General features: G+C 61.3%; 51 protein-coding genes and 1 pseudogene (2 of these 52 only partly in view). 24 read left to right on the forward strand and 28 right to left on the reverse strand.

The window, feature by feature from the left end:
• From EU557_RS22660 to EU557_RS22695, 8 genes are all read right to left on the reverse strand, one after another.
• Positions 1–291, reverse strand: the 5' portion of a protein-coding gene (locus EU557_RS22660) for a GH92 family glycosyl hydrolase (RefSeq protein ID WP_135532768.1). It extends 2085 nt beyond the left edge of the window; 291 of the gene's 2376 nt are visible here — the first part of the coding sequence; its start codon is at positions 289–291; the stop codon falls past the left edge of the window.
• A 130-nt stretch (positions 292–421) separates the two neighbouring features.
• Complete coding sequence (locus EU557_RS22665) at positions 422–1579, reverse strand: glycoside hydrolase family 76 protein (protein ID WP_135532769.1); 1158 nt, start codon at positions 1577–1579, stop codon at positions 422–424.
• Positions 1580–1619: 40 nt separating this feature from the next.
• Positions 1620–2756 (reverse strand): SusE domain-containing protein, encoded by a 1137-nt coding sequence (locus EU557_RS22670; protein ID WP_135532770.1) that lies wholly within the window; start codon positions 2754–2756, stop codon positions 1620–1622.
• Between the two features lie 42 nt (positions 2757–2798).
• On the reverse strand, positions 2799–4409 hold the full coding sequence (locus EU557_RS22675) for a RagB/SusD family nutrient uptake outer membrane protein (RefSeq protein WP_135532771.1): 1611 nt from the start codon (positions 4407–4409) through the stop codon (positions 2799–2801).
• A 17-nt stretch (positions 4410–4426) separates the two neighbouring features.
• Entirely contained in the window at positions 4427–7609 is a 3183-nt protein-coding gene (locus EU557_RS22680; RefSeq protein WP_135532772.1) for a SusC/RagA family TonB-linked outer membrane protein, read from the reverse strand.
• A 506-nt stretch (positions 7610–8115) separates the two neighbouring features.
• Positions 8116–9516, reverse strand: coding sequence for a sugar porter family MFS transporter (locus EU557_RS22685; protein WP_135532773.1), 1401 nt, complete (start codon positions 9514–9516; stop codon positions 8116–8118).
• A 139-nt stretch (positions 9517–9655) separates the two neighbouring features.
• Positions 9656–10456, reverse strand: a complete 801-nt coding sequence (locus tag EU557_RS22690) for a DeoR/GlpR family DNA-binding transcription regulator (protein ID WP_135532774.1) — start codon at positions 10454–10456, stop codon at positions 9656–9658.
• A 67-nt stretch (positions 10457–10523) separates the two neighbouring features.
• A complete protein-coding gene (locus tag EU557_RS22695) occupies positions 10524–12299 on the reverse strand; it encodes a class I mannose-6-phosphate isomerase (protein WP_135532775.1) in 1776 nt (591 codons plus the stop codon).
• A gap of 571 nt (positions 12300–12870) precedes the next feature.
• Here EU557_RS22695 and EU557_RS22700 point away from each other — a divergent pair.
• The 3 genes from EU557_RS22700 to EU557_RS22710 all read left to right on the forward strand — a co-directional run bounded on the left by EU557_RS22700 (position 12871) and on the right by EU557_RS22710 (position 19339).
• Complete coding sequence (locus EU557_RS22700; RefSeq protein WP_135532776.1) at positions 12871–14331, forward strand: T9SS type A sorting domain-containing protein; 1461 nt, start codon at positions 12871–12873, stop codon at positions 14329–14331.
• Positions 14332–14586: 255 nt separating this feature from the next.
• Entirely contained in the window at positions 14587–16782 is a 2196-nt protein-coding gene (locus tag EU557_RS22705; RefSeq protein ID WP_245326366.1) for a GH92 family glycosyl hydrolase, read from the forward strand.
• Between the two features lie 97 nt (positions 16783–16879).
• Entirely contained in the window at positions 16880–19339 is a 2460-nt protein-coding gene (locus tag EU557_RS22710) for a glutaminase family protein (protein WP_425351975.1), read from the forward strand.
• Positions 19340–19465: 126 nt separating this feature from the next.
• Here the strand turns inward: EU557_RS22710 and EU557_RS22715 are convergent, their stop codons facing one another.
• Complete coding sequence (locus tag EU557_RS22715) at positions 19466–19765, reverse strand: hypothetical protein (RefSeq protein ID WP_135532778.1); 300 nt, start codon at positions 19763–19765, stop codon at positions 19466–19468.
• A 552-nt stretch (positions 19766–20317) separates the two neighbouring features.
• Here EU557_RS22715 and EU557_RS22720 point away from each other — a divergent pair.
• Positions 20318–21298, forward strand: coding sequence for a helix-turn-helix transcriptional regulator (locus EU557_RS22720; protein ID WP_135532779.1), 981 nt, complete (start codon positions 20318–20320; stop codon positions 21296–21298).
• 7 nt (positions 21299–21305) lie between these two features.
• Here EU557_RS22720 and EU557_RS22725 read toward each other — a convergent pair whose 3' ends face one another.
• Positions 21306–21806 (reverse strand): cupin domain-containing protein, encoded by a 501-nt coding sequence (locus EU557_RS22725; RefSeq protein WP_135532780.1) that lies wholly within the window; start codon positions 21804–21806, stop codon positions 21306–21308.
• A 342-nt stretch (positions 21807–22148) separates the two neighbouring features.
• On the opposite strand from EU557_RS22725, the gene EU557_RS22730 reads away from it, so the two are divergent.
• From EU557_RS22730 to EU557_RS22760, 7 genes are all read left to right on the forward strand, one after another.
• Complete coding sequence (locus EU557_RS22730; RefSeq protein WP_135532781.1) at positions 22149–23087, forward strand: NAD(P)-dependent alcohol dehydrogenase; 939 nt, start codon at positions 22149–22151, stop codon at positions 23085–23087.
• A gap of 634 nt (positions 23088–23721) precedes the next feature.
• Positions 23722–24345 (forward strand): porin family protein, encoded by a 624-nt coding sequence (locus tag EU557_RS22735; RefSeq protein WP_135532782.1) that lies wholly within the window; start codon positions 23722–23724, stop codon positions 24343–24345.
• A 971-nt stretch (positions 24346–25316) separates the two neighbouring features.
• Positions 25317–25592 (forward strand): hypothetical protein, encoded by a 276-nt coding sequence (locus EU557_RS22740; RefSeq protein ID WP_135532783.1) that lies wholly within the window; start codon positions 25317–25319, stop codon positions 25590–25592.
• Positions 25593–25624: 32 nt separating this feature from the next.
• A complete protein-coding gene (locus tag EU557_RS22745; protein ID WP_135532784.1) occupies positions 25625–26608 on the forward strand; it encodes an aspartate carbamoyltransferase catalytic subunit in 984 nt (327 codons plus the stop codon).
• Between the two features lie 95 nt (positions 26609–26703).
• Positions 26704–27981 (forward strand): dihydroorotase, encoded by a 1278-nt coding sequence (locus tag EU557_RS22750; RefSeq protein ID WP_135532785.1) that lies wholly within the window; start codon positions 26704–26706, stop codon positions 27979–27981.
• Between the two features lie 253 nt (positions 27982–28234).
• Positions 28235–28768 carry a 5-(carboxyamino)imidazole ribonucleotide mutase gene (purE, locus tag EU557_RS22755; protein WP_135532786.1) on the forward strand — a complete coding sequence of 178 codons (534 nt, stop codon included), beginning with the start codon at positions 28235–28237 and terminating at the stop codon, positions 28766–28768.
• The gene (locus tag EU557_RS22760; protein WP_210116112.1) at positions 28765–30015 is read left to right on the forward strand and encodes a 5-(carboxyamino)imidazole ribonucleotide synthase; all 1251 of its coding nucleotides are present in this window, start codon (positions 28765–28767) and stop codon (positions 30013–30015) included. Before purE ends, EU557_RS22760 begins: the two co-directional genes overlap by 4 nt.
• A gap of 288 nt (positions 30016–30303) precedes the next feature.
• On the opposite strand, the gene EU557_RS22765 is transcribed toward EU557_RS22760, so the two are convergent.
• Positions 30304–30858 carry a Riean_0653 family protein gene (locus EU557_RS22765; RefSeq protein ID WP_135532787.1) on the reverse strand — a complete coding sequence of 185 codons (555 nt, stop codon included), beginning with the start codon at positions 30856–30858 and terminating at the stop codon, positions 30304–30306.
• Between the two features lie 220 nt (positions 30859–31078).
• Here EU557_RS22765 and EU557_RS22770 point away from each other — a divergent pair, with 220 nt between their 5' ends.
• The 5 genes from EU557_RS22770 to EU557_RS22790 all read left to right on the forward strand — a co-directional run bounded on the left by EU557_RS22770 (position 31079) and on the right by EU557_RS22790 (position 34157).
• Entirely contained in the window at positions 31079–31639 is a 561-nt protein-coding gene (locus EU557_RS22770; protein ID WP_135532788.1) for a Na/Pi symporter, read from the forward strand.
• Between the two features lie 80 nt (positions 31640–31719).
• Positions 31720–31899, forward strand: a complete 180-nt coding sequence (locus EU557_RS22775) for a hypothetical protein (RefSeq protein ID WP_135532789.1) — start codon at positions 31720–31722, stop codon at positions 31897–31899.
• Positions 31900–32621: 722 nt separating this feature from the next.
• A complete protein-coding gene (locus EU557_RS22780; protein WP_135532790.1) occupies positions 32622–32900 on the forward strand; it encodes a DUF1294 domain-containing protein in 279 nt (92 codons plus the stop codon).
• 203 nt (positions 32901–33103) lie between these two features.
• Positions 33104–33364: a hypothetical protein gene (locus tag EU557_RS22785; RefSeq protein WP_135532791.1), complete on the forward strand. Its 261-nt coding sequence runs from the start codon at positions 33104–33106 to the stop codon at positions 33362–33364.
• Between the two features lie 562 nt (positions 33365–33926).
• Positions 33927–34157: an SDR family NAD(P)-dependent oxidoreductase gene (locus EU557_RS22790; RefSeq protein WP_135532792.1), complete on the forward strand. Its 231-nt coding sequence runs from the start codon at positions 33927–33929 to the stop codon at positions 34155–34157.
• Here the strand turns inward: EU557_RS22790 and EU557_RS22795 are convergent.
• The 3 genes and pseudogenes from EU557_RS22795 to EU557_RS26145 all read right to left on the reverse strand — a co-directional run.
• Positions 34150–34908, reverse strand: a complete 759-nt coding sequence (locus EU557_RS22795; RefSeq protein WP_135532793.1) for an SDR family NAD(P)-dependent oxidoreductase — start codon at positions 34906–34908, stop codon at positions 34150–34152. The two genes, EU557_RS22790 and EU557_RS22795, sit on opposite strands and share 8 nt — an antisense overlap.
• Positions 34905–35321, reverse strand: a complete 417-nt coding sequence (locus EU557_RS22800; protein WP_245326367.1) for an acyl-CoA-like ligand-binding transcription factor — start codon at positions 35319–35321, stop codon at positions 34905–34907. Before EU557_RS22800 ends, EU557_RS22795 begins: the two co-directional genes overlap by 4 nt.
• A pseudogene (locus tag EU557_RS26145) lies at positions 35322–35564 on the reverse strand (helix-turn-helix domain-containing protein); the annotation flags it as partial.
• A gap of 78 nt (positions 35565–35642) precedes the next feature.
• Here EU557_RS26145 and EU557_RS22805 point away from each other — a divergent pair.
• Positions 35643–35930: a helix-turn-helix domain-containing protein gene (locus tag EU557_RS22805; protein WP_135532795.1), complete on the forward strand. Its 288-nt coding sequence runs from the start codon at positions 35643–35645 to the stop codon at positions 35928–35930.
• Between the two features lie 13 nt (positions 35931–35943).
• Here the strand turns inward: EU557_RS22805 and EU557_RS22810 are convergent, their stop codons facing one another.
• Positions 35944–37014: an LLM class flavin-dependent oxidoreductase gene (locus tag EU557_RS22810; RefSeq protein WP_135532796.1), complete on the reverse strand. Its 1071-nt coding sequence runs from the start codon at positions 37012–37014 to the stop codon at positions 35944–35946.
• Here EU557_RS22810 and EU557_RS22815 point away from each other — a divergent pair.
• Together EU557_RS22815 and EU557_RS22820 are read left to right on the forward strand one after the other, a co-directional pair.
• Complete coding sequence (locus EU557_RS22815) at positions 37013–37219, forward strand: hypothetical protein (RefSeq protein ID WP_135532797.1); 207 nt, start codon at positions 37013–37015, stop codon at positions 37217–37219. The genes EU557_RS22810 and EU557_RS22815 overlap by 2 nt on opposite strands.
• 433 nt (positions 37220–37652) lie before the next feature.
• Positions 37653–40355: a PAS domain S-box protein gene (locus EU557_RS22820; protein ID WP_167855317.1), complete on the forward strand. Its 2703-nt coding sequence runs from the start codon at positions 37653–37655 to the stop codon at positions 40353–40355.
• A 57-nt stretch (positions 40356–40412) separates the two neighbouring features.
• Here the strand turns inward: EU557_RS22820 and EU557_RS22825 are convergent, their stop codons facing one another.
• Both EU557_RS22825 and EU557_RS22830 read right to left on the reverse strand, forming a co-directional pair.
• Entirely contained in the window at positions 40413–41111 is a 699-nt protein-coding gene (locus EU557_RS22825; RefSeq protein ID WP_135532799.1) for a hypothetical protein, read from the reverse strand.
• Between the two features lie 308 nt (positions 41112–41419).
• Entirely contained in the window at positions 41420–41611 is a 192-nt protein-coding gene (locus EU557_RS22830) for a hypothetical protein (protein WP_135532800.1), read from the reverse strand.
• Between the two features lie 576 nt (positions 41612–42187).
• On the opposite strand from EU557_RS22830, the gene EU557_RS22835 reads away from it, so the two are divergent.
• Together EU557_RS22835 and EU557_RS22840 are read left to right on the forward strand one after the other, a co-directional pair.
• Positions 42188–42895 carry a type 1 glutamine amidotransferase domain-containing protein gene (locus EU557_RS22835; RefSeq protein WP_135532801.1) on the forward strand — a complete coding sequence of 236 codons (708 nt, stop codon included), beginning with the start codon at positions 42188–42190 and terminating at the stop codon, positions 42893–42895.
• Positions 42896–42955: 60 nt separating this feature from the next.
• Positions 42956–43276 (forward strand): putative quinol monooxygenase, encoded by a 321-nt coding sequence (locus EU557_RS22840; RefSeq protein ID WP_135532802.1) that lies wholly within the window; start codon positions 42956–42958, stop codon positions 43274–43276.
• A gap of 7 nt (positions 43277–43283) precedes the next feature.
• Here the strand turns inward: EU557_RS22840 and EU557_RS22845 are convergent, their stop codons facing one another.
• From EU557_RS22845 to EU557_RS22870, 7 genes are all read right to left on the reverse strand, one after another.
• Positions 43284–43850: a Crp/Fnr family transcriptional regulator gene (locus EU557_RS22845; protein WP_135532803.1), complete on the reverse strand. Its 567-nt coding sequence runs from the start codon at positions 43848–43850 to the stop codon at positions 43284–43286.
• A gap of 438 nt (positions 43851–44288) precedes the next feature.
• Positions 44289–44420, reverse strand: coding sequence for a hypothetical protein (locus tag EU557_RS25985; RefSeq protein WP_281062611.1), 132 nt, complete (start codon positions 44418–44420; stop codon positions 44289–44291).
• Between the two features lie 6 nt (positions 44421–44426).
• The gene (locus EU557_RS22850) at positions 44427–44846 is read right to left on the reverse strand and encodes a hypothetical protein (protein WP_135532804.1); all 420 of its coding nucleotides are present in this window, start codon (positions 44844–44846) and stop codon (positions 44427–44429) included.
• 17 nt (positions 44847–44863) lie between these two features.
• Positions 44864–46180: a Y-family DNA polymerase gene (locus EU557_RS22855; RefSeq protein WP_135532805.1), complete on the reverse strand. Its 1317-nt coding sequence runs from the start codon at positions 46178–46180 to the stop codon at positions 44864–44866.
• 36 nt (positions 46181–46216) lie between these two features.
• Entirely contained in the window at positions 46217–46684 is a 468-nt protein-coding gene (locus EU557_RS22860; RefSeq protein ID WP_135532806.1) for a LexA family protein, read from the reverse strand.
• 385 nt (positions 46685–47069) lie between these two features.
• A complete protein-coding gene (locus tag EU557_RS22865; RefSeq protein WP_135532807.1) occupies positions 47070–47414 on the reverse strand; it encodes a relaxase/mobilization nuclease domain-containing protein in 345 nt (114 codons plus the stop codon).
• 93 nt (positions 47415–47507) lie between these two features.
• The gene (locus EU557_RS22870) at positions 47508–47741 is read right to left on the reverse strand and encodes a plasmid mobilization protein (RefSeq protein WP_135532808.1); all 234 of its coding nucleotides are present in this window, start codon (positions 47739–47741) and stop codon (positions 47508–47510) included.
• An 820-nt stretch (positions 47742–48561) separates the two neighbouring features.
• Here EU557_RS22870 and EU557_RS22875 point away from each other — a divergent pair.
• Positions 48562–48924, forward strand: a complete 363-nt coding sequence (locus EU557_RS22875) for a ParA family protein (protein WP_135532809.1) — start codon at positions 48562–48564, stop codon at positions 48922–48924.
• An 88-nt stretch (positions 48925–49012) separates the two neighbouring features.
• Positions 49013–49255 (forward strand): hypothetical protein, encoded by a 243-nt coding sequence (locus EU557_RS22880; RefSeq protein WP_135532810.1) that lies wholly within the window; start codon positions 49013–49015, stop codon positions 49253–49255.
• A gap of 672 nt (positions 49256–49927) precedes the next feature.
• Here the strand turns inward: EU557_RS22880 and EU557_RS22885 are convergent.
• The 3 genes from EU557_RS22885 to EU557_RS22895 form a co-directional block, all read right to left on the reverse strand.
• Positions 49928–50164 carry a hypothetical protein gene (locus tag EU557_RS22885; protein WP_135532811.1) on the reverse strand — a complete coding sequence of 79 codons (237 nt, stop codon included), beginning with the start codon at positions 50162–50164 and terminating at the stop codon, positions 49928–49930.
• 321 nt (positions 50165–50485) lie between these two features.
• Positions 50486–50854 (reverse strand): hypothetical protein, encoded by a 369-nt coding sequence (locus tag EU557_RS22890; protein ID WP_135532812.1) that lies wholly within the window; start codon positions 50852–50854, stop codon positions 50486–50488.
• Positions 50851–51615, reverse strand: a complete 765-nt coding sequence (locus EU557_RS22895) for a ParA family protein (RefSeq protein WP_135532813.1) — start codon at positions 51613–51615, stop codon at positions 50851–50853. Before EU557_RS22895 ends, EU557_RS22890 begins: the two co-directional genes overlap by 4 nt.
• 1872 nt (positions 51616–53487) lie before the next feature.
• Between EU557_RS22895 and EU557_RS22900 the strand changes: the two genes are divergently transcribed.
• The gene (locus EU557_RS22900) at positions 53488–54456 is read left to right on the forward strand and encodes a tyrosine-type recombinase/integrase (RefSeq protein ID WP_135532814.1); all 969 of its coding nucleotides are present in this window, start codon (positions 53488–53490) and stop codon (positions 54454–54456) included.
• 1530 nt (positions 54457–55986) lie between these two features.
• Here EU557_RS22900 and EU557_RS22905 read toward each other — a convergent pair.
• Positions 55987–56599, reverse strand: partial view of a DUF72 domain-containing protein gene (locus tag EU557_RS22905; protein ID WP_135532815.1) — the 3' portion only. 146 nt of this gene lie beyond the right edge of the window; only the last 613 of its 759 coding nucleotides appear in the window; the start codon falls outside the window, past its right edge; it ends in the stop codon at positions 55987–55989.

The raw sequence follows: 56599 nt of genomic DNA on the forward strand, positions 1-56599 counted from the left end.
GCTCACGCCCCCCACCTGCCACTCGTGAAAGTGCACGAAGCCCTCGATAGAATTCTGGCGGGTGTCGTAGCCCACGGCTTCCCAGCCCGAGGCATTGCCGTAGTGGCCGTTGGTGGAAGGTGCCAGCTTGGCCATGCCGTAGGGCACGGCCGCCGGAGTGTAGAAAAACCACCGGCTGTGCGCCGTGCCAATGTTGGGGTTCACGTACTTCAGCACGCTTTGCGCGCGGGCGCCGCCCGCCGCCAGCAGCAGGGCCAGGGACCAGGCGCCGGCCGTGAAAGTCAACTTCATACAAGAGTGTTAAGGGTAGCGGGGGCAGGCATTTGCCCGCGCCCGATCCCACTGCCAGGCGCGGGCAGACCAGGCCGCATCCCACTGCTCAGCCCGGTCTTTTGCCCACCAGAATTATACTTAAGGGACCCTACAGGAGCTTGCGCGCCTGCAAGTCAGCCATTACTTCAAACATCATGACCCCACTCAGCTGCGTTGAGCCGTCGACGGTGCCGCCCGGCTGGGCGGTCCAGCTGGTGTTGAACAGGTACTGGGGTCGGCGCATGCCCTGCTTGTACAGGCTCTCACCGTTGAACTTGAGGAACGACACGTACCGGGCACGGGTGGCCGCGGGTACGGCGGGCTCGGTGGCCAGCAGCGAGAGGTAGCGCACCAATACGCCTTTGAACAGGCCACCGTCTCCGCCGCCTTCGTCGCGCAGAATGCCCCCGGGCGAAAGCTGGCTATCGTTGACCACGTAGCCCGCCGTGCGGTTGGCATCGTCGAGGTAGGTGCTTTGCTGCGTAGCGCGGTACAACTCCAGGCCCGCCCCTAGAAACACTCCCTGGTTGTAGCTAAAGCGCCACTCCCGGTCTATCTGCCCATCACCCTGGCGGTTTATGCCATCCCATACGGCCCCCGTAGCGGGGTCAACCAGGGTCTTTTTCTGCCACTCGTAAATCTTCGTGGCCCAGGCCAGGTCGTCGGGGTTGCGGTCGAGCTGGTAGAGGCGGGCGGCGAAAATGGCCACCGGAGCGTTGGCGGGCGTGTTTTTGTAGTCGCGCTGGTTCTTGCGCCAGGCAATACCGCCGCCCTGGCTGGTGTTCCAGCCGTTCTTGAGGTCGGCCCAGAGCTGCAGGGCCGTGGCCTTGTACGCGGGCTCCTTCGTGACCTGGAACGCGCGCAGGTTGGCCAGGGCGTGCCAGGCCATGTCGTCGTAGTAGGTGTTCAGGTAGGTGTTGCCGTTCTGCTTTTTGGCCCCCTGCTGCAGCTGCTGCATCCTGGTTGTGTAGTCCGGCACCTGGGTGCGCTGGTAGCCATCGAGCAGCACGTCGAGGCCGTGGGCCTGCCACCAGTAGTTGAAGTCGGGCTTGCCGAGGTTGTTCTGCAGGTAGTACTGGTTGGTGGGCGCCCAGAAGTTCTGGTGAAGCGCCGCCTGCGCCGAGTCGGCGCGGGCGGCCCAGTTTGCCACCGCTGCCGCCGGCGGAGCTGGAGCCGGCGGCGTAATTATATCATCAACGGGCTCGTGGCAGGCGGCCAGCAGCAGCAGGCCTAGTAGCAGGCCGGCATTGCCTCGGGAAAACAGCATAGTAGTTGGAATAAAGCCCAATGAAAAGCCGCGGCGCACCTTACCGGACGGTTACCTGGTGGGTGTATGCCGCGGGCTGCAGCATGACCGTGATGTCCACGCTCTTGCGGTCTGCCGCGGCCGCAAACTTGTAGGTGTTGTTCCACTGGTCGTCGGCCACCGGCACAATGGTGTAGTAGGCCGCGGCCGTGGTGGCCGTGGGGGGTACGTTATCGGTGTTGGTGCTGCCGTACTGGCGGGCCGTTACTTTGCCGGCCATATCTTTTTCCGAGAAAATAAACTTGTAGCGCTCATCACGGCCCCAGCTGAACTGGAAGAACTCGATGGGCGTATTCTCAACTTTCCACACCCCTTTGCCCACGTACGGGAGGGTCACAGTCACCTTGTTCTGAGCCGAAACCCAGAGGCCTACCGACTGAATTTCCGTGAGGATGGCCGAGCCATTGTTGAAATCAAGCGTGACGCGGTACACCGCGGGCGTGGTGGCGGGGCTGGTAGCATTGCTGCCCTGCAGCAGTTTGTTGCCATTGATATAGTAGGCCGTGGGCGTACCCGTGGTCTGGTCTACCAGTTTCACTTCGCCGGGCGAGAGCCGGGTGTAGAGCTCAAACACTCCCGCCGACACGCGCTTGAATGGCATGGCCTGGCCGAGCGTAGCGCCCGCTTCCGTGCCGGAGCCGGTGAGGTAGAGGTTACCGGGAATAACGGAGAAGCCGGCGGGGCGCTCTACCGCAATGGTACGCGCGGTGGCGGCGGGCATTACGTTCAGGCCCTTCGTGGCATTTACCGTCCATTTCAGCTTGCCCTGGGCCTGGGCCGGAATCCCGGCCAGGTTGGCAATTTTATTCAGGTCGCCGTGGCTGAGCACCAGCTTGGTGTCCAGCCCGTTCGTGCCCGATACCGTGCTGTACACGGGGGCAGTGAAGTCGCCGCCCTCCTTGTCAAACAGCACCTCGTAGAGAATTACGGTACCATCCGCCGCGCGGGCCTGCCCCCACTCGAAGGTGACGGCCGCGTTGGAAGGCGGATCAAGTCTCACCAGGCTGTTGTCGGCGGGCGAGATATAGTTGGCCACCGGCGTAATGGTTTCGTCCAACTCCTTATCATCTTTCTGGCAGCCCGTGAGCAGGCCAATGAGCAGGAGCAGCAGCAGCAGGGGGTGGGAATATTTTTTCATGGTTATAAGAGCGAGAAAAAGGCAGAAACAGATGGGAAAGGGCTACCAGCCCGGGTTTTGACTGAGGTTGGGGTTGATGTCCCGCTCCCGCTGGGGCACGGGCCAGAGGTAGTGCTTGGCGGGGTCAAACGTGCGCTGATCCACCCGCAGGTAACCGCGGTCCACGTTCGGGTCGCCGGCCTTGATGCCGTGCGCAAAGCCATTGAGGGCCGTTTGGGCCGTGCGCCAGCGGCGCAGGTCGAAGATGCGCAGGCCTTCCATGGCCAGCTCCGTGCGACGCTCGCGGCGGATTACCGTTTGCAGGCTGGCTTTATCGCCGCCGGGGAAGGCCAGCGCGGCCGGATCCGTGAAGCCCGCCCGGCGCCGCAGGGCCCCGATGGTGCGGTCCCAATCCCCGGCGCCGAACTGGCCGAGCTCGTTTTTGGCCTCGGCGTGCATGAGCAGCACATCGGCGTAGCGCACCAGAATCAGGTTCAGGCCCGAGTTGAGGTTGGCATCGGCAGTGGGGTCAAAATACTTGGCCGAGTAGTAGCCCGTGGGGCTGGCATCGGCGCGGTCCACGGAGTTGTCGCCGGTGCCCGGCAGGGTCCGGATGAGGAGGCTTGACCCATCCGGGCGCTGCCACCGGTACCCATCGTACACCAGCGTAGCCGCAAAGCGCGGGTCGCGGCCTACGTAGGGCGTGGCCTCATTATAGCCCGAGCCGGCCTCAGTAATGGCCTTGCCGTTGGCCATCACGTAGCTGTCCACCAGCTCCTGGGTGGGGGCAATGGCGCAGATGAGTTTGCCCTCGGTGCGCGGAATAAAGAAGCGTTGCTCGGAGTGGGTGCGCGAGGGAAACAGATACTGCAGGTCTAGCATCACTTCGCTGTTGCCCTCGTTGTTGGGCGAAAAGACCCCCGCGTAGCTGGCAAACAGGCTGTAGGTGCCCGCCTGGTTGTTCAACAGCTGGTCGGTCACGGCTACCACGTCGGCCCAGCGGCTCTCGTAGAGCAGCACCCGGGCCTTCACGGCCAGCGCCGCCCCTTTGGTAAAGCGCCCCCGGTCTTCGGCGCCGTAGGCCGTGTTCAGGGGCAGGTCGGCCGCCGCAGCATCCAGCTCACTGAGCACGAAGGCCAGCACCTCGGCACGTGGGGTGCGGGCCACGCGGGCCGCCGCTGTAACGCTGATTTCGTCGGTGATCAGGGGTACGTCGCCGTACCAGGTCAGGAGCTGGAAGTACTGGTAGGCTCGCAGTGCGCGGGCTTCCGCTTGGTAGCGGGTCCGGAGGCCGGCCTCCAGGTTCGTAATCTTACCAATGTTGGCCAGCAGCTGGTTGCACTTGCGGATACCGCTGTAGTGGTAGCCCCACTCGTTGGTAACGCGTTGCTGGTTGGTGCCGTAGGCCCCTTCGGCGATGTTGCGGGCGTTGGAGCCGTTCACGTCGCTTTTATTGTAAGCGTTGTCCGAGAGCACCTCGTTGAAGAAGAAGTACTCGGAGTTATACAGGTTTTCGTAACAGGTAGCCAGCACGTTGGCCGCGTCGGATGGCTGCTGCCAGAACGTGGCGTCGGTGGGGCGGTCGGTGGGCGGCAGGTCCAGCTCCTGACAGGCGGAGAAACCAAAACCCAGCCCGAGCCCAAGCAGTACGGTATAGCGGAAATTGCGGTTCATCTGAGTGGGAATGGACGTTAGAGAGAAATATCGAGGCCTAGCGTCATGACTCGCACGGCCGGATACACCCGACCACTGCTGCCCCGTCCTCCCCCGGTGCCCACACTCTCGCTGAACTCGGAAATTTCCGGGTCAAACCCGATTTTCTTTAAGTGACTGATGGTGAACAGGTCCTGGCCCGAAGCAAAAATTCTTAAGCGCTGGACGAAGGCCTTCTTCGTGAGCGTAGCGGGCAGGGTGTAGCCCAGCTGCACGTTCTTGAGGCGGGCGTAGGCCCCATTCTGCAGCCAGTAGTCTGACCCCTGATTGTTGTTGGTCGAGGCCGTGCCGATAGTCAGGCGGGGGTAGCTCGCATCGGGGTTAGTAGGCGTCCAGCGGTCGAGGTGCTGCTGGTACACGTTTTCCCAGTTGTTGTGGAAGGCCTCCACCCCTTCGCCCCGAATGTAGAGGCTACGCTTGCCCACGCCCTGCACGAATACCAGCAGGTCGAAGCCCTTGTAATCGGCGGCGTAGGTGGCCCCGAAGGTGTAGCGCGGAAATGGGTTGGCCAGAATAAAGCGGTCATCCTGGTTGATGATCCCGTCGCCGTTGCGGTCCACGTAGCGGATGTCGCCGGGGCGCACCGTGCCAGGAGCCACAAACGAGGGTTTGGGACCGGCGTTGACTTCCTCCAGCGTCTGGTACAAGCCGGCCGAGCGGTAGCCGTAGTAGGAGTTAATGGGAAACCCTTCGCGGATGATGTTCGTGGCGTCGCCGCCCCGGATGGTTTCCACGCCTTTGGTATCAGTCACGGTGTTCCGGCTGTCGGCCGCATTCAGGCTCAGGCTCTGGTTGAAGCCCCCCGCCGAGCGCCGCCGGTAGGTGGCGGTTACCTCCCAGCCCTGGTTGCGCACTTTGGCCGCGTTCTGCGTGGGTGCGCCGGCTCCGAAGGTGGCGGCCACGGGCAGGTCGATGAGAATGTCGCTGGTGCGCTTGTCGAAGTAGTCGACGCTGAACGACAGCGCGTTCTGGAAGAAGCTCAGATCTAGGCCGACGTTGCCCATCGTGGCCGTTTCCCAGGTAATATCGGCGTTGGAGGTGCTGAAGTAGGACCCCGATACCGGCGTGCCGCCGAAGGAGTAGGTACCCGGCGCCAGGCTGACGGTGCTCAGGTAGCGGTAGAGGCCAATGTTCTGGTTACCCAGCTGGCCCAGGGAGCCACGCACCTTCAGGTCGCTGAACGTGGGCTGCAGGAAGCCCAGGAACGGCTCTTCCAGGGGGCGCCAGCCGACGGATACCGACGGGAAGAAGCCCCAGCGCTTGTTGCTGGCAAAGCGCGACGAGCCGTCGTAGCGGAAGCTGCCTTCCACCAGGTACTTGCCGGCAAAGGCGTAGTTCAGACGCCCGAACACCGAGTTAAGGGCCCACTGCTCCTGGTTGCCGTAGGTGCCGTTGGCGTGGTAGCCGCCGCTGGGGTCGTAAACGCCGGCGTAAGTTGTGCCGTTGTTCACTACCCCGAAATCGTTGCCGGGCACGTTGATGACGCGCACCCCCTGCCGGTCGTCGGTGAAATGCTCGGTGGAGTAGCCCACCAGGGCCTGCACGCCGTGCTTTTGGGCAAACGTGCGGTCGTAGTTGAGCACGGCCTGGTAGTTGGTCAGCAGCGTGCGCTGGCTGCGCTTCTGCACCGAGTTGTTGCCGTCGCCGCCGGCCGTGGGCGAGCCGTCCAAGGTCACGTACTGCAGGCTGCGGGTGAATTCATCGAGCTGGTAGTTCCACAGGTCCCCCCCGACCACGCCGCGCAGCTTCAGGCCCTTCACCAGCTCCAGCTCGGCGTTGAGGTTGGCGTAGCCGTTGTCGTTGGAGTTGGTGCGCAGGCCCCCGTTGCGGAGGCGGTTGGCCGAGTTGCTAGTGGAGGTGGCCGGCGTTACGTAGTTGCCCTGCTCATCCTGCACGGGATAGATAACCGGGATGCGGGCCGCGTCGCTGATAATCCACTGCGAGTCGAAGGCGTGCTCGCGGGTGCCCACGTGGGCGTAGGAGAAGATGGCTCCCACCTTGAGGCGGTCCGTTACCTGGGTGGTTAGGTTCAGGCGGCTGTTTAGGCGCTTAAACCCGTAGTCGCCGTAGAACAAGCTGTTCTGATCAACATAGCCTAGGGAAAGCAAGTAGCGCGTTTTGCCCGAGCTGCCGCTGACGCTCAAGTTGTGGTTTTGCTGGAAGGCCTGCTTCTTGAGCACCCGGTTGAGGTGCCACTCGTAGTCGCCGTGCTCGGCAAACTCGCGCATCTGCTGGGGGGAGAACTGCGGGGCCTGCCCGGAGTTGACCAGGGCCTCGTTTTTCAGCTGCATGAACTCCAGGCCCGTGACGGGCTGGCGCTGGAAATTCGGGGCCTGCAGGCCCACAACCGTGTTGTAGCTGATAACCGGCTTCTGGTTGAGCACGCCCTGCTTGGTGGTTACCAGCAGCACCCCATTGGCCGCCCGGGAGCCGTAGATGGCGGCCGAAGCGGCATCCTTCAGCACCGTGATACTCTCAATGTCGTTGGGGTTGAGCGCGTTGAGCGAGCCCGGGATGCCATCCACAATAATGAGTGGGGAGGCGTTGCCCAGGGTACCCACCCCCCGAATGTTGATGTTGAGGCCGGCCCCCGGCTCCGCACTATTCTGCTGAATAGTTAAGTTGGGCGAGGAGCCCTGCAGGGCCTGGGCCACCGTGGTTACCGGGCGGTTCTCCAGCGTGGCCCCGGTTACCGTGTTAAGGGCCCCGGTTACATTGGCCCGCTGCTGGGTGCCGTAGCCCACCACCACCACTTCCTGCAGGGCCTGGGTGTCGTCGGTGAGGGTTACCGTGAGCTGGCTGGTAGCGCCGGTTACCGGCACCTCCTGGCGGCTGAAGCCCACGAAGCTAAACACCAGCACGCTGTTTTCCGGCGCTTGCAGGGTGAAGTAGCCCTCGGAGTTGGTGCTGGCACCCTGGGTCGTGCCTTTCACTACGATGGTTACCCCGGGTAGCCCCACTCCCTTGGCATCCGTTACGCGACCCGCCACGGTCACGTCGGCCGGGGCCGCCGCGGCTGGGAGAGGGGGAAGGGTTGGGGCGGGGCCCGCGGCCGGGGAGCTGTGAAAAGCGAGAGCCCAAGCCCCCTGGGCCCGGCTGGCGCCACTAGGTACGGCGCTCAGCAGTACTGCCAAACGCACGTAGCGAGTAAAGTTTGCCATGTGATGGGTGGGAAAAATGGAGGATACAGAGCAGAAGGAACCACGTATCGGCCGGGCCATACCGGCTAGGAACGCAGGCAATGGGGGCGCGTCTCCGGGCGGCCACGGGTTGCTGCCGTGAGCAGACCAAGAGCAGTGGGAAGCTATTCGGGGGCAGGATGCCCGGTAATCGGATAAAAGCAGCAGCTGAGCGGACCGGGCCCTGCTGAGCCAGAGGGCTGGGAGCCGCGGGACTAATGGCGTTAAATAAGCCGGCCTTCTTACTGGCCCGAGCCTATTTGGGCAAGGCTACAGTTGCGTAACTCCCGGCCGATACAGCGCTTAAGCACTGCCTCATTACCTGGTTGTCGCCCACTGGAATAATAGAGGTACAGGTATAAAAGTCAGTAAGTATAGCTAAATCGTTTAAGCTAACCAGCTGGCGCAAGCGATTTATGGCAAATATTTTCCACTAATTAACCATAAAGTTCTGATTATCAAATAACTGCATAAAAATCATTTCTGATTTATGCCTGCCACCCGCGTTCAATTTCTTCCAGAGTCCGGCCTTTGGTCTCGGGCACGGCCCGCCACACGAACAGGAACGTGAGGGCTGAGAGCCCGGCGTAGAGCCCAAAGGCCCCGGCCAGCCCGGCGGCTTTGACCAGCGACAGGAACGTAAACGAAACCACGGTGCAGGCAATCCACAGGGCCACCGTTGCCAGCGAGGCTCCCCGGCCCCGCACGGCGTTGGGAAATATTTCGGTGATGACCACCCACACGCCCGGCCCCAGCCCCACGGCAAAGCAGGCTACGTACAGCATAATCAGGCCCAGCAACCACGGCCCCGGCGCGCCCAGGTGCATGGCCACTACCAGCGCCCCCAGCGCCAGGGTCATGCCCCCCGAAGCCGTGAGCAGCAGCGGCTTACGCCCTACCCTATCGATAACGAACAGCGCGACAATGGTACCGGCAAAGTTGATGCCCCCAATGAGGGCGTTGGCCCCGATGGCCGACGCGGCGCTCTGCCCGCTGTGCTCGGTGAAAATGATGGAGCCGTAGTACAGAATGGTATTGATGCCCGTGATTTGCTGCAGCACGGCCAGCACCACCGCGATGCGCAGGGGCTGGCGCAGGCGGGGCTGGTACAGGTTGGCTTCTTCGCCCCGCTCGGCGGCCAGCGCGGCTTGTATTTCGGCGGCCTCCGTGGCGGCAGCCGCCGGGCCGTTGAGGCGGATGAGCGTACCCATGGCTTCCGCTTCGCGCCCCTGGCCCAGCAGCCAGCGCGGACTTTCGGGCACCAGCAGCAGCGTAACCATGAAGAGCAGCGAGGGCAACGCCGCCGTAGCAAACATCCAGCGCCAGGAGGCTAACCCCAGCCCCGACAAGTAGTAGCTGGCCACGTAGGCCAGTAGAATGCCCGTCACAATGGCCAGCTGATTGAGCGTCACCAGCTGCCCCCGAATGCGGGCCGGAGCAATTTCGGCGATGTACAGCGGCACCAGCAGCGAAGCCAGCCCAATGGCCAGGCCACCCGCTAGCCGGGCCACCACGAACTCGGTAAGGGTGCGGGGCACCGCCGCCGCTAGGGCCGAAAGCGTAAACAGCAGGGCGGCCCCAAACAGCAGGCGGCGGCGGCCATAGCGGTCGGTGAGCCAGCCCGCCACGGCCGCCCCCACTACCGCCCCAAACAGGATGCTGCTAGCGGCCAGCTCGGTTTGCGGGTCGGTCAGGCCGAAGTCCTTTTTCAAAAAGACCAGGGCTCCGTTGATGATGGCCGTGTCGAAACCGAAGAGCAGTCCTCCCAGCGCCGCTACCGTCGCCATCAGGTACACGTAGCCAGGAGTACCAGCCGGGCCCGCGGCCGGGGAAGGTGGCCTAGCCGCCGATTCGTGCAGGATGGGTCCGGGGGACGCTTGAGTAGGCATGACAATACGCAGTAAGGAGTTAATAATCAATGCAACGCGGGGCACGCTAGCCAGCCTGAACTTTTCTAGGGACCACCTTCCTTAGGCGGCTAGCTGGTTCTAGGCCACCCTCTCTTAGGGAACCACTCCGCGGTAGGGGTCAGACCAGCAACACTTCAATTCCCCGCTGACGGAAGGGAGCTACTTGCTCTTCCGTGGCGCCCGTATCGGTGATGAGCTGATGCACATCGGCAACCGGACAGATCAGCGACGTGGCCACTGTGCCGAGCTTGGTGTGGTCGGCGACTACGATGCGGCGCTTGGCCTGGCGCAGCATGACCTGAATCACGGCGGCCTCCTCGGGGTGGAGGGAGGTCAGACCCTTCTCCGCATCAATGCCATTCACGCCGATAAAGACCTTATCCACAAAGAACTGGCTAAGCGCCTGGGTGGTGGCGGGCCCCACCAGCGAGAACCAGCCGCCCGTCAGGAAGCCACCGGTTACAAACACGCGCACATCCTGGCGGTGGCTGAGCTCCATGGCCACGTTGACGGTGTTGGTGACGACCGTCACGTTGGCGTCGGAGCGGAGGCTGCGCGTGACCTGGGTGGTGGTGGTGCCGGCCGTAAGGGAAATAATCTCGCCGGGCTGAATGAGGGCGGCGGCGGCCAAGCCAATGCGGCGCTTCTCCGCCAGATTGCGGTCAATCTGATCGTGGAAGCTGGAGTTATAGCGGAAGGGCTCGTAGAGCAGGGGCTCGCGGGGCACGGCGCCGCCGTGCGTGCGCCGGAGCCGGCCTTGCTGCTCCAGCTCCATCAGGTCGCGGCGCACGGTAACCACCGAAACGCCAAACAGGGTGGCCAGCTCCTCCACGGCTACCGTGCCGGTGTGCAGCAGCTTTTCAACAATGACTTGGGCGCGGGCGGCGGCCGCATTGTCGGGAGTCAGTATATCGGACATTCTCGTGAATCAGGTTTAAGTGACGATTTGCCAGTGAAGGTAGCGGCCAGCAGGTAGGCGGACTACGCTACGGCCGGGTTCGCACGTAGGCTTTCAGCGTGGCGCATTCCGTACCAAACGCCCGGCCGTGGGGGCGAATGGTGTAGGCGCCCACAGCGGCGGGCACAATAAACGTTTCCGCGTAGTGAACCAGGAAGGGCTCAAAGGCCTGGCTGGGGCTTTCGACGAGGGCTTCTTCCCCCTGCACCAGGTTGAGTACCTGTACCCCGCCCTGGGTGTCATGCGGCACCACGCCCGTAAACCAGTGGCGGCGGGTCTCGATGAACTCCCGCTCGTGCAGGCCGGTGCGCTCCTCGCGCCAGTCGGGGCCGCAGGCTACGGGCTCCACGTGGTTGACCAGGTGCTGGGCTACCCAGGCCGTGGTGCGGTCGGCGGCAATGTTGGCGGCCCCGTGGGCGAGGTGAATGGGCCGGGGCCGGCCATCTAGGCCTAGGCGCTCCCAATCCCACAGTTTAAAGGTGAAAATGTAAGGCGTCGCCGAAATTTCCAGCACCATGGAATTGGCTCCCGAGCAGTGAATGGTGCCCGCCGGAATCAGGAAGTGGTCGTGCTGGCGGGCCGGAAACTCGTTGATGTATTTGGCCGCCGGGAACGGAGCCGTATCATCTTTCTGAGCCCGCTGCAGGTCAGCCACCATGGCCGGGACATCCGCGCTTTCCTTCAGGCCCAGGTACACTACCGCGTCCGGTTCGGCCGCGAGCATATAGTAGCTTTCGTCCTGGGTGTAGGCCAGGCCAAACTGGTCCTGGGCGTATTCCGTGAGGGGGTGCACCTGCAGCGAGAGGTTGCCGCCCCCCATGGTGTCGAGAAAGTCGAAACGGATGGGAAACTCCGTGCCGAAGCGCCCGTGCACGGCCTCTCCCAGCAGCTCCCGCGGGTGCGCATAGACGAGGTTAAGGCTCGGAATTTCTACGCGGGCCTCGCCGAAGCCCAGCAGCAGCGAGTTTTCCTCGGGCACGCAGTCGAAGCCCCAGGCGTAGTTGGCTGGGCCGTCGGGCAGGTCACAGACCTCGCGCAGCCACTGCCCGCCCCAGGGGCCGGGGTCGAAGAACGGCACCACCCGGAATGGGCGCCGCACTGCTGCCGCCAGCCCGGCCCGCAAGTCGGGGCCAGTGATGAGTTTGGGAGCGGCCGGGTCGTTGGTATCCAGCAGAAAATCGGCCTGGGGCAGCACCTGCTTCTTCAACCGGTCGGCTGCCCGCCAATCCACGAAGAAGGCGCGCTTGTACTTCAGGCTAGCTTTCTCGGTGAAGTTGTTCGTGCCCAGGTTGGCAATTTCACCCCGTCGCTGCCGAAGTTGAATTTCCCAGCGGGCCAGGTCGGCATATACTACCAGGGCGGGGGTTGGGCACACCAGCGTAGCCCCGGTACCCACTATCACTACTAGTTGGCCGGCCGCCAATGCTAGGGCTGCCTGCGCCTGGCTTAGCCGCTCAGGGTCGAAGAAGTCGGCTATCGTCAGCCCGTTGAGCCGGCCGAAAACGGGGTCGTTGGTGAGCGGGCCGGCTACCAGCAGGTCAATTTCGGCGGGACGGCGGTAGTAGTCGTCGGCTACCAGCCACTGGGTGGGCTGCAAGGCCGGATGTAAGTGCTGCTGCAGCGCCTCCAGATCGGTACCGGGGTAGCATTCTACGGCAAGAACCTGGGGTTGGCCGGGAGTTGAAGGCGCGGCCGCTAGCGCCAGGCGCAGGGCTTCGGTAATGGCGAGCCACCCGATTTGGCAAGCCTCCGCCGTATCCGCTACCGGCACGAAGGGAAACTTGTCATAGTTGGAGGAGCGCATAGAGCGGGTAGTTGGAAGGAGTTAAAGAGAAACTGGCGGTCCGCCCTAGGTAATTGTGCGGAAGCTCTGGCTTGAAGAGTAGCGGATCAGCTGCGGGTGCGCTTGCCTATACCGCTCGGGGCGTAGGCCTATTAGAAGCAATGCCGCGGGCTTGACATGGCCAATATTGACAATAAAAATGTTCGTTTCATAGCAAAACGAAAAATAAATAGTTTTATTTGCCTCAATAGCACTCCCTATTAGGGGTAAGTTTTACTCATTGAATGAGGCAAAGCTGCTTACTCCTTGTCTCTATACGGTCGCCATGACTGCTCTATTCCTGATGTGTAGCTGCTAGCAACTATTACTAGCAACTGCTCACCCCTAGGCCACTGCTGGCGAAAGGCTGTCACAACGCGGCCTTACACCATTAAGTCCTACCGCTCTACAGTACCTCATTACTTGCCCACGTTGGGCGCACGGAATACGCAGAAAGAGTCCTCTCACTGCCTGCCTGGTACCGGTTATCAGTTGCTGGCTGTGGCCTAGCTACCCTGCTTTCATCTCCCACCCTTTCCTACTCACCACTTATATGAAGTGCTACTCGACCACCTTTTTCGGTAAGCGGCGGATTGCGCTGCTAGTGGCCAGCTGTCTGCTGACTGTCTCGACCACGTTCGGCCAGAACAAATACCAGGTGGCCGGCGAGGCTATTCTTGATAAGCTCAACACCAAGTTTTACAATGCCAGCAAGCAGCTGTACGTGGAGCAGGTTGATGGCAATGAAAACATTATTGTGGAGCGTGGCGGCGCGAGCTACGTCTGGCCGGCCTCTCATATGCTGCGGGCCTTGCGCTACGGAGCCCTCGCCAACCCGGCCAAGTACACCGCGCGGCTCAAGTCCTACGCGTACGCCCTCGACCAGTACCGGCAGAATGGCAAGTACGCCTCCGACATTGTGCCCGGCGCCGACCCGCTCTACGATGATAACGCCATTGTGGGACTGGCCCTGATGGACGCCTACCAGCAGGTGCTGCCCGCGGAAACCGGCCTGTACGAGCGGTCCTTGATTGGCCTCAACTACTGCCTGAATGCGCGCGATGCGAACTGGGGAGTTCCGCAAAAGGAATCGGAGTTGGGGTGGGGTAAGTTCTACTCCCAGGCCACCATCCTGCCGGCCCTCCACTGCGCTTTAATCGCCAAAAACAGCCCCGACCCGCAGTACCTGGACATTGCCAAGCAGTACTACGAAAAAATTAATAACGTAAGCTGGAAGCTGCGCGACGGGAACACCAACCTGCTCAACCAGTTTTCCTTCTACAGCAACAACGGCTGGAGCCTGACCGGGCACGGGGAGAATGGGGCGGGCTACCGGGCCTACCAGACTACACCCAATATTCAGCTGGCCCTTAAGCTCCACCAGCTTACCGGCGACAGTCGCTACCTCGACGATGCCACGGTAATGGCGGATGCCTGCCTGAAGCAGTGGTACACGCCCGGTAAAGGCGTGAGGGAAATTTCCTTCTGGGGCGGAAGCGACATGGTAGAAATGCTGGTGGACTTCTACGAAGTAGACCGTAACCCCAAGTGGCTTATGGCGGCGCGCAACATGGTAGACTACCTCATTGACTATGGGCGCGACCAGCTGGGCTACTACCCCGGCTCCTACAACGACGCCGATGGCACCTGGAACCTTGACCGCCGCTACCTGTTTCCGGCCTCAATTCAGATGATGGGCCAGGCCTGCGCGGCGGCCGCCATTCTGCGGGTAGCTCACGTCACGAACACTCCGCTGGCTACCAAGAACCCCAGTGCCGCGAAGTCCTCCGAGCTGGCGGTATTTCCTAATCCGGTGGGGAACCAGCTGAGCCTCCAGGCCAGCCATAAACTCGCCGGTGGCCAAGTCACGGTCTGCAATTCGTTGGGCCAAATTGTGCTTACCGCCCCCGTATATGGCACTTCGCTGGATGTCTCGGCCCTGGCCCCCGGGGTGTACATCGTTTGCTGGTCGAGCGGCCAGCAACGCTTGTCGCAGCGCTTCGTGAAGAAATGAATAGCACCAGCGAAGACTGATTACCCCAACTGACCAAGACGCCGGGAGTACTCTATTAGACTTTGCTGCCTCCCTTGATCCATCTATTAAATGGAGTTGACAGTTACCCGCTGAGCTTAAATGAGCCTAGCCAGTTTCCGTCGTAAAGTCAGACGATAACGTCAACCTGCGCGCTGGGCTTACTCGCCCGGACTCCCGTTACAACCTTCCGCCTTACTCTGGGTCTGGCCCCTACCCCATCCGTACTTCGATCTGATGATAAAACCCCAGCGCTATTTGATGTTGCTACTGACCGGGTGCGCCTTCTCCTGCGTCAACACCACGTCGCCCAGCGGCCACGACCGGGCAAAAAGCAACTCCGCCTCGGGCAGCCCCCTGCAATACGCCAACCCGTTTATGGGCACGGCCCCGCTAACTGATCCGAAAACCATCGGCTACGCGCCCCCCGAGGGGTGGCGGGGCGTGTGGGCGGGGCTGGTCTTTCCGGGCAGCTCCTTGCCCAACGCCATGGTGCAGCTAAGTCCCATCACGGAGTTTCACACGGGGGCCGGCTACGATTACGAGGACTCCGTGATTTACGCCTTCGCCCATACCAACAAGGGCCATTGGAACCTGTGTCACCTCCCGGTTTTGCCGGTTTCCAGAGCTGCTACCCCCGATAGCTATTTTTCCCGCTTCGCTAAATCCACGGAGAAGGCCTCGCCGGGCTTCTACGGAGTTACCCTGCAGGATTACGGCGTGCAGGTAGAGCTGACCTCCACCCTGCGCTGCGGATTTCACCGCTACCGCTACCGCCAGCCCGATAACCGCAGCATCGTATTCAAACTGGCCCAGTCCAACGAACGAGTAACTAACTGGAGCATCGAAAAAGCGGGGGCGGCGGCCGTCCAGGGATTTCAGGAAACTGGCCGCCAAACCGTGTTCTTCTACGGAGAGCTAAGTGAAAACCTGCGCGACGTGGAAGTGCAAGGCCAGGGCACCAAGGATGGCCTGGCGGTGGTGCACCTGCCCGGCGGCAGCAAGCCCGTGGAGCTCCGGATCGGAATATCATTTGTGAGCGTGCAGAACGCCCGGCAGAACCTGGAGCAGGAAATTGGCCGCCGCTCTTTCGAGCAGGTGCGCCGGCAAGCTGAGAAAACCTGGGAGGAGCTACTATCGAAGGTGGAAGTGAAGGGCGGGACGCCTAAGCAGAAGCAGATGTTCTACAGCTGCCTGTACCGCTCATTCCTGTGGCCGGCGTTGCGCAGCGACCTGAACGGCGAGTTTCGGGATGTGAAGGGCGACGTGGTGAAGGCCGATTTCAACTACTACACCGAGCCCTCCCTGTGGGATACCTACCGCAACAAAGACCTGCTGATTGGGATGCTCACGCCCCAGGTGGCGACCGACGTGATCAAGTCCATGCAGGACGTCGGCCACAAGACCGGCTTCCTGCCCACCTTCTTTCACGGCGACCACGCTGCGGCGTTGATTTCCGGCTCTTACCAGCGGGGCATCACCAACTTCGACGTGCAGGATGTGTACCGGCTGATGCTGCGCAACGCCAACCTGGAGGGCGGCGCCCGTCCGCACATTGCGGAGTACCTACAGAAGGGATACATTTCCACCACGCCAGTGTCGAACCCGGAAGTGGAAACCAAGGACAAAGCTGGGGTGTCCAAAACCCTGGAGTACGCCTTCGACGACTACGCCGTGGCCCAGCTCGCCAACATTCTCAAGGATACTGCCACTTATCGGGTGATGATGGCGCGGTCGAAAAACTACCGGAACGTGTTCGACCCCGCCACCAAGTTTATGCGCGGCCGCCTTGCCGACGGCTCCTGGGTGAAGCCTTTCGATCCGCAGTACCCTTACTACGAGTACATGTACCGGGAAGCCAACGCCTGGCAGGTATCCTTTTTTGCCCCCCACGACATGCCCGGCCTGATTGCCTTGTACGGCGGGCCCCAAGCCTTTGAGGCCAAGCTCGACTCGTTGTTTACCGTGCCCTGGAACCCTAAGCATATTGCCCGCAACGTATCGGGCTTTATTGGTCAGTATTGCCACGGCAACCAGCCCGACCACGAGACGCCGTTTTCCTACTACTTCATCGGGAAGCCCGAAAAGTCGCAGCGCCGCCTCGATGAAATCATGGACAAGTTCTACGGCATGGGCAAAGATGGCCTGGGCTACTCCGGCATGGACGACGCGGGCGAGATGTCGGCGTGGTACGTGTTCAGCTCTACTGGCCTATATCCCTATTCGGCCGCGGATGCCAAGTACCTGGTGAGCGTGCCCCTCTTCGACGAGGTTCGCTGGAAAGCGGATAATGGCCGGGTATTTACCGTGAAAAAAGCGGGCAACAGCCGCACGATGACAACTATTAAAGTGAACGGGAAAGCTCACTCGGGCTACTTCGTGGATCACGCCCTGTTCCGCGAGGGCGGCCGGTTGGAAATCGCTACGCAGTAACGCGAGCCCGGGGCCGCGGGCAGAGAAATGGACGATTTTCTGCTCATTATTAGATCGTATACTCACCGAAGTTACCATGAAGCACTCCCTTCTGATCATGGCCCTGCTGGGGATGCTACGCGCGCCCCTGGCGGCGCAAACAGCCCCCGCGCTCCGGCCTCCGGCTTACCCGCTGATCACGCACGACCCGTTCTTCAGCGTGTGGACCTTCAGCGACACGCTCGCGGCCGCCCCCACGCGCCACTGGTCGGGGGAAGAGCAGGGCCTGGAGGGCCTGGTGCGCGTGGACGGCAAGGTCTACCAGTTTCTCGGCCAGCCTGCTCCGCAGTACCGCGCCATCATTGCCACCACCCAGGAGCAGCCGTACGCGGCCCAGTACACGTTTAGCACGCCGCCGGCGGGCTGGGAGAAACCCGGCTTCCCCGCCACGGGCTGGCGGACGGGCCCGGCTCCCTTCACCGACAACCAGACCCTGCGCGGTACCACCTGGGAGGGCGGCGACATTTGGGTGCGCCGCACGGTGCAGGTGGCCGACCCAACCACGCCCGGCCCACTTAAGGTGTTGCTCCAGCACGACGACGAAGCCGAAGTGTATTTAAACGGCGTGCTGCTCACCAGCCAACCCGGCGCCAATGGGCGCTACGAGTACTTCGACGTGCCGGCCGCCGCCCGGCAGGCGCTGCGCCAGGGCGCAAACGTACTGGCCCTGCACGCCCACAGCCACGTGGGCGCCGAGTTTCTGGATGCGGGCCTGTACGAGGCCCTGCCCCCGCCGCCGGCCCCCGCGAGGGCCCGGCAAACCAGCGTAACGGTAACGGCCACGCAGACCACGTACCAGTTTCTGGCTGGCCCGGTGCAGCTGACCGTGAACTTCCTCTCCCCCCTACTGCTCGATGAGCTGGAAACAGTGGCCCGGCCCGTGAGCTACCTGACCTTTACCGCGGCCGCCACCGACGGCAGGGCGCACCCGGTGCAGGTGTTGCTAACGGCGAGTGGCCGCCTGGCCGCCAACACCGGCTACCAGCCCGTCCTCACCCAAGCCGGCCAAGCCGGCCCCCTGGGCTGGCAGGCCGTGGGCACGAGCTCTCAGGCCGTGCTCGGCCAGGCCGGCGACAACGCCCGTATCGACTGGGGGCAGGCCTACCTGGCGGCCCCCTTCCCAGCGAAGCTGACCACGGGTGAGCCCCAGGCAATGCGAAGCGCCTTCACGAAAGCGGGCACCCTGGCGGCCGCTCCCGGGCCGCGGCGCGGCCCGGCTCAGCGCGTGGCCCTGGCCGCCGTGCTGGAGCTAGGGGCGGTAACCAACCCCACGGAGCGCCACCTGCTGCTCGGCTACGACGATGTGTATTCAGTGCAGTACTTCGGCCGGAACCTGCGCGGGTGGTGGCGGCGCGACCCCGCCACCACCATGCCCCAGGTGCTGCAGGCAGCCGAAGCCGACTACGGCCGCCTGCGTCAGAAGAGCACGGCTTTCGACCGGCAACTGTACGCCGATGCCCAGGCCGCCGGGGGCAAGGAGTACGCCGACCTATGCCAGCTGGCCTACCGCCAGACCATTGCCGCCCACAAGATAGTGGCGGGACCCACGGGCGAGGTGCTCACCTTTTCCAAGGAAAACTTCTCGGGGGGCTTTATTGGCACGGTCGACGTTACCTACCCCTCGGCCCCGTTGTTTTTGCTCTACAACAACGAGCTCGCCAAGGGCCTGCTGCGCTTCATCTTCGACTACAGCGAATCCGGCCGCTGGAAAAAAGACTTCCCGGCCCACGACTTGGGGACCTACCCCCTGGCCAACGACCAGAAGTACGGGGAGGACATGCCGGTGGAGGAAGCGGGCAACATGCTCATCCTGACGGCCGCCGCCGTTAAGATGGATGGCAAGCCGGACTTCGCGCGCCAGCACTGGCCCGTGCTCACCAAGTGGGTGGGCTTCCTGAAGCGCGACGGCTTTGACCCCGCCAACCAGCTCAGCACCGATGACTTTGCCGGGCACCTGGCCCGCAACGTGAACTTGTCGGTGAAGGCCATTATGGGGATTGCCTGCTACGGGCAACTGGCCCGGCAGCTGGGCGACCAGAAAACGGCGGACGAGTACACCGCCCTCGCCCGCGACTACGCCCAGCGCTGGATGGCCATGTCCGCGACGGGCGACCACTACGCCCTAACGTTTGATAAAACCCCGGGCTCGTGGAGCCAAAAGTATAATCTGGTGTGGGACAAGCTGCTAGGCCTCAACATCTTCCCGCCAGAAGTTGCCCAGCAGGAAATAGCCTATTACCTAACCCGGCAGGGGCGCTACGGCCTGCCCCTCGACAGCCGCAAGACCTACACCAAGTCCGACTGGATTATGTGGACGGCTACCATGGCCAGCAAGCCCGCCGATTTTCAGGCGTTGATCAGGCCCGTTTGGCAGTTTGCCAACGACTCCCCCACCCGCGTGCCGCTGACTGACTGGCACGAAACCACCGACGCCCGGCAAGTCGGCTTCCAGGCGCGCTCCGTGGTTGGCGGCTACTTCATAAAGATGCTAGAACAGCGTACGGCGCAAAAGCCCTGACCGGGGTTTTTGCCCCCAGCAGCCCGGTCCGAGGTGCCTAAACCGGAAGGGTCAGCGCCGCCGGGCAGGGCTTGGCGGCCCACCAACCCCGCGGGACGTAGCCCCAAGCAAGCCGGCCGCGAGCCGCTAGAGCAGGAGCAGCACCAGCACCAGCAGGGTACGCTGCCGCGCGGCCGGCTCCGCCGGTAGGTGAGCGAGCAGAGTTAGCACGTGGGCCGCGGAAGGCACCTCATCCCCTTGCCGCGAGTGGGTAGGCCACGGGATGCCGGACCAGGTCTGCACGACAAAGGTTAGCTGATCGGTCAGGCGCCGTAGGCGAGCTTCCCAGTAGGGAGTGTGCGCCGGTAACTGGAGGAGTTCCTGACGCAGCAAACGCAGCATGGCTGCCGTAGTCAGAGTAGGCGAAGGCGTAGCAGGTAGAGGCATAATAGAGCAGCATAAACTAGCTCCACTACTGCAAAACATACCTAAAGGATATCTGATCGGTAGGGCTCCGGGCCGGCCCACCGCCCTTGAAAAGGGCCGCGACTAGGTTCGTCGGAAAGAGGGCCTTGTTCACCGGGTAAATAACCAGTTTTAGCAGAAGCGGTAACGTTTAAAAATGTAGGCCAGTGCTGTGGTAGGTTGGGCCAGCCCGGCCGCCAGAGTGGGCCTTGCAAGGCTAGGATTGCACCCTTTCCAGTAGATCGGCAATGAGGAGCTAGATGCTCAAGCTATCCAGCCGAGTCATGAGCGTTGGCCTTAAAGCCGTTATCGGGCGTGAGCTGGGCCTTGCGGCGCTTTGCACTACCGGCTTGGGTTGCCGGAGCATCGCGCCCCGAGTATCCCGAAGGCCGGTAATCAGGCTTTTTACTGCGGAACCCCTATTTTCATCCCCCGGTCCTCTCCTTGATTACCCCCTGCTGCAAATGACGAAACTCGACGCCGGGGACTGGCCTAGGTAATCCTGCTTGCTACTTACTCAGCCTATTCCCCTGCATGACGTTCAGTTTTTTTGCGACGCCCGAATTCGACTTCCTCACGCAGTTTGCGCAGCAGCTTCAGGTGCCGGCCCCCCACGACCTGGTAGTCATTCCGGCGCACTTGGGCCAGGGCTACGTGCGCAAGCTCCAGTTCGGGCCCGACTTCAAGCTGGTTATCCACCGCTACGTGCTCCAGGAAGACCTCATCCTTAAGCGCCAGGCAGTAGATGGGGACAACGACCTAATAACCATCTTCTTCTACAACAACGAGCAGCCCCTCGATATTGCCTACACCAATCACGGGCAGGTTCGGTTTTCTCAGCGCGACGATTCCGCCATTCAGCTAACGTCCAATGATTTAAGCTCCGTTATTCGCTTCCCGGCGCACCACGCCATCCATTACGTGGTGGTGGGCATAAAAGCAGCCCAGCTGAAGGCGCTGTTGGCCGTGAGGGAGCCCCATGCGGTGCTGGACACGCTGACGGCCGCGGGCAGCTCCTTTTTGTTTTTTGAGGGGATGACGGCGGAAGCCAAGCTGCTGCTTAGGAATATAACGGAAGTGAACCTGCACGACAGCTTGGGCAGCTTCTACACCCAAATTAAGGTGCAGGAGCTGCTTTACCTGCTCTTCCGCAAGCTGTTCCTGCGCGAGTCCACCCCGCACCAGCCTATTAATAGCGCCGATGCGGAGCGGCTGCTGCTCGTGCGCAATCAGCTGCTCGATGACCTAGGTACGCCCCCCGTCTTGCGGGAGCTGGCCCAGCAGGCTGCCATGAGCGAAACCAAGCTCAAGCAACTCTTCAAGCAAACCTTTGGCAGTACCGTTTACACCTATTACCAGCAAGTCCGCATGAAGGAAGCCGCCTTCCTGCTCAAACAAGGCCGGCATTCGGTGGCCGAGGTGGGCTATGAGCTGGGCTTTTCCAATCTGAGTCATTTCAGCCGGCTATTCGAAAAGCATTACGGCCTCCACCCCAAACGCTATTCCCAGTCGTAGGGGGCCTTCAGTCGAGATAGTTCGGTGGAAATACCTGTTGCCCGTGCTTTTCCGCAAGGGCTTGCACCCGTTTAATGGCCGTTTCGTCGAGCACCGGCGGGGGCAGAAACTGGCCGAAAGCTACCGGCTGGCCAATCTCCAGGAAGAACGCTTCTAGGCCGGCCGGCACCACCGTGCACAGCAACCGGGCCGGCTGCTCGGTCTTGTTCTTGAAGCCGTGCACCACGCCACCCTTCGGAATGCGGATAAATGCGCCCGCAGCAGCCACGGTAGTGCCGAACTCGGATTTCACTTCCACCTCGCCTTCCACAACGTAGAAGGTTTCTTCTAGGTCGGGGTGGGCATGCGGACCCGGGCCGCCGCCGGGCGGAACCAGCATGTCGATAGTGGCGTAGGCGCCCGCCGTGTCGTTTCCGCTGGCCAGGATGCGGTAGGTGCTGCCACCCACCGAAATCGTGGGGCCCTGCTCAGGGGCTAGGGTACTGGGGGACTGTTTGTAGGTTTCCATGTGACTCGATACAGTGTGACGCAAAAGTCCGGCGGCCGCCCGCAGCCGGCTATTCCAAAAGGACAATAAATCAGCTTTATCCGGCGAAGGACTCCCCCGTCGGATTGGACTGATTTTGCGCCATTCTGCGCTAGTGGGCCAGCGGCCGGCCGGCCACCTTTGCTGCGCAGGCTACCCCCCCGGCCGCCTATCGTCTCCGCCCTGCTTTTCAGCCCCGGCTCAGCCCGGCAGAGCAGCTGAGCCTCGGTACTACGGGGCGGTAACCGCGCGGGGCCCCAGTCGGGGCGGCCTTGGTGCGCGGCCCGAAGCCTACACGGAGTAGAGTTCACTAACGAGCATATCATGCGAAAAATACAGTATGACCGCTTCGGCGACGAGCAGGTCCTGGAGGTGCGGGAGCAGCCCACCCCTACTATCGGAAAAAATCAACTGCTGATTCGGGTCAAGGCGGCTTCCATCAACCCCCTGGATTGGAAGCTGTACCGGGGCGAGATGAAACTACTGTCGGGCTCCGCATTCCCCAAAGCAGTCGGCATCGATTTTTCGGGCGTGGTAGCCCAAACGGGCCCCGGCGTGACGCGCTTCCAGGTGGGCGATGCCGTGTTTGGCCTGCTGGACACGTTCAAAGGGGGCGCCCTAGCCGACTACGTAGTGGCCACTGAAGGGGATATTGCCCCGAAACCGAGCACTATCTCGTTTGAGCAGGCGGCGGCGCTGCCGGTAACGGGATTGGCCGCGCTGCAGATCCTGGACCAGTTGGCTGCCGTTCAGGCGGGCTACGAGGTGTTGCTCAACGGCGCTACCGGTGGGGTGGGCATGCTGGCCCTGCAAATTGCCAAGCGGCGGGGGGCCAGCGTTACGGCGGTAGCCGGCCCAGCAGGCGCAACCCTCACCTCCTGGGGCGCCGATACGGTGCTCGACTACACTAAGCAGGATCTGACCCGCCTTTCCCAACGCTTTGATACCATCATCGACCTGTCGGACAAGCTTTCCTTTGCCGCCGCCAAAAAGCTGCTCAAGCCCCGCGCCACGTTCGTCAGCACCCTGCCCTCCCCTTGGAGCCTGGCCGCATCCTTTCTCCATAACCTGTTCTCGGCTCAAAAGCACCGCATTCTGATCCTGAAGCCCACGGCCCAGGGACTAGCCGACTTAGCTGCCTTGGCGCAAGACCAGCTGCAGATCCCGGTGGAGAAGGTGTACAACTTAGCCAGCGTGAGGCAGGCCTACCGCGAAACCAGCCGCGGTGAGGTGAGGGGCAAGACCGTGATTACCCTCGATTAAGCGTAGCGCTATCGCCAGTGATGCAGCTGCTCCCCTGCCCCAAGCCGTAGGTAGGTCGAAGACCGACGAGCTGCAGTAGGCCACGCTGCGCGAAGCAAGAGGAACCCCAGCTCCAGGAACTGGCCACCGTGGCACCGCCTGGCTTGCGCAGGTACAACGATGATTACTCCCCGCAATTGGCTTGGCAACAATGACCGGCCCGACCTGCTACTTGGAGCTCGCCTGGCATCGCCCGGGGGCAGGGTCTGGGCGGAGCAGGGGGTGGCCTAGGCCCCTGCATCGCCCCTTGCGCCGGGAAGGATGCTTTCTGCCACCGTCCCTTGGTAGATGCCCCAATGCTTCAGGCGTTTACACCTTGCCAATGGGCTTGGCTTAAGCGCTTAGTTCATAACTAAAGTAAAGGCTGGAGCTCAACAAAACCGCCCTGTTCTTACCCAGCCTGGAGCCCGGCTTTGGGGAGCAAACGGGGGAGTACTTATTACCGAAAAGCAGATTTTATCCTCGAAATCAACAGTTTAATCAAACCTAGTTGCGGATTTGCCGTCTTTAAGGAAGCACCGGGATGCCGTGGGTTATGAGCCCCTGAACCCCGGGCGAAATTTTAAGCCCTTACTACCCTTCCTTTCCGTCCGCTATGAAAAAGATTCTTCTCTCTCTTGCCCTGCTTGCCGGTGCTACCGCCGCGGCTCAGGCGCAATCCACCGCCGGGGGCGGCACCCGCTTCGGCCTCAAAGTGGGCGTAGTCGCTGCCTCGCTAGCCGGCGACGACAAAGATTTCCAAGGCGATGTGCAAAACCGCTTCGGGTTTCAGGCCGGCGTCACCACCACCACGACCTTAGGCGTTGGTGGGCTGTTTGAGCTGCACCCCGAGTTGCTGTATTCGCAGCGCGGCTACCAAATTGAGGATGTGTCTAAAACCACGTACCATAACATCGATTTGCCGCTTTTGGCCCGCATTAATGCCGCTGGTCTGGTGTTCGAGGCGGGCCCCCAAGTGGGCTACTTGTTTGCCCGGAAGACGAAGTTTGACGATTCGGCTCTAGCGGACATCACCGCCCGGGGCCAACTCAATAAGCTCCAGTTCGGCTACATTGTGGGCGTCGGCTACCAGTTGGAGAGTGGCCCCAATGTCGGCATCCGCTATAACCGGAGCATCACCAAGCTCTACGACGGCGACGCCGCACTGCCCGGCGGCAATAAAATTTACAACTCGGTGTTTCAGTTTCAACTGGGCTTCGCCTTCCCCGGCGGCCAATAATCTCCTTTAACTTCACAAAAAGCCCGATTTCTGCCGCAGAAATCGGGCTTTTTGTGGTTCAGCCCCTTTCCATGCAATAGAGCAGCCCCACTTAGAGAAGGGAGACAGTCTTGCGCTGAGGGAATAGGCCAAATGCACCCTTGTTTCCCTTGGCCGGCTTCCTTGCTGACCTTATCGTTGCGGTGCGAGCGTGGACGGCCCTGCCCAACAGCGACGGTATCAACAGAGGGAAACGTGGGGGAATGCGTGGATACTGAATTGTCCCAGCGACGCCCGACGGTGGCTCCTGCTACCAGGTCCTGGCCACGATAGTCATTCATCTTCTAAAAGCCCGCGTCGCTGGCTCCTAACCTAACCCCGCGCCCGAATCAGCGCCCGCTACGAGCCCGCGGGTTTGTTGCACAAGTTGACGCGTAAGTTCCAGCGTCGCCATAGCAGGCTCGACGGTGGGGCGTAAGTGCCCCGGGGCCCGCCGGCATCCATGCCCTAGGCCACGAGCAAATCTACGCCGGTGGTCTGCCGCCACCCGGGCTCCCGCGGAGCAGGTGACGCAGGCCAGCAGGGCTCCTGCCTGCCGCAGAGCTGCGAGCTGCGCGGCCGTGGGCAGACCGAAGTGAAAGCTAGTAAGGCGGGAATGGGGTTTAGGTTAGCTGTGGTAGTGGAGGGGAGACCCGACCTACCGTAAAAAGGCGCTTTCTACCTGGTGGAGCCTACGCTACTGGTCGGCTCTTGTCCCTCCGTACTCATGCAAAAGGTTCTGCCCGCACCCATGCCTCGTCCACCAAGACCCGACGAAAGCCGGGTCTCGGTGGACGAGGCATAAGCGCTACGGATGAGTAAATTAAAGCAAGGCAGCGCAGCTCTTCTACCCGCTACCGAATGGAAGGGGCCAGCTATACGTCCGTTCGCCCCCGCAGAAATTATTGCCTGACATGCTTAAAGGATACGTAACAATGCCGTAGCTTTGCATTATGCTTCAACCAAAAAGCTTGATGATGAAGCGCGGGGCCCTGCTCGGCTGGGAACCGCGAGTAGACCGCGAGGTCTTCGCCACCATCGATTCTCCCGATTTTGCCTCTGGCATTTCCGTTGTTTTTTCTGGGTGTTGCCCCTCCACCGTTTCGAATTCCGAAACGGTTTTTTTATGTCCGTTGCGTTCGGCGGCTGCCACCATGGCCTCGGTTCCCGCGGGCAGCCCGTTTCTCCGGCTTGGGTTGGGGCCGATCCGACTTCCCCTGTTCGTTTAAGCTAGTCCACCTCATTTTTCCTCCACTTCGGTATGGCACGTAAAGACCTGCTCGACATCGCCTCCCTCCACCGTGAGGAAATCGAGTTCCTGCTCGACCAATCCACGTCTTTCAAAAAACTGTTCACCCACTCGGTGAAGAAAATCCCGGCCCTCGAGGGCAAGTCCGTGCTCATGCTGTTTTATGAGGCCAGCACCCGGACGCACTCCTCCTTCGAGGTCGCGGCCAAGCGCCTCTCGGCGGAGGTGACGAATTTCGACGTCGCCCACTCCTCCATCACCAAGGGCGAGTCGGTGCGCGAGACCATCGAGACGCTCCAGGCCATGCGCACCGACTACATTGTCGTCCGCCACAGTCACCCCGGCCTGCCCGGCATGATTGCCCGCCAAACTACGGCCTCCGTCATCAATGCCGGCGACGGGGCGCACGAGCACCCCACCCAGGCCCTGCTGGACGCCTTCACCATCAAGGAAAAATTCCCCGACCCCCGGGGCAAGAAAGTCCTCATCATCGGCGACATTCTGCACTCCCGCGTGGCGCGCTCCACCAGCACCCTGCTGCAAAAGCTGGGCATTGAGGTGGCCTACCTCGGCCCGGGCTCCCTGGTGCCCAAGTACGTTCCGGCCAGCATCCGCCGCTTCACCGACTACGAGGCGGCCATGGCCTGGGCGCCCGACGTGGTGTACCTGCTCCGCGTGCAGTTGGAGCGCCAGGACGTGCAGTTTTTTCCCAGCGTCCGCGAATACCACCGGGTTTACGGCATCACCACCGCCCGGCTGGCGGAAATCCGCGACCGGGGCCTCTACATCATGCACCCCGGCCCCGTGAACCGGGGCGTGGAGCTGTGCGACGCCGTCATGGACTACGAGCGCAGCCTGATCACCAACCAGGTTGAAAACGGCATCTCCATCCGCATGGCCGTGCTCGACTGGCTCACGCCGGGCGGGGAATTTCCGCGGCAGGAATCGACGTATGCCGCCCGGCAGCGCGCCAACTCATCGGTGATTGTGCCCTGAGCGCCGCCTGCGGCGGCTGGTGCTGCCTGAGTATTTCAATTCATTAATAGCCTATAATACCCCACCCCTTGCCGGTTTACCGCACTACTCCCTCCATGCTTCTCCTTCAAAATGCCCGCCTTGCCTCCGAAAATTCACCCGTGCTGCTCGAGCGTGATGTCCTGATTGCCGAAGGAAAAATTCAAGACATTGGTCCCCAGCTAGCCATTCCCGAGGGAGCCCGCGTCATCGACGCGCGCGGTCGGGTTCTGATGCCGGGCATGTTCGATGCCCACGTCCATTTCCGCGCCCCCGGCTTTGAGAACAAGGAAACCATCACCACGGGGAGCGAAGCGGCCATCAACGGCGGCGTTACCGGCGTGGTGATGATGCCCAACACCCGCCCGGCCCTCGACTCGGCGACCACCGTGGCCACCGTGCTGGAAAATGCCAAAGACCGGTCCCGCATTCCGGTGTACACCTCCGGTTGCGTCACGAAGAACCGCGAGGGCAAGGAGCTGGCGGAAATTGAGGGCATGCGCGAGCTGGGGGTGAAAATGCTGACCGACGACGGGGACACTACCCGCGACCCGGCGGTGCTGCTGCGGGCGATGCAGTACGCCACCGAGTTTGGGATGTTTTTCGCCAGCCACTGCGAGGTGCCGGAGCTGGCCGGGCCGCGCGCCCTCAACGAAGGGGTGATGAGCTACCGGCTCGGCATCAAGGGCTCGCCGGCGTGCGCGGAGGAAATCATCATCGACCGCGACATCCGGTTGGCGCACGCGGCGGGCGCGCACGTGCACATCCAGCACGTGTCCAGCAAGCTCGGCATGGAAACCATCCGCTGGTGGAAATCCCGCGGCGACGTAAAAGTGACGGCGGAAGTGGCCCCGCACCACCTGATGTTCACCGACGAGCACATCGGCGACTACGACACGAACTACAAGATGAACCCGCCACTGCGGACGCAGGCGGATTGTGATGCCCTGCTCGAGGGGCTCATCGAAGGCGTATTCGACCTCATTGCCACCGACCACGCGCCGCACACGCCGTTTGAAAAAGCCCAGGATTTCATCAGCGCCCCCAATGGCATCACCGGCCTGGATACGGCCCTGGTGTCGCTCTATCACCACTTCGTCGAGCCCGGAAAATTCGGGTGGGACCTGGTGGTGAAGCGCTACTCGGCGGAGCCCCGCCGCCTGATGGGCCTGCCGGTAGCCGCCATCGAAGTCGGCCAGCCAGCCAATTGCGTCCTGTTCGACACCGAAGCGGAAACCACCTTCACGCGGGACTTCATGAAATCCAAGTCCCAGAACACCCCCTTCATCGACCAGACGTTGAAAGGCCGGGTGGACCTGGTGATTTTAGACACGGAAATTCTGCTGGAGCGCTAACAGGCAGTTGAGCGGGTACCTGTACTTTTCAGGATTCGCCTCGCGTTTCGCGGTGCCACTGGTGTCGCAGCAGTAGATTTGTGGCCGCGGTCAAGGGTAGCCAACCAGCTACCCTTGACCGGTTTTTTCACCAGCGGGGCACGGCGCAGCTTAATCGGCACCTGTCTGCGCACGCATTCCGGCCGGTGACCACGCCCAAAATCGTGGTTTTTTGATCTCCCCGGGGCGCCGAGCTCCCTCTATACTACCTACCATGAGTACCCTCCTTCCCTCCGACCCTCCGCCCCTCCGCCCCGTCCCGGGCAAGCCCCTGGTCGGCGTGGTCATGGGCTCCAGCAGCGACTGGGACACCATGCAGCACGCCGTGCAGATTCTCGCGGACTTTGGCGTGGCCCACGAAGCGCGCGTGGTGTCGGCCCACCGCATGCCCGACGACTTGTTTGCCTACGCCGAGCAAGCCGGCCCGCGCGGCCTGCAGGCCATCATTGCCGGGGCGGGTGGAGCCGCCCACCTGCCGGGCATGCTGGCCGCCAAAACTACGGTGCCCGTGCTGGGGGTCCCGGTGGCCAGTCGCCATTTACAGGGCGTGGACTCGCTGCACAGCATCGTGCAAATGCCCAAGGGGGTACCCGTGGCCACGTTTGCGATTGGCACCGCCGGGGCGGCCAACGCCGCCCTGTTCGCCGTCAGCCAGCTGGCCCTGCACGACCCGGACCTGGCGACCAAGCTGCTGGCGTTTCGCGCCGAACAAACTCAGGCCGCTCGCGCCATGACGCTGCCCGTATGAGCGCCGACAGTCACATGACAGCCATGACCCCAGTTTTCCCGGGCAGTGTGGACGCCGCGGGCCAGCGGGCTACCCTGGGGGTGCTGGGCGGGGGGCAGCTGGGCCGGATGTTCGTGCACGCCGCCCAGCGCCTGGGGTACTTCACCGCCGTGCTGGAGCCCGACGTGCACAGCCCGGCCGGGCAGGTGAGTCACCACCACATCCAGACCGGCTACGACGACCCGGCCGGGCTGGCGCAACTAGCCCACCTGTGCCAGGCCATCACCACCGAGTTTGAAAACGTGCCGGCCCAGGCCCTGCAAACGCTGGCGCTGACCCGGCCCGTGGCGCCGAGTGCGGCCGTGGTGGGCATTGCCCAGGACCGCGTGGCGGAAAAAGCTCACTTCGCGGCCTGCGCTGACCTCTCGGGGGTGACCTGCGCCCCCTACGCAGTCATTGAAACGCTGGCCCAGCGGCAGGCCGTCCAGGCCGAGCGGGCGGAGTTGCTGCCCGGCATCCTGAAAACCGCGCGCATGGGCTACGACGGCAAGGGCCAGGTCCGCGTTAAGACGGCTGAGGAACTGGCCGCCGCCTGGGCGGAGTTGGGCGGCGTGGCCTGCGTGCTGGAAAAGATGCTGCCGCTCACCGCCGAGTGCTCGGTGCTGGTGGCGCGCGGCTGGGACGGGCAGGTCGTCAGCTTCGCCCCGCAGCGCAACGTGCACGTCGAGGGCATTTTGGCCGTGACCCACGCCTACGCCGGAAACATGCCGCCCACCCTGGCCGAGAGGGCCCAAGCCGCGGCCGTGGCCATTGCGCAGCATCTCGGCTACGTGGGGGTGCTGTGCGTTGAGTTTTTTGTGGTGGACGACGGCAGCACGCACGGTGGCCTAATAGTTAATGAGATGGCCCCGCGCCCGCACAACAGCGGCCACTATACTATGGACGCCTGTGACGCGTCGCAGTTTGACCTGCAGGTCCATACCATGGCGGGCTTGCCCTTGCCCCAGCCGCGCCAGCATTCCCCGGCCATCATGCTCAACCTGCTGGGCGACGTGTGGTTTGATGCCAGCGGGCAGCTGCAGGAGCCGGACTGGCGCTCCGTGCTGAGTTTGCCGGGCACGCACCTGCACCTGTACGGCAAGCTAGAAGCGCGCGCCGGCCGCAAGATGGGCCACCTGACCATTACCGGCCCGGACGTTGCCAGTGTCAAAACCGTAGCGCGCCGCGCCGCGGGGCTGCTGGGCTTGCCGGGGCTGGACGATATCTAGGGCTAGCGGCTGAACTGGCCCAGGTCAACCGGACGCCGAGGTGCTTTCGCCTTCTGTTCTACAGCCCTAGGCCCCCGCAACCTTTCGGGTACTGAGCGGGCCCCGGTGAACCGGGGCCCGCTCAAGATCCCGAGAATATCGCCCGGCCAGCAAAGCAGACCGCGACTTGGACTCCCCTCCTACTGAGCTGCCTGGCCGGCCTGTGCGGGGTGCCCGGCTGGTCACACGCCTCCGGGGGATGGAGGTGCGCCCCTGACAAGTCAAATAAGATGACTCCTACTGCTCCGGCTACTCTGATTTGTAATCGAAGCGGCCCTGAGTGACGCGCACTTGGCGTCCAGTGGTCCGATCCGTAGCGACGAATTCGAAACGTCCCGCCACGAGGTTTGCTTGCCGGTCTAGCCAGGTAATTGTCAGCGTGCCTGACGCGGGCGATTGAGTTCTATACTGGCCGTCCGGAGAGTAATATTGACCCTGGGCAACTCCTTTGTGAGCTGAAAGTGAGAAGGGATACGTTTTTCCCTCTTCCAGCACCATGCTGTCGGCTTCAATCAGGAGCAGCGCCGAATCCTGGCTTTTTTCGTCGGTAATTCCCAACGAAAAATTCGAACTGGCGGCCGTGGTGCCGAGCCGATAGGCCAAACTGGTCCCGGAACGGCCCCAGGCATTACGAGGAATAAGCACGTTGCCATCCACCAGACAGCCGGCTTGGTTGGCTCCCACCGTTGTTTCCGGCGGGAGGGCTGGAGATACCTTCTCCGGTTGACAAGCGACAAGCAACGTGCCGAAGAGCAGTTGTCCGGCCAGCAACGCGGGGCGGGGCCTAGGGATGGGAGCAGACATGGGGGGAGCGGGGGATTCGTGAGTTAGGAGAAGATACCACCGGCAAGGTAAGAGTTGCACCCTCGCGTACAATTGTGCTTCCTGCGCGGGCTACATGGCTTAGGGGCAAGGAGTAGTGATGACCGGGTAAGTGGATACTAAGCCAGCGGGGAAGCTTCCCTGGCTGCCGGCGTCATTTGCCGTACTATCTCCCCAGCAGTCCCTGGCCTAGGCGTTGGCGATGAGCCTATCAGTCGGTAACTGCGCGCTGTTGAGGGAGCTTTCGTCATCCGTTGTGATTATTCTAGCTATTGCCCTGGTTAGTGCCGGCGCCCTGCCCTTTCGCAACTCACTGGGCGTGGTGCTGGGCGCTAACATCGGCACGACCATTCCCAGTCAGCTGTTTGCCTTTGACCTGGGTCAATACGCGGTGGTGGCCATGTTGCCCGGGCTACTGCTGTTATCCTTCGCCAAGAAGCGCACCGGCCGCACGATGGGGCGGGCTTTATTCTGCTTTGGGCTACTGTTCTTTAGCTTGTTTATCATTGGCGAGGCCGCCGCGCCGCTCAAAGACTATGAGGCCGTGCAGGCGTGGCTGCTGAAGTTGGAAAATCCCGTGCGCGGGGCGGGCGCCGGGGCCCTTATCACCCTGCTTATTCAGTCGTCGTCGGCCACGCTGGGCATGGTAATCAAGCTCGCCGCGAAGGGGCTGCTCACCCTGCCCGCCGGCATTGCCGTGATGCTGGGGGCGGAATTGGGTACCTGCTCCGACACGTTGCTGGCCACGCTGGGCCGGCGCTGAAAACCGGGCTGTTTCATCTGGGCTTCAACCTGGTTTCCATCACGCTGGGCCTGCTGCTGGTACACCCCTTCACGGCCCTGGTGGTGGGCCTGGCGGGCCAAGCCGAGGTGTCCCGCCAGATTGCGCACGCCCACGTGCTGTTCAACGTCGCAGGCGTGCTGGTTTTTGCTCCGCTGGTGCCCCTCTGCCAACGGCTCCTGGACGCTTGGCTGCCCGACCAGGGCGTAGGCAAGCAAGCCTTCCAGGTTCAGCCAGTCTAATTCGCTGGCCTTGCGGCGGCTACGTACGGCCCCTTGGCCCCGTACGAATCAGGGAGCAGGCCGTGACCTGCGGCCGGTAGGTCACATCCCTGCCTGCCCAACGGTTTGGCCAACTGCTGCAGAGCCCGTTGGGTCATGGCCTCGCCGTAAACGCATGGCGCTTGGGGGAATTGCTTATCGGCCGCCGCCGAGTAGCCTCACCCTTCGACACAAGCAGTTTTATGGTGTAGCGACTTAGTTGGGGACTAGCATTGTCGGGACTAGCACTAACACTACCGAGGGCAAAGCGATTCTCGACCGCCCGGTTCTCACTCCGTGTCTCGTTGACGAGGTAAAGCTAGTAGGTGATTTTGACCGGCTGTTCGTACGAATAAGCTGGGTTTTGGCATTTTTGGTGCACGGATACCCACTGGGCGGTAGGCGGAGTTGTAAAGGCCGATAAGCTAGTAGCTAGCTACTGAACAGGTCCTAACCCACTATCCAGGTGTTCGCTAACAGGTTGTTAGTTGCAATAAGGCCACCCCGCCCTTTTTCTTGCCGACCTTTCCTGGCCCGCCGCTCCCTACCTTGCGACCCCGTTGCTACCAGCTTCATCTGCCCACCCCCTAGCATCCCGTCTGCCTCGCCCTTTTCTGAACTCGCCCAAGCGGTTCTGACCAGGGCAGCGACTTCCCCGGCCTAAACGCTGAGCAGACTGCTCCGCAAGGGCCCCCTCCCGCGCCATGACACTTCTCCTACTTTGCCTGTTGTTCTTCAATCTGCTGTGTTTCCTGCTCTTCGCCGCGGATAAACGGAAAGCCCAGCGCAGCCAGCGGCGCATTGCCGAAAAAACGCTGCACCTGGCTACGCTGCCGGGCGCAGCGCCCGGCGCGTGGGCGGCTATTTTACTGCTGCCCCACAAGAACCGCAAAGCCTCTTTCTGGGGCGTTACCCTGGTGCTGACGCTGCTGCAAGGGGCGATTCTCTATTGCACGTTACCATATTTTCAGGCGCGGTTTTAACGGGGTCAAACGGGTTGCCGGCGGGGAAATCAACCGTGCACAAGTCAAGCCGCGGGATTTCATAGGCGTAGATGCAGTCATCGGGTAGGGGGCAAAAGACGATCGTGTGGCCGTACGTCCGTAACCGATGGTAAATGGTTGCCAACTGTTTTTGCTCGAGGGAGTGCCCCTCGCGTACGCCTCTTGTTACCACGCATACGCCCATGACCAAGCAAGACCTACTGGCCACGTTGCTAAGGCTAGACATCAGTCCGGATAGCTACACCTTAGCGGGTGGCCTACCCAACGAAGCCTTTTGCTTGGACCACTCCCCGGGCAAATGGGACGTGTACTACAGTGAACGAGGGCAGAAAACTGGGCTGGTTTCTTTTGCCGAGGAGGACGTGGCCTGCAAGTATTTGCTGGGTACTCTCATTCAACACGTTTACCTGCTTCGCTTCCCGCTTCCCACCAAGAAAGGGTAGAGCCAAAAGGTAAGCATCGTCGCAACTCCTTATTAAGCTCAACCTACTGTTCAGCTTAATAAGGAGTTTACTTTCTATAAGCGCCTGCGCTAGGAAGTACCTTTCCATTCAGGAAACGGTTAGCGGCGGCTTACCTACCTACTTTTTAGGCGCGCAATTTGTCCCAAGTGGTACTAGCTGGGTTCAATCACTGCAACCAAGGCTGGCCAGCCGAAGGGATTTCTCGCCCGCCGCCCCGGCGAGCTATACGCAGAGTCGCGCTACATTGTAACCGAAAGCGCCGCTAAGGAATTTTGGCTAGCCGTAGGCCTCTAATGGCTAGGGGCCGCCGTAGGTTCCGGGTGCTTGTCGGCAAGTGAGAACAGCAGGTAGGCTCGTTTTTACCTGCGTTCGGGCCGCTCACCTTCGCGCAGTGGCAGGTATTTCATTTCAAGCACCTGAACCATCACCTCTTGCAGTTCGGCCTGCTGCCCCACAGCCTCCTGCCCGAGCGCCGCCCGGAGCTGCTTTAGCTGGCTCCTACCCCGCTCTACCCAGTGAAACACCTCCTCTATGCGCCCCCATGAAAAAGATTCTCATCACCGGTGGCAGCGACGGTATCGGCCTGGCCACCGCCCGTCTCCTCGCCGCCGATGGCACGCAGCTCACGCTGGTAGCTCGCAACACTGCCAAGCTGCTAGACGCCGTGCGCAGCCTGCCCGGCCCCGGCCACACCGGACTGGCTGTCGACTTGCCCAAACCCGAGGGCGTGGGTCTGGTGTTTCAGAGCTGTTTTTCGGAGCTACTTAGCTGAACTTGCTCGAAGGAGCCACGGTCCGGCCACCGTCTACTACCAGTTCGGCGCCTGTGATAAAGCTGGCCTTCTGTGACAGCAAAAAGATAACCGCGTGCGCAACATCTTCTGGCTGACCAACGCGTCCCAGCGGGACAATGGCCCCCATTTTGGCCGCCGCGCCCGCACCCGCTGCGTTTTCAATCATTGGCGTATCAATTGGCCCCGGTATCACGATGTTGACCCGGATGCCGTCGCTGGCCAACTCCGCGGCCGCGGTGCGCGTCATAGCCGCCACCGCCGCCTTGCTACCCGAATAGGCAATGGCCCCGGGAGCCCCCCGTACGCCGGCTTCCGAGCCAATATTGACAATCGAGCCGCCGCCATTTCGGCGCAGGGCAGGCACGACGTGCTTCATGCCGAGTAGCTGCCCGAGTTGGTTGATGCGCAAGCCCGCCATCACCGTCTCGGCATCCACCTCTGTTACGAGCCCCGTAATCGTGACGCCCGCGTTGTTCACCAACCCGGTAATCTTCCCGAACTCCGCCTCGGTGTAGGCCACCAGTTCCGCCCAGTCCGCTTCCACGCCCACATCTTGCCGGCGGAACCGAACTTGTTGCCCCAGTTCGTCAGCCAGGCGTTGACCATCGGCTTCATCTCGCCCCGTAAACACAACCTGGGCGCCGGCCGCCACCAACAGCCGCACTTCCGCTTCGCCTTGGCCGCGGGTACCGCCCGTGATGATAATCACGTCTCCTTGCATCTCATTCATAGGTTTTGTTGGGGTTGGTTGGGGATAAGAAAAGGGTGGTAGGCTTCTGCGAGCAGACCAGCAAGTGGTTGCTGTCCATCGCTGGCAATCCACTCTCGCACGGCCAGGCGCAAGCCGGACAGGGCGAGGGCCGAGGCCATCCGGCTGTGGGTGGAGGGGGCCCCGTGGGCTATCAGCGTGGTAGCCAACAGGTCTTCCCACAGGAGGTATTTTTCGTGCGAGCGGGCCCGGAGCGAAGGCGTCTGCTCAATCAAGCGGCCAACCGCCAACGAGAGGGCGTACTGCTCCGGGTGCTGGTCAACATGGCGCATGACGGCACGTAAAGCCGCCTGCAGGGGGGGAGCCGCATCAGCTAGCCCTGTCAGCTGATTAACCAGCTCGGGGCCCGTGGCAGCCGTCCAAGCCAAAGCCATATCCTCTTTTGTGGCAAAGTACCGGAACACGCTCCGTCTGGAAACACCGGCTGCTGCCGCAATCATGTCTACGGTCGTTTCCGCAAAGCCATCCGCTAAGAATAACTGAATCGCTGCGTCGACAATTTTTGTACGAACAGCCTTGGCATTACTAGCCCGAATAGGTATTGAAGGAGCCATAAACCGGAGGAAACAATTTGCGAGTTCAGCCGAGCGAGCTGCAAATATGGCACTTAGTGCCATATTAAACAATCTTTTTAGGGATAATGACCACAGAATATGACACTAAGTGCCTAGGCTCAATGCGTTAGGGCGCAGTATGTGGGTCGCACCAACCCCCTCAATGCCAAGGTGAAAGAAGTCGCCGGCTGCTCCACCACCGCCCACATCAACGAGCGGCTGCTGGCCGAAGCCAAGCTGCTGCTCACCCACACCGACTGGCCTATAGCTGACATTGCCGACCGCCTGGGCTTCGAGTACACGTCCTACTTCACCAGCTTTTTCAAGAAGCACACCGCCACCACGCCGCTGGCGTTTCGCCGCGCGCCCCTGGCCGTGGCCATGGTTTTAAGCTGCTTGCCACTTACGGGTAGAGCCAATTCAGGCTGAGGTGTCGCGGCCGTTAACGCGCCTGCTGCTCCTTGGCTAAGTTGTTGGCCACGGGCTCATTCAGCTCCGTCATAATCTCCGCAAACAGCCTAGCCGATTTCAGCCGATCTTCCGGCGCGTACATGGTGGAGGCGGTAATGAGCTCATCGGCCCGGGTTTCGGCTAGAAACGCTTGCAGCTGCTGCTTCACGGTTTGCTTGCTGCCAACGAAGGAGTATTTCAGCATTTGCTGCACGGCCGGGTGCTGCCACATCTCCTGCAGCTCTTCGGTCATGGCCGTGGGGGGCTGCAACGCCTCTTTGGTACCCGTTAGTATCCCGACAAACATGCGAATGAGGGTGGTAAACAGCCGTTGGGCTTCCTCATCGGTATCGGCTATGTAGGCATTGATGGCCACCAGCGTGTAGGGCTGCTTCAGTACTGCCGAAGGCGTAAACTCTTCGTGGTAAATCTTCAGCGCGTTGTGCAGGTGCGTGGAGGCGAAGTGGCTGGCAAACGCGTAGGGCAGGCCCAGCTTGGCCGCTAAATGCGCGCTGTCGGTGCTGGAGCCGAGGATGTAGAGCGGCACGTCGGTGCCCTCGGCCACCGGGGCCCGGACGCTGGCCTGCTTGTTTGCCGCCGAGAAGTACTGCTGGATTTTGCTGATTTCCTGGGGGAAGGCGCGGGCAGCCGGCAGGAAATCCGCCCGGATGGCCTGCGCGGTTTGCGAGTCGGTGCCCGGCGCCCGGCCCAGCCCCAAATCGATGCGGCCCGGGTACAAATGCGCCAGCGTGCCGAACTGTTCGGCCACAATTAACGGCGAGTGATTGGGCAGCATGATGCCGCCCGAGCCTACCCGGATGCTTTTTGTATTCTCGGCCACGTAGCCAATGAGCAGGGAAGGCGCGCTGCTGCCGATGTTGTCGGAATTATGATGTTCGGCCAGCCAATAGCGGTGGTAGCCGGTGGCTTCGGCGGTCTGGGCCAGGGCCAGCGAGTTGTGCAGGGTCTGCTGGATGGTGTCGCCTTGCGAGACGATGGCCAGGTCCAGGATGGAGTAAGCAACGGGTTGCTTCTCCGAATTGGGGTTACCGTTGATGGACATGATTTCTTTTTTTGAAGGAGCCGCGGGTGGCCGCTGCGCTACTGCTCAACAAAGCAATTGCGCGGTGGTTATCAGCCTGGCAGTGGGGGAAGTGGCGGCCCGGTTCGCCGCCGCGGAGTTTACTGCAACGCCGGGGCAGCGCAACTGCCCTAGGCCTGCTTTGCCGCGCCAACCGCTAGCAACCAGTTGGTGGCCACCACCATGACGTATTCCTGCGGGCACTCTCATTGAGGCAGTTTATACCGCCCCCCTAGAGTAGCCCTAAGAGGGAAGAATAGGTTCTATTAGAGCAGCCATACTAAGCAGTTCGGACTCGACCAGAAATACTGGCTGGAGCATTAACGGACTTGGCAGCGCCTAAGTGAAGCTACGCTGCTTAGGGGTATTTAGGCTTCTAGGCCTGCCTAAGAACCGGCGACTGGTCTTGTTGCTGCCCGCGCTGACCGGGATGGGAAGGACGCCCCCACCCTGGCCGACCGGACGAGTAGCCGTACCCGCGCCGGGGCCGGGTGAGCAAGCAACTGCTGATTGCTCTCAGCAGCTGAAACTTTTCGCCCGGCCTTAATGGTATGGACTCTTAGTGCTGGCTGGCTGTCGGCACGATGTCAGTTACCCTGCTTTGTCTTTTCGCTGCTCGTATGACGCTTGCTGCCCCGCTCGACAGTCTGACGCTGACCGCGGTTTTCCACGCTTTACCGGGGGCCTACCTCCTGCTGTCCCCCGACTTTATTATTGAGGAGGTTAGCAATACGTACCTAGCCGAAACCCTGACGGAGCGCCACCAGCTCCTCGGGCGCTACCTCTTCGAGGTGTTTCCCGATAATCCGCAAGCCCTGGAGGCCCACGCCGTGCATAACCTGCGGGCTTCCCTGGAGCAAGTCTTGGCCACCAAGCAGCCCCACCAGATGGCCTTGCAGCACTACGATGTACCCAACCCCGAGCAGCCGGGCCAGTTCACGGAGCGCTACTGGCTGCCCGCTAACACGCCTATTGTCGACGCCGAGGGGCGGGTGCGCCACCTCCTGCACAGCGTAGTCAACGTCACCGACCAGCAGCGCGCCCACGCCCAACTGGGCGAAAGCCAGCGCCGGGAGCGAGCGGCCCAGACGGAAGCAAACCACTTGGTGCGCGCCACCATTGATAGTTCGCTGGCAATCATCCAAGCCTTTGAGGCCGTGCGCGATGCCGCCGGCCGGATCGTAGACTTCCGCTGGACCCTGGTCAACAAGCAGGCGGCGGCTCAGTACAACACGGACCCGGTAGGGCAACGGCTATTAGCCCTTAACCCGGGCGTAGTAGAAGCCGGTATCTTTGCGCGTTTCGTGCAGGTGGTGGAAAGCGGCCAGCCGCAGGCCTACGAGCAGGAATACCGCCACGAACAGTACAACGGGTGGTTTGAGCAGTCGGTCGTGCGCCTGGGCGATGGGGTCGTGAGCACCACCACGGACATCACCACGCGCAAGCAGGCGGAAGCCGCCCTGCGGCACTCCGAAGAGCGATTTCGCGCCCTGGTAACCCAGGCCGCCGTGGGCATCGCCGAAACGGAAGAGGAGCGCTTTACTTACGTCAACGACCGTTTTTGCACCATCACGGGCTACTCCCGCGCCGAGCTGCTGGGAAAGCTGGTCCGCGACATCACGCATCCGGACGATGCCGCGCGCGACCTGCCCTTGCTGCGGCACCTCTACGCCACGGGCGAGCCGTTTACGGTCGACAAGCGCTACGTGCGCCCCGATGGCTCACCGGTGTGGACCCTGGCCAGCGTGACCTCCCTGCAGTGTGCGCCGGGCCACCCCAACCGGGGCTTTGCCGCTTGCATTGATGTCACGGACCGCAAATGGGCCGAGCAGGAGCTACTGGCCGCTCACGCCCGCACCATCGACATCCTGGAGAGCACCACCGATGCCTTTTATGCCTTGGATGCCGAGTTTCGCTTCACCTACGTCAACCAACGGGCTGCCCGGCTTTGGGGCCGCAGCCCCGCCGCCCTGCTGGGGCGGCATTATTGGACGGAGTTTCCCTCGGCCGTGGGCAGCGAATCGTACAAGTATCACTACCAGGTGCAGCAAGAAGGCCGCCCCCGGCAGTACGAAACCGTATCGCCGCTGTTGGGCACCTGGATTGACGTTAACATTTACCCCGGGCCGCAGGGTGGGCTGTCGGTATTCTTCCGCGACATCACCGAGCGCAAACGCACGGAGCAAGCCCTGCGGCACTCCCAGGAGCGGCTGCAGCAGGCTCTGTCCATTGAAACCGTGGGCGTGCTCTTCTTCGATTTGGAAGGCCGCATCCACGACGCCAATGAGGCGTTTCAGCGCCTGAGCGGCTACTCCCACGAGGAGTTTGTCAGCGGGAAGGTGCGCTGGGATGAGGTGACGCCCCCGGAGTTTATGGCCGTCACCCGTGCTTCCCAGCGCGAGTTGCTCACCCACGGCAAAAACACGCCCTACGAAAAGCAGTACGTCCGGCCGGATGGCTCGCGCTGGTGGGGGTTGTTCGCCGGCAAGCGCCTGAGCGACCGGGAATGCGTGGAGTTTGTGGTAGATATCACCGAATTCAAGCAAGCGCAGCACCAGTTGCACGATTTTAACCGGCAGCTGCAGCGCATGAACACTGACCTGGACAACTTTATCTACACGGCCTCGCACGATTTGAAAGCGCCCATTGCCAACATTGAAGGGCTGCTGCAGGCCCTGCAACACGAGTTGCCGGCGCAGGCATACGTGGGCAGTGTGTCGACCATTCTGCACCTGATGCAAGAGTCCACGGCGCGCTTTGGCCGCACCATTGGGCACCTGACCGACATCTCCCGCTTGCAGAAAGAGTTCGACCAGCCGGTCACGCCCGTGAGCCTAACCCGCGTGGTGGCCGAGGTGCAGTCGGATCTGGCACCGTTACTGGCGCAGACTGGGGCGCAGGTCGCCGTGGCGGTGCCGGAACACGTGACGCTGACTTTTTCGGAGAAAAACCTGCGCTCCGTAGTGTACAACCTGCTGAGCAACGCGCTCAAATACCGCCACCCCGACCGGGTGCCCCGGGTCCGGCTTAGCTACCAGGACCAGGGGCCGTATCAGGTCCTGTCCGTGCAGGACAATGGCCTGGGGCTGGATTTGTCGCAGGGGAAAGAGAAGCTGTTTGCCATGTTCCAGCGCCTGCACACCCACGTGGAGGGCTCGGGCGTCGGCCTCTACATGATCAAGCGCATGGTCGAGAATATCGGCGGCCGAATTGAGGTGCACAGTCAGCTTGATCAAGGGTCCACCTTTCTGGTCTACTTTCCGCAGGGCCCCGTATTCCAGGAGGCGGCAGTTGCTGACCAGGGGTGCCAAGCGCGCCCTTAGCCCGAGTTGAAACAACCAACCGGGTCGAGGGAGGGCTGCCCGGGGTGGCGGTGGAGGTCACGCCGCGGCACCCGCTCGGGAGGCGGAAGGGCGCGACCACGGGATTCGCAACCGGCTCCTTGCCCGACATCTTTGAGCTATCCCCTCTCCGCCTGCCGGCAAGGTACGCACTGAGGCCTCAGCGTTCGGGCGACAGCGGCAGAATGGGCGCCGTAAAACTGGAGCCGAACTGGCCGCTCGAACAGCGGCCAGTTCGGCCGGAGCTTTCCGCTGCTGCTGCTGGGTACCCCTCTCTGCCGGCGGCCCGTCCAGCCTCGGGAGCACTGGCTCAGGAGGGGAGGAGCGCCGTCGGGGGCGGGGGGCGGCGGAATCTACCTCGGCCGGATTCTGCTCGCGCGCGGACGCTTTCCGTTTCCGAGCTTGCTTCGTGCGCACGTTGGTAAGCTTTTCCGCCAACTCATCCGCCGTTTCCGCCAGGAGCTGGCTTTCCTTTGCCGCCAGTTCCTGGTCCGAGAAATGCGTGGTAAGTACCAGGGTCAGCTCATCCGACAGCTTTTGCTTGATCTGCTTCGGCTTGAGCGCATTAGCGGCCCGCTTTTCCTGCTTTGCTTGCGCCCGGTCCAGCTGCTCAGCGAGGAGATAGAGTGCTTTCAGCACGCCTTTCGGGGGCTTTCCACCCGGCAGCGTTACCCGGCTGAGTTGCGGGGCCAATTGCTGGGACAGTTCTTGGACGAGGGCTTGTTTGTGTGGTTTCACGGAGGGAAGAGATGTTCCGGCGCAGGCCCTGCCGGCCAACGCCTAGAATAGGTGAGGTTTTCTGAGAAGGAAGTACAGTCAGTGCAAGGGCAACAAGTTGGATCGCGGAAGGCGGCCCGCCCCGGAGCGGATTAGCAGCTGGCCGCGACATCCCGCGCAGGGGCTCCACTGCGAGCCCACCTCGTGCGCAGGCTAAGCCAGTGCTGGGAGGGGAGCCGTGGCCTAGCCGGGGGCCAGGGGCGGGGAGCCGCGGCTAGGGGGAGAGCAGGGTGGCAGGGGGCCTTCATGGGGGCCGGCCAGCGGAAAGGCTAGCAAATATCTAAGTAGTGCTCCAGCAACTGAAGCAGTAGCTGCTGCCCGGCCACCAGCTGGTAGTCGGGAGCGGATCGGCTGCTAACGTGAATGAGCGGATCGGCCAACTGCACCAGGTGCTGCCATTCCGTAGCGGGAATAGGCGAGCACCTCTCATCTAAGTTGAGTTGACGCTGAATGGCTGCCATAATGAGGGGACGAGCAGCGGGAGGAAAGGCCAGATAACGTTTGTAAGCTGGTACTTCACCCGGAGAACAAGGGGAACGGAACACGGGCAGGGTCCTAAGCGTGCGGAGGGCGCGGAAGAGCCGCAAAGCTACCGCCACCCGCCGCCAGGTCCTCGGCTCCCGGGTTACCTTTCTATTATGAGTAGCTGAACCGTTGCAAGCCTTCCGGATTGATCTTACTCCAAAACCTCCCCCCGGGGCGCCGGCGGAGGACCAAAACCGGGCCGGGTTAGCCATGTGGCAGCGAGAAACTCTTCGGTACCAGCCCGCCCGCTTTTCACTCGCCAGCTTTGGCCGCCCGCCCAGCAGCGGGAGCCGCTCACCGCCTACAGTAGGCCGGCCGCGGGCCTTGTGACATTTATCACACGCATTTTGTGATCTAGCTCCTTCGAATTTCCTGCCCCGAGCCCCCACCTTTGACTTGTCGAGCAGCGGTACGGACGGCTCCTTTTTCTCCCCAGGAAAGCAACCGGCCGAGGCGCGGCGGACCCAGCCACAAGCCACTATCTCCTTCCTTCATTTCAACCCCATTTTCAGATGAAATACGTGCTTTTTATCGTCACCAGCGCCGCTGAAATCAGTCCTAACCACCGCAAAACCGGTTACTTCTTTCCCGAGGTGGCCCACCCCCACCACGAATTTACGCAGCAGGGCTACACCGTGGATTTTGCCACGCTCCAGGGCGGCAGGCCTGCCGCCGATGGGTACGACGCCAACGACCCGCTTCAGCGGGAGTTTCGCGCCAGCAAAGGCTTTGCGCGCCTCAACAACAGCCGCCGGCTGAGCGAAGTGGACGCGAGCCTCTACGATGCCGTCTTCATTCCGGGCGGACTCGGGCCGATGGTGGACCTGGCGCAGGACCCCCTGGTGAAAAAAACGGTAGCAGCAGTAGTTGAGCGCGGGCAGGTGCTGGGCGCCGTTTGCCACGGGCCGGTGGCGCTGCTCGGGGCCAAACTCTCCAACGGAAAATACTTGGTCGAGGGCAAGCAAATCTCCGCCTTTACCGACGAGGAAGAACAGGGCTACGCCGTTGCTGACGTACCGTTTCTGCTGGAAGCAGCCCTGCGGGAGCAAGGCGCCAGCTTTGTCGAGGTAAGCCCCTGGCAGCCCCTGAGCGTGGTCGATGGCTTGTTGGTAACCGGCCAAAATCCGGCCTCGGCTACGGCCGTCGCCCGCGATATGATTGCGCTGCTGGAAACGCAGCCCGCGACAGGTACTGCTAGCGGCTACGGGCGGCAGCAGTAGCGCCCGGCTACGGCAGCAAGTATAGTTTTTCGTTCATAAGCAGCACCCCCCCTGAAGTATATGGAAGAGCAAAAGGTGTTTTATATGGTCAAGTGGCAGATTCAGCCGGGCCAGGAGGAAGTGGTTCGCCACGCCCTCACCCACCTGGTAGCCCGCAGCCGCACCGAGCCCGGCTGCCTCTACTACCAGCCCCACGCGAGTGCCACGCAGCCCGGCCTGGTGTATCTCTACGAAGCGTACGCCAGCCCCGCCGCGGCCCTGGCACACCGCGAAACGGAGTACTTCCAGCGGCTGGTGCTTGGCACCATCGTGCCGCTGCTCAGCTCCCGGGAAGTAGTGGAGGTTACTCCCCTTGCCGAAGTAGTAAACTCCCGGTTTTAGGGAGGCGTTAAACTCGCCTGAGGCGGCTAAGCGTTTCGCGCGTGACGCCCAAGTACGCCGCTATATCCTGTTTGGGCACGCGCTGCGAGAGGTTAGGATAGAGGGTGAGCAGCTTTTCATACCGCTCTTGCACGCTGAGGTTCATGCCGGCCAGAATGCGCTGCTGCATGGCGATGAAGCCCGACGTGATTTTCAGGCGGAAGAAGTGCTCTATCTTATGCATTTCCGCGCATAGCTTGTTGCGGTTAGCCAGCGAGATGGTCAGCAACTCGCCTTCCTCCAGGCTGCTGATGAGCATGGTGGCCGGCACCTCCCGGAAGAACGCCTGGTAGTCGCTGATCCACCAGTCTTCCAGGGCAAACTGGATGATGTGCTCTTTCCCTTCCGGGTCGACGTTGAAGGCCTTCAAACAGCCCTTGACGACGAAAAACTCATGGGGAACCGGCTCCCCCTCCTCCACTAAAAATTGGTGTTTGCGAACCTTTTTCCGGGTAAAATGGGAAAGGACGTAGTCGAACTCCGCCTCCGAAAGGGGCGTGATTTCTTCGATGTGGTGGCGGAGAGGATGGGACATCGGAGCGTAGCGGCAACTCAAGCTTTCGGTAACTAACCGCAAGGTTGGATAAACCGGAGGGGCAGGCAAGTAAAACAGGGGCGAACAGCAGAATTTGCGCGTCGCTTGAAAAAAGGTGGGCAGTCCGAACGAAGACTAGGTAGTCGAGCCTTATTTCCTCCCCTCCTACGATGGCCAGTAGCGAAACGGAAGCCCCTAACGCCGGCTAGGCCACCGGTCACCGGATGGGATGGGCTCGTCCGCATTCCTCGCTGGCGGCGCGGCACCACACCCTCCGCGACGGGATCCGGGGGAGAAGCTGATCAGGCCCTGCAGAGGGGAAGAACCCTGGAAGTACGATAGTCCCCTTACCCTGCTGCCATGAAACGGCTTTTGAGTCGGCGGATCCCGCGATTTGCCGCCCCAGCTGCCCAACCGCCGGTCCTGCTTTTTACCTAACTAGCCCGCCTTTCCCACCAGCAACTCCCCGTGAGCCTTCCACTCCTGGTCCTGCTGCTTAGTGGCTGTGCAGCTGCCAAAGCCAACCACGGCCTCGTACTCGTCCCGCCCCGCCAACTCCGGAATGGGCACCTAGGGCTATGCCGCCCGTAACTCGGCTTCGTAGTAGCAGTCCCAGTAGCCGTTATCGAGACGGTACACGTTCAGGCGTTGCACCAGGCGGGTGCGCGGGTGACGCGCTTTGAGCTGTCCGCGCCAGATGATGGGCCGGACGGGAGCACCGGGGGCGGGCTGCACGAGCTGGCCCAGGGCGTAGGCAAAGCCGGCGGAGGCCAGGCCTTGCTCGGCCTCCGCCGGCGGCTCGGTTGCTAATGCCTGCGGGGAAGCAGTGGCAGGGATACTGCAGGCCACTTCGTGCCAGGCCAGCAGTTCGCCGCAGCTAGGGCACAGGGAAGCCTGCACCTCATCGTGATAGTCGAGGGTGGTTAGGGTATCGGCTTCCTCTAGCTGGGTAGAATCAAGAACGAGGGTTTGCGGGGATCTTTTGCGGGTCGCCATACAAGCAGAGGGTGAGGTTAGAAGACAAGCAGTATATCATCAAAACGGGTGGTGTAGGCCTGGCTGCGGTGGTGGGCTTGGCCTTGCCAGGGAGCCGGCTGACGGCCGGTCGTAATTGCCGCGGCGGGCCGCACGGTGCCCCGGCCGAATTGGCGGTTTAAGTCATCGAGGGTGCGCATGAGCTGCCGGGCGCGGCCCGCGGCGGGGATGGCGGCTTCCGCGGCGGGAGCAAACAGGCTCAGCTGCTGGCCGCGGCCGGGCGGCTCCAGGCCGTCGAGCACCACGCCGGCCTTCACGTAGACCCGGCCCGGCTCGTAGAGCTTTTCGAGCAGGCGGCGGGCATAGGCCAGCAGCTGCAGGGTATGGCTGGTGGGGCCGCTGGGCAGGGTGAGCGTGGTGGAGCGCGTGTGGGGCGGCGGCAGGCGCGGATCATAGCGGTCCTGGCTGAGGAACACGGTCAGGATGTGGGCCTGGTCGCCCTGCGCGCGGAGCTTTTCGGCGGCCCGGCTCAGGTACGTTGTCACGGCACCCCACAGGTCCTCGATGGCGGTCAGGCGCTGGCCGAAGGAGCGGGAGCAGCGGATGCTTTGGCGGGCCAGGGTGCCCTCTTCACTCGGCAGCAGGCCCTGGCAGGGCTGGCCGCGCAGCTCCTGCACCAGGCGCCACCCCACTACCCCGCCGAGATGCTTGCGGGCCCAGGCCTCGGACACGCCGGCCAGCTCCCAGGCCGTGCGGATCCCGTGGGCGGCGAGCAGCTGGGCATACTGGCGGCCGATGCCCCACACCTCCGCGACGGGCAGGGCGCGCAGGGCCCGCTCGCGGCGGCTCTCTGTATCGAGGCGGAGAATCCCCTGCAGCTCGGGGTACTGCTTGGCGAGGCGGTTGGCGACTTTGGCCAGGGTCTTGGTGGGGGCCATGCCGACGCAGGTGGGAATGCCGGTGCAGGCCAGCACGTCGCGGCGCATCCGGTGGGCGCGGGCATCAAGGGTACCACAAAAGGTGGTGAGGCCGTGCAGGTCGAGGAAGGCCTCGTCAATGCTGTACACCTCCACGGCGGGCACCTGATCGGCGAGGCGGGCCATGACGCGGCGGCTCATGTCGCCGTAGAGGGCGTAGTTGGAGCTCAGGGCGTGGCCTTGGTGGCGGCGCAGCAGCGCGCGCACCTCGAAGTAGGGCGCGCCCATGGCAATGCCCAGCTGCTTGGCCTCGGCGGAGCGGCTCACCACGTTGCCGTCGTTGTTGCTCAGCACCACAACGGGGCGGCCCTCGAGCCGGGGCTGAAACACCCGCTCGCAGCTCACATAAAAGTTGTTTCCGTCCACCAAACCAAACATCACTTGGGGCCTTAGAAGTGAAAGAATAGTGGTGGCCTAGTCGCGGCTACGCAACAGGGCGGTGAGCTTACCGGGGATCAGCTCGTGGACGACGTGGGTGACCACGCCCCAGATGCGCAGGCTCTCCGTATCGGTGATTTCATAGTCAGGGTAGGCCGGGTTCTCGGCCTGCAGCCACCAGCTGGCGCCGCGGCGCACGAGGCGCTTGACGGTACACTCCCCTTCCAGCACGGCGACGACGATATGGTTGTGGTCGGCTTCGAGATGCTTATCCACGGCCAGCAGGTCGCCGGCGTGGATCTCGGCGTTCTTCATGCTCTCCCCGGCGACGCGAATCAGGTAGGTGGCCTCGGGGTGGCGGAACAGGATGCGGTTGAGGTCAAAGAGCTCTTCCAGCTCGTCGGAGGCGGGAGACGGGAAGCCGGCGGGCACCAGCGTCGCGAATAAGGGCAGCCACAAGGTGGTGGTCGGGTCGCCAACCTCGATCAGTTCGATAGTTGTCATCAGGTGCGGGGAAGGTAGAGAGCACCGCAATTATACTAAAATTGTTAGTAGGTTGTTCAGAGTTTAACTCGCCCTTACCCCTGTTTTCTTGATTCGATCAAGCTTTGCTACGCTAAAAATCGCCTTTTTGAGTACTTAGGGCCGGTTATTTACGCAAGGTCAGTGAATCCAAAATACATAATTCAATAGCTAATATAAATAGTAAAAAAGATATAAAGTATATTCACCCAGGGCTGCAACCCTGGCAGAAGTCTTTGGGGCCGATATTGCCGGGAGTTACGTTGTGTTAGCTGGTATACTCCCGTAACCCTCCTCTTCGCTGCCCAGCGCCACGCTCGCCCGGGCGCGCGGATGTTGGTGCCGTACCGCCCTTAGGGGGGCGGCCCTAACACCGCTGGCTCACCGCTGCCGCCTCGCGCGCCCATGGTACTGGGTTAGGTTTACTCCAGCAAACCAGTAGTCGTGGGCCCCGAGCTGCCGCGACCTTTTGGGTCCGGCTGACCACCTCGCCCGGAGCCCACGACAAAACGGTGTGCCACACCGGCAACTGAATGCGGCTGCTCAGCTCGGCCACGGCCCGCATTTCAGCCGCCATCCCCGCCACCTCCTGGCTCCCTAGATTGGCTACACTCAGTAGCTCCGCCTGCTTGTTGGTGCGGTCGGAACGCAGGCCCGCCCCATACTCCAGGGCACCGCTGAAGTCATGGCCGGTAACCGTTTTGGCAATCATCAGAGCGTTTCGAGTAAGCGAGTGAGGAGTTCATTGAGCAGCTCGACTCTGGCCCCGGCAGCTGGCCCGCAGTGGCCAGGCGCGTAAGCTGGTTCAAATTGCTGCCGGTGGTGGCCAGCTGCCGCCGAAAATCGGGGGAATCTTGCCCGTAATCTTGCGGCCCAGGGCCGCCCGGCGCATGTACTCCCCAGTCCTTAACCCCGCTTCCGCCGCCTTTTCCTCCACCAGTTTCTTGTCCCTAGCGGAGATGCGCACGTTGATGTGCTGGTCCTTTTGGCTGTTATCGCTCTCCTCAGGAGCTCGCCCGGGTAGTGCGTTTACTTCCATTTCTGCTTCGGCTTAGGGTACGTCTGACGAGACGAGAGGAAAAGCTGGCGTCAATTTCCCGGTTGACTTTGCGGGCCCCTACCCGAAGGGTTTGTGGCTACAAAGTCATGGCTTGCTGAATCACTTTTACTCCGCTGGCAAGGCTAATTTCATGAGGTAACAAATCTTGTAAAAACACTATTTTAAATCAAGATCAACCAGAGGTCGGCAACTGCCACTGGACCGGATTCCCACTGCTCGCTCTGCCCCGCCAAAGTCTGATAGCTTGATAAATATGTAGTCTGATAGTTTGATAAATATATAATCTGATAGTTTGATAATTACTTAAGCTAATAGGTAAATATTCGCCCTGATAATGATTTGCCGGAATAGGTAGTCAAGTTACTGTCGTACTAAGCAACTAAGTATTAGACTATTTATAAATTTAATAAGTGAAAAATAGGGGCAACTTGTTTCTCTAATTTTTGTACAAATTCATGTTGCTTTATGCAGCTGCCCTTTTAAATCTGCAATCAGTGATAGAGTGAAACGATTTTTTTGCTGAGTGCTGCCGGTTGCCGCGTCCCTTCTTGTTTCCTAAGATCCTGTCCAGTATGAGCCCGCCCCGGTTCATCTCGATCTCCTCCCAGAAAGGGGCTGTGGGCAAAACGACCCTCAACATTCTGGCGACCTCGTGCTTTCACTTCCTGGGTTAGCAGAAAGTAGCCGTGATTGACTGCGATTATCCGCTGCAGGGGCTGCGCCAGAAAGAATTAGCGCAGCTCCGGGCCGACCCGCTAAAGCCGCGGATTTTCAGGCCCTGGGCCGGCAGTCGTACCCGATGGTGGGGGGCGAGGTACCGGAAGGCCTGGGCCTAGCGCAGGAAATGGACGGGCAATTCGACCTGGTCTTCGTTGACACCCCCGGCACGATCAACGTCCCGGGCCTAGTGGCACTGTGGCGGCAGCTGGATTACGTGTTCATGCCCCTCGAAGCCGATGGGCTCAGCGTCGAGGCCAATCTGCCCTTTGCCGCCGCCTTGGCGGCCTTCGCCCGCGGTCAGCCCGGCAGCCGGCTCAAGCAGTACTACCCCTTCTGGAACAATCACATCAAGAGCGAGAGGCAGGAGTTCTGCTGGGCGCTCCGAGGAGCTGTTCGCCCAGCAGAGCATTTCCTTTTTAACGAGCCGGCTGGAGTACAGTGAACACTACAAGAAAGAAGCCATGCGCTCGACGATGTTCCCGCCAGCCAAGGAGTTTATGCGCCTGGGCATTAGCGGTCTGCTGTGAAAAATGGCGCAGATCATCTGTGCCGCCGAAGCGCCGGCTTCGGTTAAGGACGCCGTACCCACCAAGAGAAACCAGGTCTTTAACTCCCTGACCCTATGGCTGCTCAGAACCCTGCTGCCTGGGCACCATCCCCGGCCCGGGGGCCTGGACCAACTGTACGTGCTGCGCAAGTTCCCCATCCCCGACGACAAGAACCTGGTGGAGATGTTCGAGCGCGGGGGCGGCCGGCACTTAATGGTCACGTGACGAACGAGGACATCCGCAAAGCCCGCAAATTAAAGCGGGAGGCGGCCTTTCCCGGCGGACACAAAGAAGGGTATAGCAACCCGCTATACCCTTCTTTGTGCCTAGTTCAGTACCAATGGGTTAGTAATTCGTCTATTAGCTACGACCAGGAAGGCTACTCGTGGCTGCCCAATCTCTTTTGGTGTACGCTTCATCCGCTTACTGCTAGGCGCAAGTTCTTGATCCTCGTGGCCACGACTGTCTTTCGCTGCAGCCCGTATGGCCCGAGTTGGGGCTGCTTTGCGGTGAACATAACTCTCCTTGTCGCTTTGGGCGGCCTCTTCTTAAACGGGGCCTACCCTCGCTACGACGAGCACCAAGAGTACAACTAAGCTTCCATGTTTGCCACTTTCGACCCTTTAGTATTTGCGCGCATCATAGCCAGGCTGACCTACTTGGTGTTTCTGGGGCTAAAGGAAATTGTTGGCTTTAACATTGGCCGTCGTAATGACCCAAAATAGCGATGCCGTAGGGCATCTTTCCCCGTGTGCGGCAGGGGCAGCGTGGGAGTGGCGTCTTCAATTCTATTGTTTAGTTCTGCTTCACGAGCCACTCCTCCCCTTCCCGCTGCTCCACGGTAAATCCGTCCTGCAGGTACACACGGGGCAAGTGTTGTTCAAATGAGTCGGCGCATTACTGGCGCTGCGCGTAGGGTCCGGGATTGGCGTACATTTCCCGGACCTCGCTTATGCGGAAGGCCACTTCCAGCTTTCTTTCCGTCGTTTTCGCTGCCTCTTTCTTGATCCCGGACCGAGGCTTGCTGGCCACGGTATAGTCCTCCAACAGATACTTCTCGACGAGTGCCTTGTAGATGGCTCCGGCCGGTTTCTTGATCTTGCCTTTCTGGAACTGAGCCTCTTCAATCCGCACGCGATGTAGCCCACGTCGTACTCGCCGCTTGCCAGTTGATGGGCAAGGGTGGTTGTGCTACGCTGGCTTACGCCAATCTGCGCCAAGTCTTCGGCCCATTCCACCGCGCCCAGCAACGTCTTTTTTCTAGCAGATGCGCCCCGTTATCACCTATTAGTCAAGCAGTAGGGCGCCCGTATTACTCTTCTAAGAGTAATAATTAAAAAATGACTAGTTGTGCTTCGGAGAAACGGCCTTTTTATAGCAGATGAAGCAGGTTTAAAAGTATAAAAAAGTCCATTTACGCTTAAAAATTGGCGCTTTTTGTGCTTTTTTATACTTTTAAGACCGGAGCTTTTTATTCTTCTCTAAGAGTTTACGCAAGTGCTCGTCGGGTAGACTCCGATTGGCATTTTCGAGCTTATCCAGGAGCTCACTGACGACTTGCTCGATTTGTTGCCGGACCACAAAGCCGGGCTCCCAGTACTCCGCTTGTTTAAGCCGCAAGTAGGTGTTGCGGCGCAGGTACGTACTGAATTGTACCCATTCCAGGCCCGCGTCTTCCGCCGCGGCCGGGGGGGCCGGTTCGGCAGCTGGCTCCGCGGGGGGAGGGCTGGGAACTGCTACTTCGTCCATGCCGTAGAGCGCGGACGTATCAATCGTTGGGCGGGCCGTCTTGGCCGTGAAGTTGCGTTTGGGGGGGGTGTTCATAGCCGGGCCAGCAGTTCGTCGGTGAGAGAAGTGTAATCCAGGGCGCCATTACTGTCGGGAGCATACGTCAGAATGGGTTCCTGCATGGCTTGCGCTTCGCCCAGCTTATTGTTCTGGCGGATGCTCACGTTCATGACCAAGGGGGCCAGCTGTTCGTCCTCCTGCAGGAGGTGAACATACTGATGATGCATGGAGGAGCGGTAGCTGGGGGAATACTTGGTAAAGAAGATGCCGCCCACCTTGAGTTTCTGATTGTAGTGCTTGCGCACCCGGACGCAGGCCTGCAGCAAGGAGGTCAGTCCGTTATAGCCGAAGTATTCCGGCTGCATGGGAATGAATACGGCATCCGCCGCAATCAGGGCCGAGTAGGTAATGCCTCCCAGGGAGGGAGGGGTATCAATGAGGCAGTAGTCGAACTGGTCCTCGACCGTCTCTAATCCCTCCCGTAGGATGAACTCGAGACCGGAGCTGCCCGCCATTAGCTTCTCCACTAGCTGCAACCGGGGGGATGCGGCCAGCAGGTGCATCCCCTCCCCTACCGGCTCTATCAAGTCGGTGAGGGGAATCTTGCCGTCACTTTCCAGCAATTCTCCTAAGTGCCGGTTGCCCTTACGGTCAAATGACATTGTCAGGTTGGTTTGCGAATCGCTGTCGATCAGGAGCACGCGCTGCCCACGACTGGCTAGTACTTGGGCCACGCTCAGGGTGGAAGTGGTCTTTCCCACCCCGCCTTTATGGTTGGCAAAACATATTGTCTTCATGTCGAACACTGCCGTTGGTTGGTTCAATATTACGCATTGTATTTAATACACACTAGGCAATTAGGATATATGTTAAATACAAGACACGCACTACACCTTTTACACACAATACATACTATACACTTAGTGTATGTATGACATATAACGAATGTAATACACGTAAGGCCTACAGTGCATGTACTAAGTGCATACAAGCATAACGCTTATTTGGTACGGAAGTATGTCGAGGATGTAAGAAAAGCAGGGCGTTTGAAGTATGTTGTACATACAGTGCACGGAATATATGTTTTATATACTATGCATAGTGTACATATCTTACATACTGTACATACCATAGGTGTTAAACCTATCTCATCTACACAAAACGCACGCATATCTTACATACACACCATACGCGCATTCACTTTTCACATACTCAACATATCATACATACATTGTATGTGCATAAGTAGTAGCAATTAGTAATGCGGTGAAAGAAGGTGATTAGCCCTGTATATGAATAGATTTAACCGACCGGACAATTCAGCTGAACCGAGCAGGGGAGAGCAGGCCCGCCTTCGGCTGGGGGTACAGTTGTAGCTGGTTAATGGTATGGGACCGCGAGTTCACCGGGACGCCCGCACGCATCAGGGCGAAGTTGATCGCCACGGAAGGGGTGCATCGGCTCCGCGGGTTGCGTGGGCGTTTCCAGGGAACGGATACCTAGTTCGCAGGACCCGACCCGGCTTGCCGCAACCCGGATTGTTTTCGCCCGCGGCGGCCGAGAAGCAGGCTAAGCCGCGGCTCGCCCGTTGACGAGTGCAGCCTGTACGGGGGACTAGCCGGCGAACATGACCAGTGGAATCGCTGCCTCAGCTTTATCCTCGGCCCGGGTAGCCTTCTTCAGTGACTGGCCCGGTAGTCTATGTAAGGAGCAGCCCCGCCGCCGTCCCGTAGCGCAGGCGCCCACCAAGAGTGACAGCTACCCGAAGAGTGGCAGATCATAACGGCCTCCCCGGTAGACCACCGGGTTAGTCAAGTCGACGGAGAGCCGGAGGGAGAGTACTGGCTCTCGGTAGGGGAGAGGAAGCTCGGCTATCGAGGAGCACTTGCTGGTTAACCTACCAGGGCCGGGCGAACTACGACCACAGGGGTAGGGGAGGAGTAAGGGCGCTGGCTGAGGCCTATCTCCGCTACTGGCCAAGCCCGCCTACCCGGAGCCGGTGGCGGCCGCTTAACAAAAACAAGTAGCCTCCTAAAATGGGCGGCAGGCAATCCCCCGAGGTGGCCCCCGGCGGCAGGCTGGCCCCGCCCGTCCCGCCGGGAAGCAACTGCGCCGCAGTGCGGCTAGCGCGGATAAGGCTTTAGCGGCCGCCTCGCCGGAGTTCTTCCGGTTGCCAGCAGCGGTGGGCCCAAGGGGAAGGGCTACTGCGCCCGCTGTCTTGCCGGTAAGCGTGGGCGGGCGCAGGCCGTCCACGCTTACCGGCAAGACAGCGGGCCGCCGACTCACTGCTCCCGCGGTCCGAGGTAAGGTCTACTCGTAACTAGATTTCACGAAGCCCTCGGCGTTGGGTAGCAACCCTTAAAACCGTCCAGCGCGCTGGCGGAGGCGAAAGCGCGGCAGCTGGCTAGGTGGTTGGCTCGCGGGCTAGGCAGCAACCAGGAAGAAAGCCAACCTACCTTTATAAAGAAACTTGCTTTTCCTTGACCAAGGATCGCACCCTATGTAAAAGAAAAGCGGGGGTTCTTTACGTAGGTGATCCAACCAGCCTGGCCTGGGAATACGACCATCAACCCCGAGTAAAATTATAAGGACTGATAAGGTTCTCTTATCGGTCCTTAGCGTAACTTGGGGTTTCACCCCGTTTTTTCGGCGCGCTACTCCTTATATATATGGCTACCGAAAGTCAGCTCCCCGTCGTCACCTCGCCAGCGGCCGCCCAGGTGCCGGCGCACTTGCTCAAATCCACCCACCGCTACGTCGAGGCCGGCCTGCGCGGCGCGCCCAACACGGTGCGCGCCTACGCCGGGGATTGGAAGCGCTTCACCACGTGGTGCACCTTGCACGACATGGCCGCGCTGCCGGCATCGGTGGAAGCGTTGGTCGGATTTCTGACCGAGCTCGCGGACGCGGGCAAGAAGTACGCGACCATCGAGCGGCACGGCGCCGCCATTGCCAAGGCCCATGAGCTGGCCGGCGTGGAGTCGCCTACGGCCGACAAGAAACTAAAGGTGCTGCTGCGCGGCATTGCCCGCGAAATCAAAACCCGCCAAAAGCAGGCGCCGGCGTTTTCCCTCGATTCGTTTAAGCGCACCATCAAGAGCATTGATGTCACGGTGCCGGCCGGGCTGCGCAACCGGGCGTTGCTGCTGCTCGGCTTCACCGGCGCATTCCGCCGCTCGGAGCTCGAAGCGCTCAACATCGAAGACCTGGCGTTTGACGACGAGGGCCTGGTGGTGACGCTGCCGCACAGCAAAACCAACCAGCTGGGGCAAGCCGAAGAGAAAGCCATTTTCTACTCGCCGGACTCGGCGTTATGTCCGATCCGGTCGCTGCAGGCCTGGCTGCGCATGCTCGGCCGCACGGAAGGCCCGGTGTTCGTGTCGATGCGCCGCAACAACCAGGTGACGACCCGGCGCATGACGACCAAGTACACCAACCTGATCGTGCAGCAGTACCTGGGTCCGCAGTACACGGCGCACTCGCTCAGGGCTTCGTTCGTCACGGTGTCCAAGCTCAACGGCGCCGACGACTCGAAGGTCATGAACCAGACCAAGCACAAGACGAGCGCGATGATCCGGCGCTACACCCGACTTGACAATGTGCGCCAGCACAACTCGGCCAAGGAGCTCGGGCTCTAGCCCAGCAAGTCCGCTTTAACTGGGCAAAACAGGACGGCAAAATGCGACCTTGGAAATCCGGCCAAAAAGCCGGTTTTTTGAGTCAAACTTAGTACCGACAATTGAGCATTATCGGTACTAAGTTGGAGAGGTACGCATCACCCCGCCGGACTCGCCCGGGGCCTGCTTCTCATTCCTTGGCATCACACCCGGAGGTAGTAGTGGTAGCAAGCAGCTTCGCGGTAATTCAGCCTGACCAAGCCAGGGTAGCGCAGCTCCTGGTTGAGCGTCCCCGGCAAGAGCGGCCGGCGCGGGGCAGTTTCACGGCCCCCATCTGCTGTTCCTGGTAAAGCGGGGCGGCCACGATCGTCGTGCGCTCCGCCGCGGCTGATAAACCGGCCGGCCGGCGTCCCAATCCAGCACCAGGTCGGCTACGCCACACTACCACCATCCGTGGGCGAGGTCAGTGGGGGCTGAAAGCACCACGAGGACAAAACGGTGGTTGTCCGTCCTGCTGAAGTTAAACCGCAAGCTCAACTTGCCTTAACTTGCGCGCCTGCCTGACAAGTAGAGTCATCATCCCCCTTTACAACGCCCGTATGTTCGTTCTAGGCTGGCTTGCACTTGTTATTTTGGCGCTCCTGGGGGGTGTAGGTGCTCTCCATCTCGCGACAGGCCGATTACGCGTTTGGTCACGCTGGCAGATCAGGATCTGGCTCCTGTCCTTTTTGCTTACCCTATCTGTACCTCACTAGGCAACCCTGCTACCCTTGCATTTCCTTTTTATTGGGTGAAAAGAACGGGTTTTGAGGTAGTCATTGAGCTAATGTGGGTAGTGACAGGACAGGTCGAACGACAGTTTATGGGACCTATTGTTCGCGAGAATTTTGCTGATTTCTGGGTCCTCCTCCTGTCTAGTATCCCTAGCTTCCTGCTATGGCTCCTACGGGTAGTACTACAAAGAGCGTTTGCGAAGCCCAGAAATGCGTAACGCAACCGTATGTAGAATACAGCAATAAGATGGGTTACTGAGTCGGTCGCACAAGCTCCGGGCAACTGACCCCTCGCCTTAGGCAGCGCAGTAGTGTTGGACAAGACAGCTACAAACACACGGTACGCCCTGCTGCTGCTCGACGAAGGCTCTCCCATTACGTTGCGTTAGGGCTACTGCAAGCACTACCCGTGGTCGTGCTGTACGGAGCTTCTTTTTACTTTCTACTCCACAACTGGCGCACGTCTGGGAGGAGGCCTCTGGGGTTGGTACTCGCCCTAGTACTGGCGGGTACCGGCGTGCGCATCTGGCCCGGCGCTGTACGAAGACTATCGTTACGGTGCGCTCTTCACCGCCTGCCTCTTATTTCTACCATTGCTCGTGGCCGCGCTCGGGTATTCTTTCGCTTCTCAGGCCCCATTACCCTTAACCGAATACTGTGAGGTCCTGGCCTATGTTTAGTAAAACGAGGGTTTAGCCAGACAGGCCCGCACCATGAGTAAACCCGACCTGACCCTGGAAACCAGCGTCCGCCTGCCCCCGGCCGCGCGTCGTACGGCTCAGGCCCGCTCCGCTACCAGCCGCTGCAGGTCTTGGGCATTGGCATACGCGGCGCCCATGGTATTGTTGAAGTAGGCATACACGTCTTTCCCCTCTTGCAGGTAGTCGTGGATCTGCTCGGCCTGGTCGTGCAGAAAGTCGCGCTCGTAGGACTCTCGGTAGTTTCCCTGCGGGCCGTGGAAGCGCATATACACAAACTCTGCCCCCTCGTTGAGCCGGGCGTTTCGGCCGGGACCTTTGTCGTGCCGCACCAGGCTGGCGCCGTGCTGGTCCAGCAAATCAAACGTCTCCTCGGCATACCAGCTGGCGTGACGAAACTCTACCGCTTGGCGCCACTCGTGGGCGGGGTCTGCCGCGGCCAGCGCAGTCAAGAGGGCCCTGACCGCCTTGAGCTGCCGAATGGTGGTGCTGGGCGGGAACTGCAGGAGCAGGCAGCCCTTTTTGGGGCCCAACGCCCGGGCGGCCTCGAGAAAGCGGACCAGGCCGGAGAGGTCCTCAGCCAGCGCCTTGGGGTGCGTAATATCGCGCCACAGCTTGAGGGTAAAGGCAAACTCGGGGCCGGTTTCCGCGGCCCAGGCCGCAAACGTTTTGGGCTGGGGGATGCGGTAGAAG

Source organism: Hymenobacter wooponensis (genome assembly GCF_004745865.1).
Taxonomy (GTDB): Bacteria; Bacteroidota; Bacteroidia; order Cytophagales; family Hymenobacteraceae; genus Hymenobacter; species Hymenobacter wooponensis.

Coding starts and splice junctions, on each gene's coding strand:
- EU557_RS22890 (WP_135532812.1), bottom strand. CDS start 50,854: ATGAACACCCCCCCCAAACGCAACTTCACGGCCAAGACGGCCCGCCCA.
- EU557_RS22820 (WP_167855317.1), top strand. CDS start 37,653: ATGACGCTTGCTGCCCCGCTCGACAGTCTGACGCTGACCGCGGTTTTC.
- EU557_RS22675 (WP_135532771.1), bottom strand. CDS start 4,409: ATGAACCGCAATTTCCGCTATACCGTACTGCTTGGGCTCGGGCTGGGT.
- EU557_RS22700 (WP_135532776.1), top strand. CDS start 12,871: ATGAAGTGCTACTCGACCACCTTTTTCGGTAAGCGGCGGATTGCGCTG.
- EU557_RS22870 (WP_135532808.1), bottom strand. CDS start 47,741: ATGGAAGTAAACGCACTACCCGGGCGAGCTCCTGAGGAGAGCGATAAC.
- EU557_RS22800 (WP_245326367.1), bottom strand. CDS start 35,321: ATGGCTTTGGCTTGGACGGCTGCCACGGGCCCCGAGCTGGTTAATCAG.
- EU557_RS22680 (WP_135532772.1), bottom strand. CDS start 7,609: ATGGCAAACTTTACTCGCTACGTGCGTTTGGCAGTACTGCTGAGCGCC.
- EU557_RS22880 (WP_135532810.1), top strand. CDS start 49,013: ATGGCGCAGATCATCTGTGCCGCCGAAGCGCCGGCTTCGGTTAAGGAC.
- EU557_RS22750 (WP_135532785.1), top strand. CDS start 26,704: ATGCTTCTCCTTCAAAATGCCCGCCTTGCCTCCGAAAATTCACCCGTG.
- EU557_RS22740 (WP_135532783.1), top strand. CDS start 25,317: ATGCTTCAACCAAAAAGCTTGATGATGAAGCGCGGGGCCCTGCTCGGC.
- EU557_RS22780 (WP_135532790.1), top strand. CDS start 32,622: ATGACACTTCTCCTACTTTGCCTGTTGTTCTTCAATCTGCTGTGTTTC.
- EU557_RS22695 (WP_135532775.1), bottom strand. CDS start 12,299: ATGCGCTCCTCCAACTATGACAAGTTTCCCTTCGTGCCGGTAGCGGAT.
- EU557_RS22795 (WP_135532793.1), bottom strand. CDS start 34,908: ATGAATGAGATGCAAGGAGACGTGATTATCATCACGGGCGGTACCCGC.
- EU557_RS22665 (WP_135532769.1), bottom strand. CDS start 1,579: ATGCTGTTTTCCCGAGGCAATGCCGGCCTGCTACTAGGCCTGCTGCTG.
- EU557_RS22895 (WP_135532813.1), bottom strand. CDS start 51,615: ATGAAGACAATATGTTTTGCCAACCATAAAGGCGGGGTGGGAAAGACC.
- EU557_RS22815 (WP_135532797.1), top strand. CDS start 37,013: ATGATTTCTTTTTTTGAAGGAGCCGCGGGTGGCCGCTGCGCTACTGCT.
- EU557_RS22850 (WP_135532804.1), bottom strand. CDS start 44,846: ATGGCGACCCGCAAAAGATCCCCGCAAACCCTCGTTCTTGATTCTACC.
- EU557_RS22710 (WP_425351975.1), top strand. CDS start 16,880: ATGGCCCTGCTGGGGATGCTACGCGCGCCCCTGGCGGCGCAAACAGCC.
- EU557_RS22875 (WP_135532809.1), top strand. CDS start 48,562: ATGGTGGGGGGCGAGGTACCGGAAGGCCTGGGCCTAGCGCAGGAAATG.
- EU557_RS22810 (WP_135532796.1), bottom strand. CDS start 37,014: ATGTCCATCAACGGTAACCCCAATTCGGAGAAGCAACCCGTTGCTTAC.
- EU557_RS22670 (WP_135532770.1), bottom strand. CDS start 2,756: ATGAAAAAATATTCCCACCCCCTGCTGCTGCTGCTCCTGCTCATTGGC.
- EU557_RS22745 (WP_135532784.1), top strand. CDS start 25,625: ATGGCACGTAAAGACCTGCTCGACATCGCCTCCCTCCACCGTGAGGAA.
- EU557_RS22835 (WP_135532801.1), top strand. CDS start 42,188: ATGAAATACGTGCTTTTTATCGTCACCAGCGCCGCTGAAATCAGTCCT.
- EU557_RS22770 (WP_135532788.1), top strand. CDS start 31,079: ATGAGCCTATCAGTCGGTAACTGCGCGCTGTTGAGGGAGCTTTCGTCA.
- EU557_RS22845 (WP_135532803.1), bottom strand. CDS start 43,850: ATGTCCCATCCTCTCCGCCACCACATCGAAGAAATCACGCCCCTTTCG.
- EU557_RS22720 (WP_135532779.1), top strand. CDS start 20,318: ATGACGTTCAGTTTTTTTGCGACGCCCGAATTCGACTTCCTCACGCAG.
- EU557_RS22865 (WP_135532807.1), bottom strand. CDS start 47,414: ATGATTGCCAAAACGGTTACCGGCCATGACTTCAGCGGTGCCCTGGAG.
- EU557_RS22715 (WP_135532778.1), bottom strand. CDS start 19,765: ATGCCTCTACCTGCTACGCCTTCGCCTACTCTGACTACGGCAGCCATG.
- purE (WP_135532786.1), top strand. CDS start 28,235: ATGAGTACCCTCCTTCCCTCCGACCCTCCGCCCCTCCGCCCCGTCCCG.
- EU557_RS22685 (WP_135532773.1), bottom strand. CDS start 9,516: ATGCCTACTCAAGCGTCCCCCGGACCCATCCTGCACGAATCGGCGGCT.
- EU557_RS22860 (WP_135532806.1), bottom strand. CDS start 46,684: ATGACAACTATCGAACTGATCGAGGTTGGCGACCCGACCACCACCTTG.
- EU557_RS22705 (WP_245326366.1), top strand. CDS start 14,587: ATGATAAAACCCCAGCGCTATTTGATGTTGCTACTGACCGGGTGCGCC.
- EU557_RS22785 (WP_135532791.1), top strand. CDS start 33,104: ATGACCAAGCAAGACCTACTGGCCACGTTGCTAAGGCTAGACATCAGT.
- EU557_RS22900 (WP_135532814.1), top strand. CDS start 53,488: ATGGCTACCGAAAGTCAGCTCCCCGTCGTCACCTCGCCAGCGGCCGCC.
- EU557_RS22735 (WP_135532782.1), top strand. CDS start 23,722: ATGAAAAAGATTCTTCTCTCTCTTGCCCTGCTTGCCGGTGCTACCGCC.
- EU557_RS22725 (WP_135532780.1), bottom strand. CDS start 21,806: ATGGAAACCTACAAACAGTCCCCCAGTACCCTAGCCCCTGAGCAGGGC.
- EU557_RS22840 (WP_135532802.1), top strand. CDS start 42,956: ATGGAAGAGCAAAAGGTGTTTTATATGGTCAAGTGGCAGATTCAGCCG.
- EU557_RS22760 (WP_210116112.1), top strand. CDS start 28,765: ATGAGCGCCGACAGTCACATGACAGCCATGACCCCAGTTTTCCCGGGC.
- EU557_RS22765 (WP_135532787.1), bottom strand. CDS start 30,858: ATGTCTGCTCCCATCCCTAGGCCCCGCCCCGCGTTGCTGGCCGGACAA.
- EU557_RS22790 (WP_135532792.1), top strand. CDS start 33,927: ATGAAAAAGATTCTCATCACCGGTGGCAGCGACGGTATCGGCCTGGCC.
- EU557_RS22830 (WP_135532800.1), bottom strand. CDS start 41,611: ATGGCAGCCATTCAGCGTCAACTCAACTTAGATGAGAGGTGCTCGCCT.
- EU557_RS22730 (WP_135532781.1), top strand. CDS start 22,149: ATGCGAAAAATACAGTATGACCGCTTCGGCGACGAGCAGGTCCTGGAG.
- EU557_RS22855 (WP_135532805.1), bottom strand. CDS start 46,180: ATGTTTGGTTTGGTGGACGGAAACAACTTTTATGTGAGCTGCGAGCGG.
- EU557_RS22690 (WP_135532774.1), bottom strand. CDS start 10,456: ATGTCCGATATACTGACTCCCGACAATGCGGCCGCCGCCCGCGCCCAA.